General features: G+C 64.5%; 51 protein-coding genes, 1 pseudogene and 1 riboswitch (2 of these 53 only partly in view). Of the genes and pseudogenes, 29 read left to right on the top strand and 23 right to left on the bottom strand.

Translation table 11 applies throughout. The annotated features are described in order from the left end of the window. The 19 genes from nikA to A6A40_RS25115 all read left to right on the top strand — a co-directional run. A protein-coding gene (gene nikA / locus A6A40_RS25205; RefSeq protein WP_162363847.1) for a nickel ABC transporter substrate-binding protein crosses the window boundary here: on the top strand, positions 1–749 show its end. Its footprint begins 832 nt before the window's first position; 749 of the gene's 1,581 nt are visible here — the last part of the coding sequence; its start codon lies off the left edge, out of view; its stop codon occupies positions 747–749. Between the two features lie 16 nt (positions 750–765). Beyond that, on the top strand, positions 766–1,710 hold the full coding sequence (nikB, locus tag A6A40_RS25200; protein WP_108548620.1) for a nickel ABC transporter permease subunit NikB: 945 nt from the start codon (positions 766–768) through the stop codon (positions 1,708–1,710). Further along, the gene (gene nikC, locus A6A40_RS25195) at positions 1,707–2,570 is read left to right on the top strand and encodes a nickel ABC transporter permease subunit NikC (RefSeq protein ID WP_108548619.1); all 864 of its coding nucleotides are present in this window, start codon (positions 1,707–1,709) and stop codon (positions 2,568–2,570) included. The genes nikB and nikC overlap by 4 nt, the downstream gene beginning before the upstream one ends. Further along, a complete protein-coding gene (locus A6A40_RS25190; protein WP_418208634.1) occupies positions 2,567–3,349 on the top strand; it encodes a nickel import ATP-binding protein NikD in 783 nt (260 codons plus the stop codon). Before nikC ends, A6A40_RS25190 begins: the two co-directional genes overlap by 4 nt. Then, positions 3,346–4,173, top strand: a complete 828-nt coding sequence (nikE, locus tag A6A40_RS25185) for a nickel import ATP-binding protein NikE (RefSeq protein WP_108548618.1) — start codon at positions 3,346–3,348, stop codon at positions 4,171–4,173. The genes A6A40_RS25190 and nikE overlap by 4 nt, the downstream gene beginning before the upstream one ends. Before the next feature lie 72 nt (positions 4,174–4,245). Then, positions 4,246–4,474: riboswitch (cobalamin riboswitch) on the top strand. A 340-nt stretch (positions 4,475–4,814) separates the two neighbouring features. Continuing rightward, positions 4,815–6,659, top strand: coding sequence for a TonB-dependent receptor plug domain-containing protein (locus A6A40_RS25180; protein ID WP_236784027.1), 1,845 nt, complete (start codon positions 4,815–4,817; stop codon positions 6,657–6,659). A 28-nt stretch (positions 6,660–6,687) separates the two neighbouring features. Then, the gene (locus tag A6A40_RS25175) at positions 6,688–7,272 is read left to right on the top strand and encodes a DUF7676 family protein (protein WP_108548616.1); all 585 of its coding nucleotides are present in this window, start codon (positions 6,688–6,690) and stop codon (positions 7,270–7,272) included. Beyond that, entirely contained in the window at positions 7,260–8,126 is an 867-nt protein-coding gene (locus A6A40_RS25170; protein WP_108548615.1) for an ABC transporter substrate-binding protein, read from the top strand. Before A6A40_RS25175 ends, A6A40_RS25170 begins: the two co-directional genes overlap by 13 nt. 3 nt (positions 8,127–8,129) lie before the next feature. Then, complete coding sequence (locus tag A6A40_RS25165) at positions 8,130–9,119, top strand: FecCD family ABC transporter permease (protein WP_108548614.1); 990 nt, start codon at positions 8,130–8,132, stop codon at positions 9,117–9,119. 2 nt (positions 9,120–9,121) lie between these two features. Beyond that, entirely contained in the window at positions 9,122–9,916 is a 795-nt protein-coding gene (locus tag A6A40_RS25160; RefSeq protein ID WP_236784026.1) for an ABC transporter ATP-binding protein, read from the top strand. Between the two features lie 6 nt (positions 9,917–9,922). Further along, positions 9,923–10,342 carry a DUF1636 domain-containing protein gene (locus A6A40_RS25155; protein ID WP_108548612.1) on the top strand — a complete coding sequence of 140 codons (420 nt, stop codon included), beginning with the start codon at positions 9,923–9,925 and terminating at the stop codon, positions 10,340–10,342. 172 nt (positions 10,343–10,514) lie between these two features. Beyond that, on the top strand, positions 10,515–10,859 hold the full coding sequence (locus A6A40_RS25150) for a DUF2946 family protein (RefSeq protein WP_236784025.1): 345 nt from the start codon (positions 10,515–10,517) through the stop codon (positions 10,857–10,859). Positions 10,860–11,080: 221 nt separating this feature from the next. Further along, positions 11,081–12,874: a copper resistance CopC/CopD family protein gene (locus tag A6A40_RS25145; protein ID WP_108548610.1), complete on the top strand. Its 1,794-nt coding sequence runs from the start codon at positions 11,081–11,083 to the stop codon at positions 12,872–12,874. Further along, a complete protein-coding gene (locus tag A6A40_RS25140; protein ID WP_108548609.1) occupies positions 12,871–13,494 on the top strand; it encodes an SCO family protein in 624 nt (207 codons plus the stop codon). The genes A6A40_RS25145 and A6A40_RS25140 overlap by 4 nt, the downstream gene beginning before the upstream one ends. A 16-nt stretch (positions 13,495–13,510) precedes the next feature. Further along, complete coding sequence (locus A6A40_RS25135) at positions 13,511–14,005, top strand: copper chaperone PCu(A)C (protein ID WP_108548608.1); 495 nt, start codon at positions 13,511–13,513, stop codon at positions 14,003–14,005. Between the two features lie 175 nt (positions 14,006–14,180). Further along, the gene (locus A6A40_RS25130) at positions 14,181–14,693 is read left to right on the top strand and encodes a DUF2946 family protein (RefSeq protein ID WP_108548607.1); all 513 of its coding nucleotides are present in this window, start codon (positions 14,181–14,183) and stop codon (positions 14,691–14,693) included. 305 nt (positions 14,694–14,998) lie between these two features. Further along, complete coding sequence (locus A6A40_RS25125) at positions 14,999–17,047, top strand: TonB-dependent hemoglobin/transferrin/lactoferrin family receptor (protein ID WP_236784024.1); 2,049 nt, start codon at positions 14,999–15,001, stop codon at positions 17,045–17,047. 43 nt (positions 17,048–17,090) lie between these two features. Next, positions 17,091–17,987 carry an MbnP family copper-binding protein gene (locus tag A6A40_RS25120; RefSeq protein ID WP_108548606.1) on the top strand — a complete coding sequence of 299 codons (897 nt, stop codon included), beginning with the start codon at positions 17,091–17,093 and terminating at the stop codon, positions 17,985–17,987. Further along, a complete protein-coding gene (locus A6A40_RS25115; protein ID WP_108548605.1) occupies positions 17,984–19,138 on the top strand; it encodes a methanobactin export MATE transporter MbnM in 1,155 nt (384 codons plus the stop codon). Before A6A40_RS25120 ends, A6A40_RS25115 begins: the two co-directional genes overlap by 4 nt. A 62-nt stretch (positions 19,139–19,200) precedes the next feature. Here A6A40_RS25115 and A6A40_RS25110 read toward each other — a convergent pair whose 3' ends face one another. The 14 genes from A6A40_RS25110 to A6A40_RS32155 form a co-directional block, all read right to left on the bottom strand. Continuing rightward, positions 19,201–21,300 carry a TonB-dependent siderophore receptor gene (locus A6A40_RS25110; protein ID WP_158279375.1) on the bottom strand — a complete coding sequence of 700 codons (2,100 nt, stop codon included), beginning with the start codon at positions 21,298–21,300 and terminating at the stop codon, positions 19,201–19,203. Between the two features lie 166 nt (positions 21,301–21,466). Beyond that, positions 21,467–21,574, bottom strand: a complete 108-nt coding sequence (gene cydX / locus A6A40_RS25105; protein WP_108548603.1) for a cytochrome bd-I oxidase subunit CydX — start codon at positions 21,572–21,574, stop codon at positions 21,467–21,469. A 25-nt stretch (positions 21,575–21,599) separates the two neighbouring features. Next, complete coding sequence (cydB, locus tag A6A40_RS25100; RefSeq protein ID WP_108548602.1) at positions 21,600–22,751, bottom strand: cytochrome d ubiquinol oxidase subunit II; 1,152 nt, start codon at positions 22,749–22,751, stop codon at positions 21,600–21,602. Between the two features lie 10 nt (positions 22,752–22,761). Next, positions 22,762–24,321 (bottom strand): cytochrome ubiquinol oxidase subunit I, encoded by a 1,560-nt coding sequence (locus A6A40_RS25095; protein WP_108548601.1) that lies wholly within the window; start codon positions 24,319–24,321, stop codon positions 22,762–22,764. Between the two features lie 17 nt (positions 24,322–24,338). Continuing rightward, positions 24,339–24,572, bottom strand: a complete 234-nt coding sequence (locus tag A6A40_RS25090) for a hypothetical protein (RefSeq protein ID WP_108548600.1) — start codon at positions 24,570–24,572, stop codon at positions 24,339–24,341. A 72-nt stretch (positions 24,573–24,644) separates the two neighbouring features. Beyond that, entirely contained in the window at positions 24,645–25,181 is a 537-nt protein-coding gene (locus A6A40_RS25085) for a DUF2946 family protein (protein ID WP_108548599.1), read from the bottom strand. 281 nt (positions 25,182–25,462) lie between these two features. Next, the gene (locus A6A40_RS25080) at positions 25,463–25,879 is read right to left on the bottom strand and encodes a DUF2946 family protein (RefSeq protein ID WP_236784023.1); all 417 of its coding nucleotides are present in this window, start codon (positions 25,877–25,879) and stop codon (positions 25,463–25,465) included. 445 nt (positions 25,880–26,324) lie between these two features. Then, positions 26,325–27,023 (bottom strand): response regulator, encoded by a 699-nt coding sequence (locus tag A6A40_RS25075; protein ID WP_108548597.1) that lies wholly within the window; start codon positions 27,021–27,023, stop codon positions 26,325–26,327. Further along, positions 27,020–29,776 (bottom strand): sensor histidine kinase, encoded by a 2,757-nt coding sequence (locus A6A40_RS25070; RefSeq protein ID WP_108548596.1) that lies wholly within the window; start codon positions 29,774–29,776, stop codon positions 27,020–27,022. Before A6A40_RS25070 ends, A6A40_RS25075 begins: the two co-directional genes overlap by 4 nt. Positions 29,777–29,948: 172 nt before the next feature. Next, on the bottom strand, positions 29,949–30,569 hold the full coding sequence (locus A6A40_RS25065; protein ID WP_108548595.1) for a K(+)-transporting ATPase subunit C: 621 nt from the start codon (positions 30,567–30,569) through the stop codon (positions 29,949–29,951). Between the two features lie 11 nt (positions 30,570–30,580). After that, the gene (kdpB, locus tag A6A40_RS25060; protein ID WP_108548594.1) at positions 30,581–32,689 is read right to left on the bottom strand and encodes a potassium-transporting ATPase subunit KdpB; all 2,109 of its coding nucleotides are present in this window, start codon (positions 32,687–32,689) and stop codon (positions 30,581–30,583) included. A 14-nt stretch (positions 32,690–32,703) separates the two neighbouring features. Then, positions 32,704–34,413, bottom strand: a complete 1,710-nt coding sequence (kdpA, locus tag A6A40_RS25055; protein WP_108548593.1) for a potassium-transporting ATPase subunit KdpA — start codon at positions 34,411–34,413, stop codon at positions 32,704–32,706. A gap of 13 nt (positions 34,414–34,426) precedes the next feature. Next, positions 34,427–34,516 carry a K(+)-transporting ATPase subunit F gene (locus tag A6A40_RS25050; protein WP_042698952.1) on the bottom strand — a complete coding sequence of 30 codons (90 nt, stop codon included), beginning with the start codon at positions 34,514–34,516 and terminating at the stop codon, positions 34,427–34,429. An 11-nt stretch (positions 34,517–34,527) separates the two neighbouring features. Then, entirely contained in the window at positions 34,528–34,653 is a 126-nt protein-coding gene (locus A6A40_RS32155) for a hypothetical protein (protein WP_256379212.1), read from the bottom strand. A gap of 317 nt (positions 34,654–34,970) precedes the next feature. On the opposite strand from A6A40_RS32155, the gene A6A40_RS25045 reads away from it, so the two are divergent. Then, the gene (locus A6A40_RS25045; protein ID WP_108548592.1) at positions 34,971–35,165 is read left to right on the top strand and encodes a hypothetical protein; all 195 of its coding nucleotides are present in this window, start codon (positions 34,971–34,973) and stop codon (positions 35,163–35,165) included. Positions 35,166–35,370: 205 nt separating this feature from the next. Here A6A40_RS25045 and A6A40_RS25040 read toward each other — a convergent pair whose 3' ends face one another. From A6A40_RS25040 to A6A40_RS25020, 5 genes are all read right to left on the bottom strand, one after another. Beyond that, positions 35,371–36,162, bottom strand: a complete 792-nt coding sequence (locus tag A6A40_RS25040; protein ID WP_108548591.1) for an ABC transporter ATP-binding protein — start codon at positions 36,160–36,162, stop codon at positions 35,371–35,373. Continuing rightward, complete coding sequence (locus A6A40_RS25035; protein ID WP_108548590.1) at positions 36,159–37,250, bottom strand: FecCD family ABC transporter permease; 1,092 nt, start codon at positions 37,248–37,250, stop codon at positions 36,159–36,161. Before A6A40_RS25035 ends, A6A40_RS25040 begins: the two co-directional genes overlap by 4 nt. Continuing rightward, positions 37,247–38,350, bottom strand: a complete 1,104-nt coding sequence (locus A6A40_RS25030) for a siderophore-interacting protein (RefSeq protein WP_108548589.1) — start codon at positions 38,348–38,350, stop codon at positions 37,247–37,249. Before A6A40_RS25030 ends, A6A40_RS25035 begins: the two co-directional genes overlap by 4 nt. A gap of 94 nt (positions 38,351–38,444) precedes the next feature. Beyond that, positions 38,445–39,620 (bottom strand): ABC transporter substrate-binding protein, encoded by a 1,176-nt coding sequence (locus A6A40_RS25025; RefSeq protein WP_108548588.1) that lies wholly within the window; start codon positions 39,618–39,620, stop codon positions 38,445–38,447. Positions 39,621–39,631: 11 nt separating this feature from the next. Beyond that, positions 39,632–41,782 (bottom strand): TonB-dependent siderophore receptor, encoded by a 2,151-nt coding sequence (locus tag A6A40_RS25020; RefSeq protein ID WP_108548587.1) that lies wholly within the window; start codon positions 41,780–41,782, stop codon positions 39,632–39,634. A 362-nt stretch (positions 41,783–42,144) separates the two neighbouring features. On the opposite strand from A6A40_RS25020, the gene A6A40_RS25015 reads away from it, so the two are divergent. The 4 genes and pseudogenes from A6A40_RS25015 (at position 42,145) to A6A40_RS30595 (ending at position 45,906) form a co-directional block, all read left to right on the top strand. Beyond that, positions 42,145–42,795, top strand: coding sequence for a TetR/AcrR family transcriptional regulator (locus A6A40_RS25015; RefSeq protein WP_108548586.1), 651 nt, complete (start codon positions 42,145–42,147; stop codon positions 42,793–42,795). Between the two features lie 93 nt (positions 42,796–42,888). Further along, positions 42,889–43,086 (top strand): annotated as a pseudogene (locus A6A40_RS25010) (IS110 family transposase); the annotation flags it as partial. Between the two features lie 344 nt (positions 43,087–43,430). Continuing rightward, positions 43,431–43,721: a hypothetical protein gene (locus A6A40_RS25005; RefSeq protein ID WP_108548585.1), complete on the top strand. Its 291-nt coding sequence runs from the start codon at positions 43,431–43,433 to the stop codon at positions 43,719–43,721. Positions 43,722–44,229: 508 nt separating this feature from the next. Further along, complete coding sequence (locus A6A40_RS30595; RefSeq protein WP_146191652.1) at positions 44,230–45,906, top strand: hypothetical protein; 1,677 nt, start codon at positions 44,230–44,232, stop codon at positions 45,904–45,906. A gap of 11 nt (positions 45,907–45,917) precedes the next feature. Here A6A40_RS30595 and A6A40_RS24995 read toward each other — a convergent pair whose 3' ends face one another. Further along, the gene (locus A6A40_RS24995) at positions 45,918–47,393 is read right to left on the bottom strand and encodes a hypothetical protein (protein WP_146191651.1); all 1,476 of its coding nucleotides are present in this window, start codon (positions 47,391–47,393) and stop codon (positions 45,918–45,920) included. 63 nt (positions 47,394–47,456) lie between these two features. Between A6A40_RS24995 and A6A40_RS30590 the strand changes: the two genes are divergently transcribed. The 3 genes from A6A40_RS30590 (at position 47,457) to A6A40_RS31765 (ending at position 50,485) form a co-directional block, all read left to right on the top strand. Further along, positions 47,457–48,164, top strand: coding sequence for a hypothetical protein (locus tag A6A40_RS30590; protein WP_146191650.1), 708 nt, complete (start codon positions 47,457–47,459; stop codon positions 48,162–48,164). 330 nt (positions 48,165–48,494) lie between these two features. After that, entirely contained in the window at positions 48,495–49,445 is a 951-nt protein-coding gene (locus A6A40_RS31770; protein ID WP_236784022.1) for an ATP-binding protein, read from the top strand. 149 nt (positions 49,446–49,594) lie between these two features. Beyond that, complete coding sequence (locus A6A40_RS31765) at positions 49,595–50,485, top strand: ATP-dependent nuclease (protein WP_236784021.1); 891 nt, start codon at positions 49,595–49,597, stop codon at positions 50,483–50,485. A 93-nt stretch (positions 50,486–50,578) separates the two neighbouring features. Here A6A40_RS31765 and A6A40_RS24985 read toward each other — a convergent pair whose 3' ends face one another. The 3 genes from A6A40_RS24985 to A6A40_RS24975 form a co-directional block, all read right to left on the bottom strand. Then, positions 50,579–51,151, bottom strand: coding sequence for a tyrosine-type recombinase/integrase (locus tag A6A40_RS24985; RefSeq protein ID WP_108548965.1), 573 nt, complete (start codon positions 51,149–51,151; stop codon positions 50,579–50,581). A 374-nt stretch (positions 51,152–51,525) separates the two neighbouring features. Further along, positions 51,526–52,851 carry a pentapeptide repeat-containing protein gene (locus A6A40_RS24980; RefSeq protein ID WP_108548582.1) on the bottom strand — a complete coding sequence of 442 codons (1,326 nt, stop codon included), beginning with the start codon at positions 52,849–52,851 and terminating at the stop codon, positions 51,526–51,528. Between the two features lie 34 nt (positions 52,852–52,885). Then, positions 52,886–55,426 (bottom strand): flagellin N-terminal helical domain-containing protein, encoded by a 2,541-nt coding sequence (locus A6A40_RS24975; RefSeq protein ID WP_108548581.1) that lies wholly within the window; start codon positions 55,424–55,426, stop codon positions 52,886–52,888. Positions 55,427–55,576: 150 nt separating this feature from the next. Here A6A40_RS24975 and A6A40_RS24970 point away from each other — a divergent pair, with 150 nt between their 5' ends. Both A6A40_RS24970 and A6A40_RS30585 read left to right on the top strand, forming a co-directional pair. Continuing rightward, positions 55,577–56,017, top strand: coding sequence for a MarR family winged helix-turn-helix transcriptional regulator (locus A6A40_RS24970; protein ID WP_108548580.1), 441 nt, complete (start codon positions 55,577–55,579; stop codon positions 56,015–56,017). Positions 56,018–56,122: 105 nt separating this feature from the next. Beyond that, positions 56,123–57,671: the 5' portion of a hypothetical protein gene (locus tag A6A40_RS30585; RefSeq protein WP_146191649.1), read on the top strand. Its footprint extends 35 nt past the window's final position; the window shows 1,549 of its 1,584 coding nt (coding positions 1–1,549); it begins with the start codon at positions 56,123–56,125; its stop codon lies beyond the right edge, outside the window.

The raw sequence follows: 57,671 nt of genomic DNA, 5'->3' as shown, positions 1-57,671 counted from the left end.
CGATCAACAGCGGCCGTGCCCCGACCAGCGACGTGGCGGTGCGCCGCGCCATCAACCACGCGGTGAACAAGGACGCCATCGTCGCCAAGCTGCTCTACGGGCTGGAGCCGCGGGCCGACACGCTGTTCGCTGCGAACTTCCCCTACACCGATCTCGGCCTTGCACCCTACGCCTTCGATCCGGCACGGGCGGCAAGGCTACTCGACGAGGCCGGATGGACACTGCCGGCCGGCGGAACCGTCCGCATGCGCGACGGCCAGCCGCTGCGGGTTGAATTGTGCTTCATCGGCAACGATGCGCGGGAGAAGGCGCTCGCGGAGGCGATCCAGGCGAACCTGAAGGCGGTCGGCTTCGATGCCGTCCTGGTCGGCGAGGAGGAGAACGCCGTCCAGGCCCGGCAGAAGGACGGCCGCTTCGGCCTGATCTTCGGCGATACCTGGGGAGCCCCCTACGATCCGCATTCCTTCGTGAGTTCGATGCGGGTGCCGGCCCACGCCGATTACCAGGCGCAGCGCGGCCTGCCGATGAAGGCGGAGATCGACGCCAAGATCGGCGCCGTGCTGGTGACGACGGACGAGACGGCTCGGCAGGCGCTCTACCGCGACATCCTGACCACCCTGCATGAACAGGCGGTCTATCTGCCGCTGTCCTACCTGACCGCGATGTCGGTCAGCCGCGGCGTGGAGGGGGTGGGCTTCGGCGCCAGCGTCTACGAGATTCCGTTCGGCGCCATGCGTCCGGCACCGTGACGCGGGAGACCGGAGGATGTTGCGCTTCATCGTCGGCCGCCTGCTGACCTTGCCGCCGCTGCTGCTGGCGGTGTCGGTCGGCGTGTTCCTGCTGCTGCGGCTGGGGCGCGGCGATCCGGCGCTGGATTACCTGCGCCTGTCCAGCATCCCGCCGACCGACGCCGCCGTCGCCGCGGCCCACCGGATGCTCGGGCTGGACCGTCCGCTGGCGGAGCAGTACCTGTCCTGGCTGTGGCAGGCGCTGCATCTCGATTTCGGGCTGTCCTACGTCACCCGCCGGCCGGTGCTGGACGATTTGCTCTATTACCTGCCGGCCACCTTGCAGCTGGGGGCCGCCGCGCTGGTCGTCACGCTGGCGGTCAGCCTGCCGCTCGGCATCTGGGCGGCGCGGCACCGCGACCGTCTGCCCGACCATCTGGTGCGGGCGCTCGCCTTCGCCGGCGTGTCGATCCCGAATTTCTGGCTGGGCTTCCTGCTGGTTCTGCTGTTCTCGGTGACGCTGAACTGGCTGCCGCCGCTCGGCCGCGGCGGCTGGAGCCACATGGTGATGCCGGTCGCCGCCGTCGCCTTGATGTCGCTGTGCATCAACGCCCGGCTGCTACGCGCCAGCATGCTGGAGACCGCGGGCCAGCGCCACGTCCTCTATGCCCGGCTGCGCGGCCTGCCGGAGCGGCGGGTCGTCCAGAACCATATCCTGCGCAACGCCCTGCTGCCCATCGTCACCGCCACCGGGATGCACATCGGCGAGCTGCTGGGCGGCACGCTGGTGATCGAGAACATCTTCGGCTGGCCGGGGATCGGGCGCTATGCCGTCTCCGCCATCTACAACCGGGATTATCCGGTGCTGCAGTGCTTCACCCTGCTGATGACGGTGATCTTCGTGCTGTGCAATCTGGCTGTCGACGTGCTGTATGCGTGGCTCGATCCGCGCATCCGCCCGGCACGGGAGGTCGGGCGATGAGCGTGCTTGTCCAGGATGACGGGCTGTCCGGTGCCCGCCGCCGGCTCCGGCCTCGCCGCACCACACTGGCCGGGCTGGCCCTGGTCGGCGTCATCGCCCTGGCTGCCCTGGCCGCTCCCCTGCTTCCCTGGGATCCGGAGGCGGTCGATCTGATGGCGCGGCTGGAAGGGCCGAGCGCCGCCCATTGGCTCGGCACCGATCATCTCGGGCGCGACCTGCTGGCCCGGCTGCTGCACGGCGCCTCGGTGTCGCTTGGGGCGGTCGCCGTCATCGTCGCCCTGATCCTGACCTTGGGCATCGGCATCGGCGGCCTGTCGGGCTTTCTCGGCGGGCGGACGGACCGGATCGTCATGCGGGTCTGCGACGGTTTCCTGACCGTGCCGACCTTCGTGCTCGCCATGTTCATGGTCGGCGTGCTCGGCACCGGCCTGACCAATGTGGTGCTGGCCATCGCCCTGTCCCACTGGGCCTGGTACGCCCGCATCGTCCGCGGCATGGTGCTGTCGCTGCGCGAGCGCGACTTCGTCGCCGCCGCCATCGTCTCCGGCGCGTCGCGGCCGCGCGTCTTCGTGGAGCATGTCCTGCCGGGGGTGCTGGTGCAGCTGGTGGTGCTGGCGACGCTCGACATCGGGCACATGATCCTGCATGTCGCCGGCCTGTCCTTCCTCGGGCTGGGGGTGACGCCGCCGACGCCGGAATGGGGGGTGATGATCAGCGACGCGCGCGAATTCATCTGGACCCAGCCGATGCTGATGCTGTGGCCGGGGCTGATGATCCTGCTGACGGTGATGGGCTTCAACCTGCTGGGCGACGCGCTGCGCGACCGGCTCGACCCGACGCTGGCGGGAGACGACCATTGACCGTGCACCGTCTGAGCGTGGAGGGGCTCAGGCTCTCGGCCCGCCGCGACGGCCGTCCGGTGGAGCTGGTGCGCGGCATCGATCTGGCGGTGGAGCGCGGGCGCGTCACCGCGCTGGTCGGCGCCAGCGGGTCGGGCAAATCCCTGACCTGCCTTGGGTTGCAGGGGCTGACGCCGCCTGGGGTGGAGCGGCTCGGCGGCCGTGTCCGTCTCGACGGCGAGGCGGTCGAACCGGCGACGCTGCCCGGCCGGACGGTGGCGACGGTGATGCAGAACCCGCGCAGCGCCTTCAATCCGGTGCTGACCATGCGCGCCCATGCCCGCGAAACGCTGGCGGTGCGCGGCGATGCCGGCGCGCTGGACCGGCTTCTGCCGGAGGTTCTGGCGGAGGTCGGCCTGCCGGAGCCCGACCGCATCGCCCGGCTCTACCCGTTCGAGATGAGCGGCGGCATGCTTCAGCGCATGATGATCGCCCTGGCGCTGCTGGCCGGGGCGCCCTTCCTGCTGGCCGACGAGCCGACGACCGACCTCGACCCGTTGGTCCAGGGCCATATCCTGTCCCTGATCGAGCGGCTGGTCGCCACGCGGGGGCTGGGTGTGCTGATCGTCACCCACGACATGGGGGTGGTCGCCCGGCTGGCCGACGAGGTGGCGGTGATGGAAGCCGGCCGCATCGTCGAGACGGCTCCGGTCGCCGCGCTGTTCGCGGCACCGCGTTCCGGCGCCGCCCGCGCCCTGCTCGATGCCCACCGGGCGCTCTATCCGGAGGAGTTCGCGTGACGATCCTGCTGGCCGCCGAGGCGGTGGAGAAACGGTATGGCGGGCAAGGCGTCTTCGCTAAGGGGCCGTCGAAGACGGTGCTGCGTGGCGTCAGCCTGTCGGTGAGGGACGGGGAGAGCGTGGCGCTGCTTGGCGCCAGCGGATCGGGCAAGAGCACGCTGGCCCGGCTGATGCTTGGCCTCGAACGGCCGGATGGCGGCACGGTGCGCTGTCTCGGCCGGCCGATCGATGCAATGGATGCCGCCGGCCGCCGGACCTTCCGGCGGACGGTGCAGGCGGTGTTCCAGGATCCGCTGGGCGCGGTCAATCCGCGCCATCGGATCGGCCGGATCATCGCCGAACCGCTGCGCCACCTGACCGGCCTCGACGCGCGGGAACGGGCCGCCCGTGTGGCGGAGCTGTTGCGGCTGGTCGGGCTGGCGCCGGAGGATGCCGACCGGCTGCCGGGGAGCATGAGCGGCGGCCAGGTTCAGCGTGTCTGCATCGCCCGCGCGCTCGCGCCGGAACCCCGGCTGATCCTGCTGGACGAGGCGGTGTCGAATCTCGATCTCGTGCTGCAACTCCAGATCCTCGATCTGCTGGCCGGGCTGCGCGACCGGCTGGGCACCGCCTTCCTGTTCATCACCCACGACGTCCGGCTGGTCCGCCGCTTCTGTGACCGGGTGGCGGTGCTGCATGACGGCGGACTGGTGGAGGACCGGCCGGTCGGCCCCTCTTTCGCCTTCGACCATCCGGCGGCGCGGGCGCTGCTGGACGCCATGTTGCCCGCGGCCCCATCACCGGCGTTGCGGGACCGGTCAGCGGAATCGCGGACCGCCCCCTGATCGGGACGCCCGCATCATTGCGAGGACAGGAACGGCTCGACGCCATTGACAGGCGTATGGCCTGCCTCTATCACGAGAGGCATTGTCGGCGGTTTTCCCGGACGCAAGCCGGGAGATTAAAAGGGAACGACGGAAGCGACAGGCCTCCAAGCCTGATGCAAGCCGTGGCTGTCCCCGCAACTGTGAGCGGCGAGTCGGCACCAGAAAGCCACTGACCGGAGGTCCTTGGGATCGCGGTCGGGAAGGCGGTGCCGGATGACGACCCGCGAGCCAGGAGACCTGCCTCCGACAGCGTCACTCTGCCTTCGATCGGGGTGTGTCGAAGGTGCGGAAACCCGTCGTGGTGACGCGTCCATTGGCGTTGCCGCGACCGGAGTCCGGGATGATCGATCCTCCCTGAATCACGTCGCAGCTGAATGGTTCTCCAGGCGCGGGGCCTCGCGTCGTGGCGTCCGTTCGGCAACGCCCGTTCAACGGCTCCGGTTTCCGGGGCCGGCATGGATGTGTTGTCCCGGACGGGCGGCTTCGCGGCCGCACCGCTTGTCCGAACGCGCCTCCATGCCTGTGGCAGGACGTGGCAGAGCATGCAGACAAGCCGTTCCATCACACATTTTGGCAGGACTTTTTGCGTCCGGGTCGCCTTGGCCGGGCTCGGGGTTGCGGCCGGAGCGTCGGCCGCCTCGGCGGACGACCTTCAACTCGCTCCGCTGGAGATCGCGGCGCCGAAGGATTTGGCAGTGCCGCAGGAGCAGGCGTCCACCGCTTCCAGCGTGATCGGCGCCGAGGAGATCGCCCGTCGGCAGATCCGTCGTCTCGATGACGCCTTGCTGCTGGTTCCCGGTGTCAGCCTGTCGGGCCGGCAGGCGCCGGGCGGCGCCCAGACCGTGCGGCTGCGCGGGTTGGGCCCGCGCAACACCCGCTTCTTCATCGACGGCGTCGAGATGAGCGACACCAGCCAGTCGCAGTCGCACTATGCGGCCGGCGAGATGGACACCGCCGACATCGAGCGCATCGAGGTGCTGCGCGGGCCGCAGCCGGGCCGCTTCGGGCCGGATGCCGGCGGCGGCGTGGTCAACATCGTCACCCGACGCCCGGCCGGTCCGTTCGGCGGGCAGGTCGGTGCCGAATATGGCAGCTTCGACACCAAGCGGGCGAACGCCTCGGTGTCCGGGGCACGCGACAGGGTGGATTACCGCGCCTCGCTGTCCGGAACCCATTCCGGCGGCTTTTCGGATTTCAGCCGCTGGCGTGGCGGGCAGGAGAAGGACCCGTTCCGGCACTGGGCCGTCGCCGGACGGATCGGCGTCCAGGCGACCGAGGATTTGCGCCTCGACGCGACCGCGCGCTACCGGCGCAAGAGCCTGACCTACGATCCCGCCACCCGAGACAACAATTGGTCGCGCGACGAAACCGAACGGTTCCTGCGCCTGGGCGGGTCGCTCGACAGCCTGGGCGGCAGGCTGGTCCACAGCTTCGGCATCGCCAACACCACCAGCACCCGGCAGTACTGGGGGGAGGGAACCAGGGGCGACACCTATGACGGCCACAAGACCCGCCTCGACTATGCGGCGAACGCCAAGCTGTCCGACCGGGTTACGCTGGGCTACGGCGCCGACGCCACCCGCGAGAGCATGGAGCAGCACACGCCGGGCTTCGCGCCGCTCGCGCCGGACATGCGGTCGCACAACTGGCGCGGCGGCGGCTTCGCCACCCTCGGCGTGACGCCGGTGGCGCCGCTCGACCTGTCGGCGACCGTCCGCGGCGACCGCCACACCGACCATGGCGGCAAGGGAACCTGGAGGCTCGGCGCCGCCTACCGGATCGAAGCGACCGGCACGACGCTGCGCTCCAGCTACGGCACGGCGTGGCAGCCGCCGTCGCTCTATGAACGCTTCGATCCCTGCTATGGACGCACCGACCTGCGGCCCGAGCGCAGCCGCGGCTGGGACGCCGGTGTCGAGCAATCGCTGCTGGGCGGGCAACTGACCGCCGGGGCGACCTATTTCCAGGCCGCCACCCGCGACCAGATCAACTGGCTCTACGGTCCGGCGGTCAGCCCGGCCTGTTCGGGCGGCGGCTATGTCAATGTCGACCGCACCAGGGCGCAGGGCGTTGAGGTGGAACTGGCTGCCCGCCCGACCGCGACCACCGACCTGCGCGCCGCCTATTCCTGGCAGAGCGTGGTCAACGCCAACAGCGGGCAGCGGCTGCGCAACCTGCCGCTCCACCAGGGAAGCGCGTCGGTCGGCTGGCGTTTCCTGCCCGAGGCCTACGCCAATCTCGGCCTGCGCTATCGCGACATGATCGAGAATTACGGCACCGGCAGCGCCTTCCTCACCGCGGATCTCCGGCTGTCCTACGACCTGACCGATGCGGTGACGCTGCATGGCCGCGTCGAGAACCTGTTCGGCCGCCGCTACGAGGAGGTCTACGGCCACGCCGCTCCGGGCCGCTCGGCCTATGCCGGCCTGTCCGCGCGCTTCTGACCCCGTCCTTCCCAGGAGGTTCATTTCCATGACCACCGTCACTTCCGTGGCCTCGCGCGTCGTCGAGGAGCCCGGCATGGGCCGGGTCGAGATCTTCACGCTGCCCACAGACCAGGATCTGCTGCTCGCCCTGCTGAAGGATGCCTTCGAGGTCTGGTGGCGGGACATCGTGTTCGGCTCGCTGGTCCAGGGGGCCGTCTTCGAGATCCGCGCCCCCAACGCGCCGCGCAAGGTGTCGCTGTTCGACGGCTATCTGACCGTCGATTTCGGGGCGTGGCATTTCCATGTCTGCATCGGCCCCCACCGGGGCACGCCGCGCAACCCGGTCGATCCGGAGCTTGCCCGCATCCGCCGGACCGCGCGGGCCGAGATGTACCGGGTCCTGGGTGCCGACGGCGCACCGCGGAGCTGGGGCCTGCGGCTGTTCAACGGCAAGGGAGACCAGCAGATGACGCTGTTCTTTCCCAACCCCTTCCTCGGCGAGAACGACCGCATCCTGAAGGAGCCGGATTGGAGCCGCCTGTCGATGTGGGACAGGTTCCGTGAACGCTATCTCGGGCTGATGCCCGATCCGCTCGACCGCAGCGGGAGGGGGTTCCGGTGCGGCGGCTGATCCTCCGCCTGATGGCGGCCTGCCTTCTGACCGCGGCCGTCCCGGTGGGGATGGCCGTTGCCGCCGGTCCGCTGGCGGCGTCGGCCACCGTGTGCGGCGACCAGTATCTTCTGGCGCTTGCCGATCCCGGCCAGATCGCCGCCCTGTCGCCGCAGGCCGCCGACCCCTGGCTGTCGCTCATGGCCGGCGAGGCGGTTTCCTTCCGGCGGGTCCGGCCGAGCGCCGAGGCCTACCTGTCGCTCGGCGTCGGGGTGGTCCTGGCCAATGGCTGGAGCGACCACAAGACCTTGGAACTGCTGGAGCGGTTCGGTGTGCGGGTGGTGCGAATCCCGCTGGTCGAGCGGTTCGAGGACATCGAGGCGGTGACGGCCACGGTCGCCGAGGCCTTGGGTCATCCCGAGCGCGGCGCGGCTCTGAACGGCGCGGTCCGCCGGCGGCTGGCTGCGGTGCGGGTGGAGAATGCCGGTGCCGGCCGCCCGGCCCTCTACCTGCGTCCCGGCGGTGGCAGCGCCGCCGCCGGAACCTTCGTCGACGAGGTGATGACGGCGGCCGGCCTCACCAACCGGGCGACCGCCGAAGGACGGTCGGGCTGGACCGGCTACGATCTGGAGCGGTTCGTCCTCAACCCGCCCGAACTGCTGGTGACCAGCTTCTTCGAAAGTCCCGACCGGTCGCTGCGGCGTGCCTTCGGAGAGCATCCCGCCTTCCTCCGCCGAGCCTCGACCACCCCGACCGTTGCGGTTCCCGGCAAGAGCTGGGTGTGCAGCGGCTGGTTCCTCATCGAGGCGGCCGAGGCCCTGGCCGGCGGGCTGCGTCGGCTCCCACCCTCCTCTTCACCCGACCGGGGGCCTTGATCGATGCGCACCTTGCCTCTGCTGTCCGGTCTGGCCGCCGCCCTGCTGGCGGTATCGGTGGCCGGTCTCGCGATCGGCTACGCGCCACTTCCGCTGAGCGGCGTGATCGCCGGCGTCTTCGGGTATGGCGATCCCCTGACGGCCGCCGTCGTCCGGGAAATCCGCCTGCCGCGTCTGCTTCTCGGGATCGAGGTCGGGGCGGCGCTCGGCATCGCCGGCGCGGCGCTCCAGGGACTGCTGCGCAACCCGCTGGCCGAGCCGGGACTGATCGGGGTATCGGCGAGCGCCGGGCTGGGCGCGGTCATCGCCTTCTATTTCGGCTTCGCAGCGCTGTCGCCCTATGCGCTCCCCGCCATGGCGATGGCCGGCGCCCTCGTGGCGACCGGCATCGTGCTGGCGGTCGCCGCCCGTGGCGGCGGCGGCCTGCCCCTGATCCTGGCAGGGATCGCGCTGTCCAGCCTCGCCATCGCCCTCACCTCCCTGGCGATGAACCTCGCGCCCAACCCCTATGCCGTCACCGAGATGCTGCTGTGGCTGATGGGATCGCTGAAGGACCGGACGCCGGCCGATGCGCTGACCGCCTTTCCCTTCATCCTGGCCGGCTGCGGCCTGCTGCTCGCCGCCGGACGCGGGCTGGATGCCCTCACATTGGGTGAAGAGGCGGCCCGCAGCATGGGGATCGATCTGACCCGGCTGCGGCTGGCCGTCATCGGCGGCAGCGCCGCGGCGGTCGGGGCGTCGGTGGCGGTCTCAGGATCGATCGGTTTCGTCGGGCTGGTGGTGCCGCATCTGCTGCGTCCCCTGGTCGGGCATGAACCCGGCCGCCTGCTGCTGCCGAGCGCGCTCGGCGGAGCGGTGCTGGTGACGCTGGCCGATCTGGCGTCCCGCCTGATCCCCACCGCGCAGGAGGTGATGCTGGGCGTCCTCACCGCGCTGGTCGGCGCGCCCTTCTTCCTTGTCCTCATCCTGCGCGTCCGCCGGGAGGCATGGTGACGATGCTGACGGCTTCCGGACTCACCCTGCGCCTGGGGCGGCGAACCATCCTGGACGATGCCGGTTTCACGGCGCGGCGCGGCGCCGTCACCGGCCTGATCGGGCCGAACGGCGTCGGCAAATCCACCCTGCTCCGCGCGGTCGCCGGCCTGCTGCCCCATGGCGGCGACGTCCGCTTCGACGGACAGCCGCTGCCCGCCGACGCAGGGTCGCGCGCGCGCCTGCTCGGCTACCTGCCGCAAGGCCACCCTGTCCATTGGCCGCTGACGGTCCGCCGTACGGTGGCGCTCGGCCGGCTGCCGCATCTCGGCCCGTTCGGGCGGGCGGGACGGCTGGACGAGGACGCGGTCGAACGGGTCATGGCGGCGACCGGCGTCGCCGGGCTTGCGGCGCGTGCGGTGCCGACCCTGTCGGGCGGCGAGCGGGCGCGCGTGATGCTGGCCAGGGTCCTGGCGGCGGATGCCCCGGTGCTGCTTGCCGACGAGCCGACGGCGGCGCTCGATCCCGGCCACCAGCTCCGCATCATGGCGCTGCTGCGGGCCGAAGCGGTCGAGCGGCAGCGTGCCGTCGTCGTCGTGCTGCACGACCTGTCTCTGGCCGCCCGCTGCTGCGACGATCTCGTGCTGCTGATGCCGGACCGGCGCGTGATCGCAGGAGACGCCGCGACGGTTCTGACGCCTTCCCTGCTGGGCGAGGCCTATGGCGTGGCCTTCGCCGTGACGCGGGCCGCCGACGTCCCGGTGGTGCTTCCCCAATGCCCGACCCCGATACCCGACATCATCCAATCCGGAGACTGACCAGCCATGACCATCGACGTGATCGTCTGCGAAACCTGCAGCCAGCCCGGCACCGGACCGGCGGCGCCCCCTGAAGCGGGGCCTGCTGCGGATATGGGGGCCGGTTGGACCGGAGCGATGTTCGCGGCCCTGCTCGAAGGGGTCCTCGCATCCGCCGGCCTCGACGATGTCCGCGTCGGCACCATGCGGTGCCTGATGAGCTGCCGCCGCCCCTGCGCCGTCCACATCCGCTCGCCGGGGCGCATGGGATATGTTCTCGGCGACCTGACGCCGGAGCGGCCGGCCGTAGAGGCGCTCGTCGGTTACCTGCTGGCCTATCGTGCGACCGGCAGCGGTGTCGTCGCGTACCGGGACTGGCCGGACGGCGTCAAGGGCCGCTTCGTTGCACGGATCCCCGCCCCGGACTTGCAACCTTTGGAAAAATGACGCTTATCCTGAGTGCGGCATGTCGGCTATCGTGCCGCACTCGCAACGGACGGATACACGGACCGGCATGGGCGCCACCCAGGACAGACTGCGACCCGCGCGACGGGCCGGCCTTGCGGCCGGAGCGATCGCGCTGTTGTTGCAGATCGTCGCCTGGGCCTGGATGCCTGCGATGATCGCATCCGCCAATGCGGCCGAGAGCGGCCGGATCGTCATCTGCACCCCGGATGGCTTCAAGACCGTGGCGCTGGACGGCCGCGCATCTGCTGGCGATCCGGCCCGGTTCGGATTGACCGAGTCCGAATTGGTCAACTCCGACACGGGCAAGAGCGATCCGGCGATTTCCGGCGCGTCCTGCCCGCTCTGCCCCTTGGTCGGCGGGCTGGCGATGCCGCCGCCGGATCTGCGGATGGCGCGGGCGTCGGTCGGGCGCTACGGTCCGGAAGCCCTGCCCGGCGATGCGATCGCCGCCGGCTGGTTCCTGTCCACCCTCCAGGCCCGCGCGCCGCCGGTCTGAGGCCCGATCACCCGATCGCCGCGCGGGACTGCCGCGCCGCGATCCGCCATGGTCACTCTGCGGACCGGATAGGAAGGGGGGAGCGTCCGGCTCGAGGCCGGCGTCGAGCCCCTGTTCCATCGCCATGATGTCCCGCCTCCTTCCAGGCGGGGGAAGCGCGAGCCCGTTCCATCCCGGTCCTGAGTCCGTCGGTGGCCGGCCGCTCGCCATTCGGAGATTCCATGACATACCTGCACGCGGCGGCTGCCGGCCCGCTTGGGCGGGGAGCGGTGACTGTTTCCGGTCTCACCCGGGCGGCATGTCGATTCACCCGCGCAGCCCTGTTCCTTCTGGCGATGGTCCTGTCCGCGGCGGCGGCGGGCGGGGAGGCCGACGCCCACGCCTTTCTGACCGATACCGAACCGGCGGACGGCAGCCGGCTGGAGTCCGCGCCGTCCGAGATCCGCTTGACCTTCAACGAACCGGTCACGCCGATCCTGGTGCAGTTGCTCGATGGGGCGGGCCGTCCGGTCGCCGGGGAAAAACCGGTGGCAGGGCCGGACGGCAGTGTCCGGCTTGCGCTGCCGGCTTCCGTTCCAACCGGCCTCTACACCGTCAGCTACCGCGTGACGTCGGCGGACGGACATCCGGCGGCCGGCACGCTGCTGTTCGGTGTCGGGGTGACGCCGCCGGCCGAGGGGGTGGTGGATGGGGTGGAGGCGCGAGCGGCGGGGGTGGATGCGCCCGCCCTTGCCGCGGTCGCGGTGCGGGCGCTGCATTACGGTGCTCTGCTCGCCGCGACCGGCGGCGGCCTGTTCCTGGTGCTCGTCTCGGGATGCTGGTCGCCGTTGAACCGGAGGTTGCGGCCGGGGCTGGGGCTGATCCTGCTGATTGCGGGACTGTCGGCTGTCCTGCTCGTCATACTGAACGGCATCGTTCTGAACGGGGCGGCGCCGGGCTCCCTCCTGTCTCCGGCCGCCTGGGCGCAGGGATGGACGACGGGATGGGCCAGTTCGGCCGGCGTCAGCGCGGCGGTGGCGCTGCTGGCCCTGCTTGCCGTTGCGGTCGGGCTGGCCCTGGAGGCGGATCACGGTGCCGGTCCCGTCCTGCTGCTGTCCGGTGCGGTGACCGGCGCGGTGTCGCTGGCGCTTACTGGTCACGCCGCGACGGCGCCGCCGCAATGGCTGAGCGCTCCGCTGGTGGCGCTGCACGGGCTGACGGCGGCGTTCTGGATCGGCGCCCTCTGGCCGCTGGCCGTCGCCTTGCGGACCGAGCCGGCCGGCGAGGCCGCGCGCCTCATCCGGCGGTTCTCGCGGCTGGCGCTCGTGGCCGTGGCACTCCTCGCCGCCGCCGGCGCGCTGCTGAGCCTCCTGCAGATCGGGCAGCCGGCGGCGGTGCTGGCGACGGGCTATGGCCGGCTCTGGCTGGGCAAGATGACCGCCGTCGCCGTCCTGCTTGCGCTGGCTGCCTGCAACCGGTTTTGGCTCACCCCGGATCTCGGCGTCGCCGGAGACAGGGCCGCGGTTGCGTTGCGGCGGACCATTCGGGCCGAGGCGGCGCTCGCCGCCGCCGTGCTTGTCGTCACCGCCGCTTTCGCACTGACGCCGCCGCCGCGCGCAGTCTCTGTTCCGGCAGAACGCCCGGCGGTCGAGGCGAAGGCGGACATCGAACCGGTTCGCAATGCCGGATACGCCACATCCATCGCCCGCGGCGACCTCGTCGCCCTGATCGAGGTGATACCGGCCCGCCCCGGTCGCAACCGGGTGATCATCCACCTGTCCCGTCCCGACGGGCGCCCGGTCGATCCGGCCGACGCCTTCCTGGAACGGAGCCTGCCGGCTGCGGGCCTGACACCGGTCCGCCATTCTCTGGCGCCTTCGGCGGCCGGCGTGTTCGGTGCCGGCGATATCGACCTGCCGGTGGCCGGGCGCTGGTCGCTGCTGCTGGAGGTCCGGGATGGGGATGTCGGGTCCGTGACATTCCGGACGGACGTGCCCGTCCTGCCCGAGGACCAATCGAAGGAGGTCAGCCCATGATGCCGAACAGGATCCGACGCGGGCTCGTCTGGAGTCTTGGCGCGCTGGCCATCGTTGCGCTGGCCGGACTGGTCGGCTGGCAGGTCCAGCGCGTCGGCACTGGCCGCGGAGTCGCGGCCGAAGCGTTGACCAAGCTCGGCGGCCCCTGGACGCTGACCGATCAGACCGGCCAGCCGCGCACCGACCGGAGCTTTCCCGGCAAGCTGCAGGTGATGTTCTTCGGCTACCGCTATTGCCCGGACATCTGCCCGACCGAGCTTCAGGCCATCGCCGAGACGCTGGATCTGTTGGGCGCCGACGCGTCGCAGGTCCAGCCGCTGTTCATCAGCATCGATCCGCAACGCGACACGCCGGCCGCGCTTGCCGAATACACCGCCCTGTTCGATTCCCGCATCCTCGGCCTGACCGGAACCCCCGATCAGGTCACGGCGATGGCGACGGCGTTCCGCGTCTATTACGCGCGGATCGACGCGAAGGACGGCGGGGCGGACGACTATCTGATGGATCACTCGGCCTTCGTCTACCTGACGGACCGCACCGGCGCCGTTGCCGGTGTCGCGCCGCCGGGCACCAAGCCGGCGGACCTCGCCGGCCTCATCCGTACCCGACTGAAATCCTGACTTTCGTTAGAAGGAGATGACGATCATGCGCATTCCGACACTCGCGGCCCTGATGATGTTCGCCGCCGGCACCGCGCTGGCCCATGGCTACAAGGCCGGTTCCATCGAGATCGAACATCCCTGGGCCCGCGCCACTGCGCCGTCCGCCCAGAACGGAGCCGCCTATCTGGTTCTGAACGGAATGGGCAAGGAGAACGACCGGCTGCTGTCGGCCGCCACCCCGGTCGCGGAGAAGGCGGAACTGCACACGCACCTGATGGACAACGGCATCATGAAGATGCGTCCGGTCGATGCCATCGAGGTGACGCCCGGTTCCCCGACGGCGCTGCAGCCCGGCGGTCTGCACATCATGCTGCTCGGTCTGAAGCAGCCGCTGGTCAAGGGAAAGGCCTTCCCGCTGACCCTGACCTTCGAGAAGGCCGGTCCGGTCACCGTCCAGGTCGACGTTCAAGGCGCCGGAGCCGCGGCACCGGCGCACGACGGCATGGGGGATTCCCACAAGTCGCACTGAGGCGGGGCAGGGGCACCGGCCGGCTGCTGTCGGCCGGTGCCCGCCACGTCCGCACGTCATAGGGGCTTCTGCCATCGGCTGCAGGATCGGGGCGGGTGCTGTCGGTCCGGTTTGATTTGATGGATTGTTTCATTTACCGGATTTACAATGGCAGATTGGATTCATCATACCCGCAATGGGCATGTTATTGTTCCACGATGACCGTATCGATTTCGGCAGGCCAAGCGACGTGAAGCCGGAAAACGTGAAGCCGGACATGGCGACACCCCACGACAGACTGCGGCGATTTGCACGGCACGGCCTGTTGGCCGCAGCCGTTGCCCTGATCGTGCAACTGATCGCCTGGGCGTGGATGCCGGCCTGGAGCGCGTCCGGCGATGGGATCTCCACCCAGTTTGCGGCCATTTGCACGCCGGACGGGGTGAAGCTCGTGGCCCTGGACGATGACGGCCTGGTCGCGGAGCTTCAACCGTCTTCGTTGCCGGCGGAAAAATCGCCCGCAAGCAAGGCCGAAGGCCAGTGTCCGCTGTGTCCGTTGATCGGCGGATTGGGATTGGCTCCCGTTCAGGTTCTCGTCATGGCGTCGGACGTCGAGCGTCATGGGCCGACACTGCTTCCAGGCAACCAGATCGCCACCGGCTGGTTCCTCGCCACCCTCCAGGCCAGGGCTCCGCCGTCCTTGGGATGATGCGCCCTTTGCGGCCGCTTGATCGCCGGAACGATCGGGCCGCGTCTGCCTGACAGCGAACGCACAAAGCCCGTCCATCATCGAACCGTCCGGAACCACCCGGCCGCTCAAGCGCCTTGGCGTGAGCGGTTCTCTCGGGCGTGACCGGCCGGCCGGACAGACGGCCCGAAGCCTGAGCGCGGGGCGCATCCCTACCGTCATTGCGACGTGACGCCGCCGGAGTCCACCCTCTGTGGACCGGCGAGCCATGCCGCTTTTCCGATAAACGGCCGGTCTTCACGGCCAGTTCTCAAGGATCGCAATTCGTGACGACCCTTTCCGTTCGCCTGCGCGCGTCCTGCCTCATCGTGCCCGGTCTGCTCGCCGTCGCCTGTCCCGCCGTTTCCCCCGCCGCCGCCCAGCAGCAGACCTCTCCGGCGCAGTCGGGCGCGTTCCAGCTGGAAGCCGTCACCGTCACGGCGACACGCAGCGAAAACAACAGTTTCGACGTGCCGGCATCGGTGTCCGTCATCACCCGCGAACAGCTGGACGACGCCCAGGCCCCGAACCTGTCGGTGCTGCGCAAGGTTCCCGGCGTCGATCTCGGCGGCGGCGCCCGGCCGGCCGGCCAGATTCCGACGATCCGCGGTCTGCAAGGACCGCGCGTCATCCTGTCCGTCGATGGCGCCCGGCGCAATTACGCCGACAACATCCGCACGCCGCTGCTGATCGACCCGGACATGGTGCAGCAGATCGACATCGTGCGCGGCTCCGAATCGGCGCTCTACGGCAGCGGCGGCATCGGCGGCGTCATGGCCCTGCGCACGCTGGAGGCGGAGGACATCCTCGCTCCGGGCCGGACGGTCGGCGGCCGGGCGAAGATCGGCTTCCGCAGCGCCGACCACAGCGTTTCGACCAACCTGACCGGCGCGGCGCGCGGCGGCGGTTTGGACATCCTGGGCAGCGCCACCCTGCGCGATGCCGGACGCATCCAGACCGGCGACGGGAACGGGCTGACCAACGACCAGCAGCTGAAGAGCGGGCTGTTCAAGGTCGGCGCGACGCTGAACGAGGGCAACCGGGTCCAGCTTTCCTACCAGAAATTCGCCGACGCCCTGGTCACGCCCAGCAATCCCGGCGGCAGCGACGCCTTCGGCCTGCTGCAAAGGCTGAAGCGGCGGCAGGACCAGTTCACCGGCAGCTACGCCTTCCACGACGACGGCCGGAAGTGGATCGACGGCAGCGCCACCGCCTATTACACCAAGCTGCGCTTCGCGACGACGCCTTACACCGCCGGGGTGACGGCCACCGACATCGAGATGGCGACCGCCGGCGTCGCCTTGCAGAACAGCACCCGCATCGAGATGGCGCCGTGGCTGCGCCACCGGATCACCTATGGCATCGACGCCCACCGCGACCGCGCCCGCAACCGTGACGGCGGCGTCGCCAACGCGGTCCAGCCGGATGGCGAGCAGATCTCGCAGGGCCTGTTCCTCCAGGACGAGGTGACCATCGCCGAGGACTGGACGCTGACCGGCGCCATCCGTCACGACCGCTACCGGCTGGAGCCGGTGGGGCAGGCATCGTCCGACAACCAGCGCCTGTCGCCCAAGATCGCCCTGAAATGGCAGGTCCGGCCCTTCCTCGGCCTGTTCGTCGGCTATTCGGAGGCGTTCCGGGCGCCGACGCTGGGCGAGACCTATCAGAACCTGTCCACCACCCGCGCCCTCTTCAACTTCCGCCCCAATCCGGGACTGAAGCCGGAGACCAGCCGGACCAAGGAGGCGGGTTTCACCCTGGCCTTCGACGATGTGCTGACCGGCGGCGACGCGATGCGGCTGAAGACCACCATCTTCACCGAGACGGTGGAGAACATGATCACCTCGGCCACCATCGGCCGCTACACCCGCGCGGCCCCCTTCTCCGGCACCGGCCTGATCTTCCAGAACCAGAATGTCGCCAAGGCGGAGCGCCACGGCGGCGAGCTGATGGCCAGCTACAGCGCCGGGGGGCTCGACCTCGGCATCGGCTATTCGCATCTGCGGGCGAAGGACGCCTCGACCGGCGCCGGGCTGTTCGCACCGCCCGACAAGGTCACGGTCGGCACCCGCTACCGCTTTGAAAATGGCTGGGCCGTCTGGTGGACCGGTCAGTTCGTCGACGAGCAGCACCGCGACGCGACGGCGTTGCGCCAGCGCGACGGCTACGGGCTGCACGACATCGGCGTGACCTACAACCGCAACTGGTATCGCGTCGATCTCGGCGTCACCAACCTGTTCGACAAGGCTTACGCCACCTACCAGCAGTCGCAGACGACGACCTACACCTACGAGGAGGGCCGCAGCGTCAACCTGACGCTGAGCGCGCGCTTCTGACCCGATCACGATCCTGCTCCGTTTCCAACAAGGAGTTCCCCCGATGACTGTCCAGCGCGCCGCTTTCGCCGGCCTCGCGATTCTCGGCCTTGCGGCCTGTTCCACCACCACGCCGGCACCGGACGCCATGCCGGTCACGGTGACGTTCGCCCTGACGGCCAACGGCAAGCCGGCACGCTGCGGCGAGCCGCTCGGCCCGCTCGGAACGGGCGGCACCATGGCGACCCTGCACGACGCGCGTTTCTATGTGCAGGACATCGCCCTGATCGATGGGGCGGGGCGGGCGGTTCCGCTGACGCTGGCGCAGAATGACTGGCAGACGGCGTCGGTCGCCCTGCTCGACTTCGAGGACGGGTCGGGCGGATGCGCCGGCGGCACGCGGGCAACCAACGCAACGGTCACGGGCAGTGTGCCGGCCGGCCGCTATGCCGGGCTGTCCTTCACCGTCGGCGTGCCGCCGGCCCTGAACCACACCAGCACCGAAAAGGCGGCCCCGCCGCTGGACATCGCCGCCATGGGATGGAGCTGGCAGGCCGGCCGCAAATTCATGAAGCTGGAGGTCGATCCGAATGGCGGTGTCGCGAAGCCCGACGGAGCGAAGGCCCGGACCTGGTACGTCCATCTCGGCTCCACCGGCTGCACCGGCAACCCGGCGGACGGGGAAAGCGTGTCCTGCACCCGTTCCAACCGCCTGCCGGTGACCGTCGCCGCCTTCGATCCGGTGAGCCAAGCCGTGGCGCTCGACCTGTCGGCGCTGTTCGACGGCAGCGCGCTGGGCCGGGACCGCGGCGGGGCGGTCGGCTGCATGAGCGGCCCGACCGATCCGGAATGCGCCCCGGTGTTCCGGCAACTCGGCCTGTCGCTGGAGAGTGGCTTGCCGGTGACGCCCGGCACGTCCTCGTCCTTCGCGGTGGTCGCCAAACCGGTCGCCAAGCCATGACCGGCCGGTTCCGGGGCTTCCTGGCCGCGGGCGTCGCCGTGCTCGCGCCCGTCCTCGGATTGGGGACGGGCACGCCGGTCCTGGCGGCGGATTGGACATGGTCGCTGCCCGGCCATGTGCCGGAGCCGCGCGTGCCCGCCGACAACCCGATGTCGGCGGCGAAGGTCGAGCTGGGCCGGCGGCTGTTCTACGACACCCGCCTGTCCGGCAACGGGACCATCGCCTGCGCCTCCTGCCACATCCAGGCGAAGGCCTTCACCGACGGGCGGGCGCTGTCGCCGGGATCGACCGGCGGGCTGACCCACCGGAACGCCCAGCCGCTGGCCAACAGCGCCTGGAACGCCACCTACACCTGGGCGAACCCGGCGCTGGTGTCGCTGGAGCGGCAGATGGAGGTGCCGCTGTTCGGCGACGACCCCGTCGAGATGGGCGTGACCGACGCCAACCGGGCGGAGATCCTGGAGCGGCTGCGCGCCGACCCCGTCTATCCGCCGCTGTTCCGCCAGTCCTTTCCCGAAGAGGCGGAGCCGCTGACCATGGCGACGGTCATCAAGGCCATCGCGGCCTTCCAGCGCGGCATCGTCTCGGTGGACAGCCGCTATGACCGCTATCTTCAGGGCAGGGCCAGCCTGAGCGAGGCGGAGATGCGGGGCATGGCCCTGTTCTTCGGCGAGCGGGCCGAATGCCACCATTGCCATGGCAGCTTCAATTTCAACGATCAGATCGTCCATGCCCGCAGCCGCGAGGTGGAGACGCCCTTCCACAACACCGGCCTCTACAATCTCGACGGCGCCGGGGCCTATCCCTTCCCCAACCGCGGCCTGTTCGAGTTCACCGCCAGGCCGGAGGATATGGGGGCCTTCCGTGCGCCCAGCCTGCGCAACGTGGCGGTGACCGGCCCCTACATGCATGACGGCAGCATCGCCACGCTGGTGGCGGTGATCGACGCCTATTCCGACGGCGGCCGGGCGGTGCGCTCGGGACCGCAGAAGGGCGACGGCCGCCTCAACCCGCACAAGAGCGGCCTGATTTCCCGGATCGGGCTGACGCCTGGGGAAAAGCGCGACCTGCTGGCCTTCCTGGGAGCGCTGACGGACGAGACCCTGCTGACCGATCCGCGCTGGTCCGATCCCTGGCAGGCGCAGAGGTGACGAACAGGTGATGGAGAGAGGAAAGCCCGGCCGTCCGTTCCGGCGGCCGGGCCTTCGGGCCATCACAGTTTGGCGGTCAGCGCCAGCATGACGTTTCGCGGCGTGCCGTAGGTGTTGTAGGTGTTGGTGGACCGCCCGAGGGCGGCGAAGTATTTCTCGTCGAACAGGTTGTTGCCGGTCAGCGAAACCGACAGGGTCTTGCTGAATGCGTAGCCGATCTGGGCGTTGACCACGGCGTAGGCATCCTGGACCAGCGCCGCGTTGCTGCCATTGCCGCCGGTCCGGGTGACCGCCGTGACGCCGGCACCATAGTTGAAGCCCTCCAGCGGCCCGTCCTGGATGCGGTGCATGGCCAGCAGCTTGACGCTGTGCTTGGGGAACCAGTTGCTGAAATTCATGCCCTGGCTGGTCGCGTCCTTCACATAGGTGTTGAACAGGTAGCTGTAGCCGGCGGTCAGTTCGACGCCGGGCAGCGGGCTTCCCGTCACCTCCGCATCGACGCCGCGCGACCGCACCTCGCCCATCTGCAGATAATAGCCGGGGTGCGCCGCGTCGGCATAGGCGCGGTTGGTGTCCTCGATCTGGAAGACGGCGAGCGAGGCGTTGAGCCGCCCATCGAGGAAGGCCCCCTTCACCCCGGTCTCGTACTGGGTGCCGTAGCGCGGATCCAGCGTCCGGCCGGTATGATCGGTGGTGGTCTGCGGGATGAAGATCTGCGCAACGCTGGCATAGAGCGCGACCTCCCTGGTCGCATCGACGATGACGCCGCCATACGGCACGAATTCGCCGTCGCGGCGGGCGCCCTGGACCCAGCCGGTGGGGCGCGAGGGCGGAATGCTGCGGCTCTTGGTGGTGAAATAGGCAAGGCGTCCGCCGCCGACCAGCGTCAGCGGTTCGGCGATCTTCAGCCGCAGCTGGCCATAGCCGCCCTCCTGGAAGGTCTCGCTCTTGCCGCCGCTGGTCGCGGCGATGGCCGGCTCCTCCCAGGCCCTGGAGTTTTCGATCCCGAACAGCGGAATGTTGGTCAGCACCGGAGCGGTGCCGCCGGCATTGTTGGACAGGTACCGCTCGCGGTTGTAGCCGACCACCGCATTGTGGGTCAGGCCGAACAGGGTGAAGGGGCCGCCGACATACATGTCCAGGTTCTGGCGGACGTAGTTGTAGGTGCTGTCCCGTTTCGAATAGCTGACCGTGTCGGTCGCCGGGTTGATGGAAGAGGATGCATAGCCGTCGTTGAAACGGAATTTGCGCTCCCACCAGCGCGCCTGCGCCTTGGCGACCCAGCCATTGTCGAACCGGTGTTCCAGGCCGATGTCCTGCTCGTAGCTGTCGGTATGGTTCTTGGCCCAGGGAGCCACCGGGTTGAAGGAGCGCGGCGTGTTCGGGATGGCCAGAGTGCTGTAGACGGGGATGCCGTAGAAGGGCGAGGCCCGGTCCCGCTGGACGATGGCGGTGACCGACAGGGTGGTGTCCGGCGTGACGTCGTACTCCAGCGTGCCGTAGGCCAGTTTCCGGTCGCCGCTGGCATGGTCGTAGAAGTAATTGTTGTGCTGGCTGGACACCACGGCACGGCCGCGCAGCGATCCGTCGGCGTTGAGCGGGCCGGTCACGTCGGCGACGCCGCGCGTGTTGGCCCAGGAGCCGTAGGAGGCGGTGGCGCTGGCGCCGAAGGTCTTGCGCGCCCGTTTGGCGACGAGGTTGACGGTGCCGCCGGGGTTGGGGTCGGTTCCGGTCAGCATGCCGGCGGTGCCGCGCAGGATCTCGATGCGGTCATAGACCGACAGATCGAACTGCTGCGACCCGCTGAGCGCGTTGTAGGACGGGATGCCGTTGAACATGACGTTCATGCCGTAGGACCGGCTGTTGTACTGGGCCTGGGTGCCGTCGTTCGGAATCGCGGTGACGCCGGTGGCCTGGGACAGGGCGTCCTGGAGCGTGATCATGTTCCAATCGTCCATCACCTGCCGGGTGATGACCGAGACGGAGCCGGGGATCTCCTTGACCGGTGCGGGCAGCTTGCCGAACAGGGTCGCCGCCGGGCTGGTGTAGGATCCGGTGCCTTCGGTCTCGGCGTTGAGCGCTTCGCCGGTGACGGAGATTTCCGGCAAGGATACCGGGGGTTCGGCCGCCTGCGCAGCGGCGACGACCAGCAGGGTCGCCATGGAGGCACCGGCAAGCATGGCACGGCGCAAGGGAATAACAGCGGACTGATCGCACTGCATTTTGAAACGATCCGATTGGAAATGTGGAGGAAATGCCGGTGTCTGCGCGGCCGGCTCGACGGTGCCGGCCGCGGAACGGTTCATCGGCTCGGCGGCCGGCGGATGCTCAGTCCACCCTGTCGGTGGCCGGCAGGTGATGTTCGTGCCAGACGGCGTTCAGGATGCCACAGGCACAGGCGAAGCCGACGCCGAGGATCCAGGCGAAATACCACATGGCCGCTGTTCTCCTGTGTTGGGGTTCAATAGAGGCTGGAGGGGTTGCGCTGGATATCCGCCGGCCCGACCCGTCCGCGCAGGACGCGGAAGATCAGGCCGGTGTAGGCCAGGATCAGCGGCAGGAAGATCAGCGTCGCCACCAGCATCACCAGCAGCGTGCGGTGGCTGGAGGAAGCGTCCCACACCGTCAGGCTGGCCGACGGGACGAGGCTGGACGGCATCAGCATCGGGAACATGCTGACCCCCGCCGTGGCGACGATGCCGGCGATGCCGGTGGCGCTGGCGATGAAGGCGATGCCCGGCCTGTCCTTCAGGGTGGCGATGAAGGCGCCCGCCGGGCCGAGCACGCCCAGGACCGGCGCCGCGACCATCCAGGGATGGGACGCATAGTTGGCGAGCCAGCCGCCCGGCCGCAGCTCCACCTGCTTGAACAGCGGGTTGGACGGCCCATCGGTCACCACGGTCCCGACCAGGGCGTAGCCCGGCAGCCCAAGCGCCACCCACAGACCGGCGAGCAGGAACAGCAGGATGGTGACCGGCGCCCCGGCGCGGACATAGGCGGCGGCGCGTTGCCTGACCGCGCCATCGGTCTTGAGGGCGAGATAGACGGCGCCATGGGTGGTCAGCATGGCGAGCGACAGCAGCCCGGCCAGCAGGCCGAAGGGGTTGAGCAGCTCCAGCAGCCCGCCGCCCTCGTAGAACACGCGCAGGTCGTCGTCGATGCGGAAGGGCACGCCTTGCAGCAGGTTGCCGAAGGCGACGCCGAACACCAGAGACGGCACCACCCCGCCCGCCACCAGGGCGGCGTCCCAGAAGCCGCGCCAGCGGGTGTCGGCGAACTTGTTGCGGAACTCGAACCCGACCGGGCGCAGGATCAGCGTGACCAGCACCAGGAACAGCGCGATGTAGAAGCCGGAGAAGGCGGCTGCATAGATCGCCGGCCAGGCGGCGAAGATGGCGCCGGCTCCCAGGATCAGCCAGACCTGATTGCCGTCCCACACCGGGCCGATGCTGTTGATGGCGACGCGCCGCTCCAGGTCGGTGCGGGCGACCAGCGGCAGCAGGGCGGCAACCCCGAGGTCGAAGCCATCCATCACGGCGAAGCCGATCAGCAGGACGCCCAGGAACAGCCACCAGATCAGTCGGAGATGCTCGTAATCGATCAGGGTTTCCATGGTCGGATCCTCAGGTGGCGGGGACGGGCCGCGCGGCGGCGGAGGGAGGCCGCAGGGCGTCCGCCGGGCCGATGCGGATGTATTTGCGCATCAGGATCACGTCGACGATCAGCAGCGACGTGTAGAACAGGACGAAGCCGGTCAGCGAGAACAGCACCTGTCCGGCCGACAGCGCCGAGGAGGCGAGGAAGGTCGGCAGCACGCCGTCGATGGCCCAGGGCTGGCGGCCATATTCGGCGACCACCCAGCCCAGCTCCGCCGCCAGCCAGGGCAGCGGCAGCGACCAGACGCAGATCCTCAGGAACAGCGGATGCTCGAAGTCGCGGTGGCAGGACCGCCAGAAGGCGACGGCGAACAGGCCGATGAAGAAGAAGCCGAGTCCAACCATCAGGCGGAAGCTCCAGAACAGCGGCGGGACGGCGGGGATCACGTCGTTGGCGGCCCGCGCGATGGTGGCGTCGTCCGCCGTCCGCGGGTCGGCCACATAGCGTTTCAGCAGCAGGGCGTGTCCCAGGTCGCCGGAATGCGCCGCCAGCGTGGCGCGGGCCTCGGCGTCGCCGCGGTTGGCGCGCAGCCGCTCCAGCGCGTCGTAAGCGATCAGGCCGTTGCGGATGCGGGCCTCCGCCCGCCGGACCAGATCGTCGATGCCCGGCAGCACCGTGTCGGCCGAGCGGGTGGCGATCAGCCCCAGCGCCCAGGGGACGGTCACCGCCGCGTGGTTCTCCCGCGCCTGCTGGTCGGGAATGGCGAACAGGGTGAAGCCGGCCGGGGCGGGTTCGGTCTCCCACATTGCCTCGATGGCGGCCAGCTTGACCTTCTGGTGCTCGCTGACGGTGTAGCCGCTCTCGTCTCCCAGAACCGCGGCCGACAGGGCGGCGGCCAGCCCGAAGGCCGAGGCGACGATCATCGAGCGGGTGGCGAAGGCGCGATGACGGCCCTTCAGAAGATACCAGGCGCTGACCGACAGCACGAAGATGGAGCCGGTGACGTAGCCGGCGCTGACGGTGTGGACGAATTTCGCCTGCGCCACCGGGTTGAACATCAGGTCCCAGAAGGAGGCCAGTTCCATCCGCATGGTGTCGGGATTGAACTCCGCGCCGACCGGATTCTGCATCCAGCCGTTGGCGATCAGGATCCACAACGCCGACAGGTTGGAGCCGATGGCGACCAGCCAGGTCACCGTCAGATGGCCGAGCTTCGACAGCCGGTTCCAGCCGAAGAAGAACAGCCCGACGAAGCTGGATTCCAGGAAGAAGGCCATCAGCCCTTCGATGGCCAGCGGGGCGCCGAAGATGTCGCCGACATAATGGCTGTAATAAGCCCAGTTGGTGCCGAACTGGAACTCCATGGTGATGCCGGTGGCCACCCCCATGGCGAAGTTGATGCCGAACAGCTTGCCCCAGAACTGGGTCATGTCGCGCCAGATCGGCCGGCCGGTCATGACATGGACGCTTTCCATGATGGCCAGCAGGAAGGACAGCCCCAGCGTCAGGGGCACGAACAGGAAATGGTAGAGCGCCGTCATGCCGAATTGCAGGCGTGACAGGCTCATCGGATCGAGATCGAACATCGTGGGTCTTCGAATCCTCAACGCGGCGGCGCCGACTGTGTCAGATGACGGTCCATGGCGGACGCATCGACGACCGGGCGGTGCGCGCCGTCGAACAGGAACATCCGCATCGCCACGACCACGCACAGCTTGACCAGCAAGGTCGCGGTGATGGCGCGGGAGAGCGGGGAGGGGAGGAAGCGTGACCGGGCCGCCGGGCGGCAGGGATCGGAGGGTGGAGCGGATGCTCCGCCGTCGACTCGCATGCTCATGTCGGGTCCTTTCGGACAAGGGGAGGGCGTTCGGCCCGTTGGGCCGGCGCGGCTGTATGGATGGCGGCTCGGTCAGATCGTCGGCGTCGGCGGCGGTCCGCGCGGCCAGGCGCTGCCCGAAGGCCGGCCTATGAGCGGGTCGGAGGACGCGGGAATGGGGCGCCAGAGGACGGGGGGCGACGGCGGCGCCGGGCATTCGACGGAGGGCGGAGTCTGGCTGTCGCCGTGCAGCAGCGGCAGGCAGAACAGGCAGAAGGCGCCGTCATGCGCGCCATCGACGGGAGCCCCATCGGTGCGTTGGCTTGGCGCGGTTTCGGTGGCGATCCGTTCGCCGGTCTGCCGGTCGATGACGACGAGACCGGCGGAAGTGCAGATGACGATGCGGTCGCCGAGCAGTTCCTGTGCGAAAAGCGGGGCGGAACCCGCAGGCGGCTGCGGCAGGCCGGCGGCCAGGATTTGCAGGGTCAGCAGGGCCAGACAGGCCAGGGCGCCGATGCGCAGCCGTGTGAAGAGGCTCGAAGCCGGCGATGCCTGCCGTGGACAGCCTGATGCGGCGCGGCCGGTGGCGGCGCGCGGCGGTCGGTCTGACAATGGCAGGGCGTCGGTCATGGCGGATGGCTTCGCGGCAATGGCCGCGCGAACGGGTTCAGCGAGCGGGAGGTGGCGGCCACGCCATCCTTTCCGTTTGTATTGAGCCCGCAAGGTTGCGGATCCCCGGCACGGAGGAGGCTTGGTTTGCTCGGACGGGCCGCAGGCGACCGCGGGAGAGATGCCGGGGCATTCTGTCCGTCACGCGAGGACTCCAGGCATGTCCATGGAGCGCGGCATCGGGAGGCCACGCAATGGACGCGCCGTTCGGAGTGCGGACGGAAAGGGAATGGAGCGCCGGCTCAGCCGGCGGCAGGCGGCGCGCGGGCCTGGAGACTGGACAGGAACCAGCCGGCCGCGATCACCTCGCCGGGCAGGGTCCGAGCATCGGCCATCGCCATGCTCTCGGCGGGAACGGCCGTCTGCACCTGCGGCGGGAGCCCGGCACCGGTGACGGTCGGACAGAGCGGGCAGTGATCCTTCGCGGCACCGCCGGAGCCGTCTTCGGGGGCGACCGGCTGGCCGTCGGAACCGATGAACACCGTCTTGAAGCCGTCCACGGAACAGATGGTGACGGCTTCGGCACCCGCCGGGGCTCCACCCATCGCCATCGCCGGCATCGCCATGCTCCACACCATCATCTGGAGCACAAACGCCAGCGCGCCGGCCAGAAGGCCGACCCGGCGGATGCGGTCGATGAGGGGGCGTGGACGAGGCACGGAACCCGTTAGCTCCTGGTGCGCGGTGTTCTTGGACGAGACTGTCGAGTCATTGCACGGAACATGAATCCGGGCAAGCCGGAACTCCGTCCGGGAACGGGGCGGAGCTTTCAGGGGGCCAAATCCGCCGCATAGGCCGCATGCTGCGAGGCATGCTCGCCTTCATGTTCGAAGGTCATCCGAACCGCGGGGCCGCGGATCTCGGGAGGATATTCGGGTGATGCCCGNTCATCATCAATGACCGCTGGTATCAGATGATGGGGCCTCCTGTCCAAGACGGCTCAGTCGCATTGGACGCCCGCCGGGCAAGTGCCGCCGGATGCTGTGCTTTGTTGGCGGCGCCAAGGGAGGCGACACTTGCCGTCGGGGGGAAACGGCGTGCAGAGGTCCATCTCGACGCCGCGGTCGTCTGCCTCGATTGTCTGCTTGCGGACGCAGGCCGGTTTCAGGTCGGCGTGCGCAGCCGATAGCCGACCCCCGTCTCGGTCAGGATGTGGTGGGGCCGTTCCGGATCGGGTTCGATCTTCTGCCGCAATTGACGGACGTAGATCCTCAGATACTGGATGTCGGTTTCACCGCCCCACACCTCCTTGAGGATGAAGCGGTGGGTCAACACCTTGCCGGCATGTGCCACCAGAAGCCGCAGCAGGTCATATTCGCGCGGCGACAGCTTCACCTCCTCTCCGCGCACGGTCACGATGCGCCGAACCAGATCGACCGTCAGCTCGCCGCTGCGGAACAGCGGCCGCTCCCCCTGTTGCTGCAGCTTGTGGCGCATGGCCGTGCGGATGCGGGCCAGCAGTTCCTCGACCCCGAAGGGTTTGGTCACATAGTCGTCCGCCCCGAGATCGAGCGCTTCGACCTTGCCGGCCTCGTCCACCCGGCTGGACAGAACGATGATCGGCAGCGACACGCCGCTGCCGCGCAGGCACCGGATGACCTCCAGCCCATCGATGCCCGGCAATCCAAGATCGAGGACCAGAAGATCGGGGGACCGCCTGCTCACCTCCTCCAGGGCCTTGGTCCCGTCTTCCGCCTCGACGATGTCGTATCCCTGGGCAGCCAGGCTGGTGCGCAGAAAGCGCCGGATCGGCGGTTCGTCATCGACGACGAGCACGCGCAACGGGATGGAGTCCGATTTCATGCGACGGCTTCCTCTTCATATCCGGACACATCGGCGGCCTTGGGAAGGGTCATGGTGAAGACGGCGCCGCTCCGGTCGCGCCGGTTGCCGGCCGTGACCGTCCCTCCCATCGCCTCGACAAAGCCCCGGCAGATCGCCAGCCCCAGCCCGGTGCCGGCGCGCTGCCGGTCCTGGGCATGAACACGATAGAACTTGTCGAAAATCCGCTCCACATCCTCCGACGGAATGCCGCCGCCCTCATCCAGCACCTCGATGCGGACAAGATCACCGTCCTGGCGACCCCGAACCGTGATCAGCGAACCGGCGGGCGCGTATTTGCCGGCATTGTCCAGCAGGTTGAACAGCGCCTGCTCGATCAGCACGGCATCGATGTCCACCATCGGCAGTCCGGCGGCAAGATCGACCTCCACCCGATGGCCGGCGAGGATGCGCGATACCCGCTCCAGCGCGCTGCCGACCACCTCGGACAGGTCGATCGCCCCGGTGCGCGGGCGGATGGCCCCGGATTCCAGCCGCGTCATGTCGAGCAGGTTCGCGATGAAGCGGTTGAGCCGTTCCGCCTCCTCCTGGATCGTCGCCGCCAGGTCCCGCCGGTCGTCCTCGTCCATCATCGGTCCATAGCTGACGAGGCTGGTCGCCGAGCCGAGGATGGAAGCCAGCGGCGTGCGCAGATCATGCGAGATCGAGGTGAGCAGGGCCGAGCGCAAGCGCTCGGTTTCAGCCGCCAGCCTGGTCCGGTCGACATCCTCCGCCAGCGTCACCCGCTCGATCGCCAGGGCCGCCTGATCGATCAGGGCGTCGAGAAGCCTCCGTTGGTCGGGTGTCAGGAGGCCGCTCGTCCGCCCCCTCCCACCGCCGGTATCGATACCGACCACCCCGACGACGCCCCGCCCGGTGCGCATCGGCAGGAACAGCCATTTGGCGCCGGGCAACGTGTCGGCCCCCTTGCCGGTGGGCCGGTTGTTTTCCCAGGCCCAGACCGCGGCGGCCAGATCGGCATCCTCGATGACGTCCTCCGGCGGGTAGCCGGCGCGGACCGCCACGCTGCCCGCCTCAGGCAACAGCAGCACCACATGGACCTTCAGCATGGCGGCGATCTGATAGGCGGTGGCCCACAGCAGGTCATCCATGGTCACCACGCCGGCCAGCTTGCGGCTGAACTGGTAGAGGTCTTCCGTCGTCTTGGCGCGCAGCCGCGCGGTCACCGCCTGGGCGCGGACACGGGCGGTCAGGTTGCTGGCGATCACCGAGACGACAGCGAAGACCAGCAATGCCACGATGTTTTCCGGATCGGAAATCGTGAAGGTGTAAAGCGGCGGCAGGAAGAAGTAGTTGAAGGCCAGAACGCTCATCACGCTGGCATAGAGCGACGGCGCCAACCCGCCGGTGACGGCGCTCGCCAGCACGGCGGTCAGGAAGACCAGCGCCAGGTTGTTGAGGGCCAGCACCCGATGCAGCACATGCCCGGCGCCCAGCGCCGCCGCGACATAGCCCGTGCTCGCGACGTAAGGCCACCAGGAAAAGGCGCGTTGCCGGGCCGTTTCGGTCCTGACCGTCTTGGCGGGAACCGGGGCGCCGGAGTTGGCGGCGATGACATGCACGCTGATGTCGCCGGCCCGACGGATCAGACTGTGCGCCACGGAGCCGTGCAGCAGTTCGGACCAGCGCGGACGCCCGGATTTGGCGATGACGATGTGCGTGACGTTGTTGGCCCGTGCGTAGTCGACCACGGTGTCGGCGACATCGCTGCCGGGCACCGTGACCGCTTCGCCGCCCAGCCTTTCCACCAGACGCAGCGTGTCGGCGATGCGGTCGCGCTCGGCCTCGCTCAGGCGCAGCACCCGGCTCGTTTCGACATGGATGGCGCCCCAGCGGGCACGCAGCCGCTCGGCTTGGCGCCTTGCGTGGCGCACCAGGCCGGCGCCGCTGGCGTCCTCGTTGATGCAGACCAGCAGGCGCTCGCCGGCCGCCCAGGGGCCGGAGATCGCGTGCGCCTGCATGTGGGTCAGCAACTGCTCGTCGACGCGGTCGGCGGTGCGCCGCAGTGCCAGTTCACGGAGCGCGGTCAGGTTTCCGGGGGAGAAATAATGCCGGATCGCGCGCTCGGCGGTGCGCGGGACATAGACCTTTCCCTGCTGGAGGCGCTGGATCAGGTCGTCGGGCGCGATGTCGATGACCTCGATGTCGTCGGCGCGGTCGAGGATCGAGTCCGGCACCGTCTCGCGGACCCGGACGCGGGTGATCTTGGCGACGACGTCGTTCAGGCTTTCGACATGCTGGATGTTCAGGGTGGTGTAGACGTCGATGCCAGCGGCCAGCAGTTCCTCCACGTCGAGATAACGCTTCGGATGGCGGCTGCCGGGGGCGGTGGTGTGGGCCAGCTCGTCGACCAGCACGATCTTCGGGCGGCGGGCGAGGATGGCGTCCAGGTCCATTTCGGTCAGGGCATGGCCCTTGTGCTCGATCTTGCGGCGCGGAACCACCTCCAGTCCGGCGACCAGCGCCTCGGTTTCGCGCCGGCCATGGGTCTCCACCACCCCGACGACGATGTCGACGCCGTCGCGGCGCCTGGCCTGGGCGGTCTGCAGCATCTCGAAGGTCTTGCCGACGCCGGGGGCGGCGCCGAGGAAGATCTTGAGCCGTCCCTGCCCGTCCTTCACCGCCTGGCGCAGCAGCGCGTCGGGAGAGGGCCGTCCGGTGCGGTCGCCATGGGTGCGGTCGCCATGGGTGCGGTCGGCTTGTTCGTCGCTCATGGCATCGTCCTCTTCCGGGCCCCTGGGTCCCGTTCTCTCCATCGGCATTCGTAACCGATAGCCGAATCCATGCCCTGCCGAAACATAACGCGGCCGCTGTGGAGGTCGCATCGCCTATCACGCCCTCTCCCGGCACGGGAGAGGGCGATCACTCCGCATCTTCGACAGTCTGCTATCTGCCTCCCGCAGCCTTGCCGGCCGCCCGATCCAGAGCGAGGTTCAATGCCAGGACGTTGACGGTCGGCTCGCCGAGAACGCCGAGCGGACGCGGTGCAACGGTATCGGCGACCAGCTTGCGCACGACATCCTCCGACAGCCCGCGGGCCTTGGCAACGCGCGGCACCTGGAAGTCGGCGGCTGCCGGTGACAGGTCGGGGTCGAGGCCGCTGCCCGATGTGGTTACCAGCTCCACCGGGACCGGGGTTCCGGGGTTCTCCGCCTTCAGCCTTTCAGCGTCGGCCTGCACACGGTCGATCAGCGCCCTGCTCGTCGGGCCGAGGTTGGAGCCGCTGGAGCTTGCGGCGTTGTAAGGAGCCGCGGCCGATTTGGACGGGTCCGCCGGGTCGGGCCCGGTGGTCGCCGACGGGCGGGGATGGAAGTAGCGGTCGGCGGCGAAATCCTGACCGATCAGCGCGGAGCCGACCACCGTGCCGTTCCGCTCGATCAGGCTGCCGTTGGCCTGATGCGGGAAGAGGCTTTGTGCGATGCCGGTGACGGCGAGCGGATAGGCAAGCCCGGTGATGACGGTCAGTGCGGCGGTCATCACCAGGGCGGGGCGCAGGTCCTTCAGCATGACAATGTTCCTCAAATCAGGCCGGCTGCGGTGACGATCAGGTCGATCGCCTTGATGCCGGCGAAGGGCACCACCAGCCCGCCCAGGCCGTAGATCACCAGGTTGCGGCGCAGCAGCGACGCCGCCCCCACCGCGCGGTAGCGCACGCCGCGCAGCGCCAGGGGGATCAGCGCGACGATGATCAGCGCGTTGAAGATGATCGCCGACAGGATGGCGCTTTCCGGGCTGTGCAGCCCCATCACGTTCAGCGCCTGCAGCTGCGGGTAGAAGGCAAGGAACATGGCGGGGATGATGGCGAAATATTTCGCCACGTCGTTGGCGATGGAGAAGGTGGTGAGCGCCCCGCGGGTCATCAGCAACTGCTTGCCGATCTCGACGATCTCGATCAGCTTGGTCGGGTCGCTGTCGAGATCGACCATGTTGCCGGCCTCGCGCGCCGCCACCGTGCCGGTGTTCATCGCCACGCCGACATCGGCCTGGGCCAGCGCCGGGGCGTCGTTGGTGCCGTCGCCGCACATGGCGACCAGCTTGCCCTTCGCCTGCTCGTCGCGGATCAGCTGCAGCTTGGCCTCGGGCGTGGCCTGGGCGAGGAAATCGTCCACCCCGGCCTCGGCGGCGATGGCGGCGGCGGTCATCGGGTTGTCCCCGGTGATCATCACCGTGCGGATGCCCATCTGGCGCAGGGCGGCGAAACGCTCGCGGATGCCGCCCTTGACGATGTCCTTCAAGTGGATGATGCCGAGCAGCCGGCCGTCGCGCGCCACCGCCAGCGGCGTGCCGCCGGCCTTTGCCACCCGTTCGGCAATGGCGAGGATCTGGCGTTCCGCCGGGCCCGCGGCCGGATGCAGGGCGGTGACGCCGCGGCCGCCGGATACCGCGATGCGTTGCGTCCCGTTGACATGGGCCAGCACCGCATCCACCGCGCCCTTGCGGATCACCGTGCCGCCGGTGTCGATGCCGCTGATCCGGGTCTGGGCGGTGAAGGGGACGAAATGGGCGTGCATCTCCTCCATGGCACGGGCGCGGATGCCGTACTCCTCCTTGGCCAGTACGACGATGGAGCGGCCTTCCGGCGTCTCGTCGGCCAGCGAGGCGAGTTGCGCCGCGTCGGCCAGTTCCTGTTCGCCGACGCCGGCGACCGGCAGGAACTCGGCGGCCTGGCGGTTGCCCAGCGTGATGGTGCCGGTCTTGTCGAGCAGCAGCGTATCCACGTCGCCCGCCGCCTCCACCGCGCGGCCGGACATGGCCAGAACGTTGAAGCGGACCAGACGGTCCATGCCGGCGATGCCGATGGCCGACAAGAGCGCGCCGATGGTGGTCGGGATCAGGGTGACGAACAGCGCCACCAGCACCAGCACGCCGACCGAGCCGCCGGCATAGGTGGCGAAGCTGGGAATCGTCGCCACCGCGATGACGAAGACGATGGTCAGGCCGGCCAGCAGGATGTTGAGCGCAATCTCGTTGGGGGTCTTCTGGCGCTGGGCGCCTTCCACCAGCGAGATCATGCGGTCGAGGAAGGTCGATCCGGGGGCGGCGGTGATCCGCACCTTGATGTGGTCGGAGATCACCTGGGTGCCGCCGGTGACGGCGGAGCGGTCGCCGCCGCTCTCGCGGATGACGGGCGCGGATTCGCCGGTGATGGCGGCCTCGTTGACCGAGGCCACGCCTTCCACCACCTCGCCGTCCGACGGGATGATGTCGCCGGCCTCCACCAGCACGAGGTCGCCGGTCTTGAGCGTGGTGGCGGGGACCATGCGGATGGTGCCGTTTTCCAGCTTCTTGGCGGTGGTCTCGGTGCGGGTCTTGCGCAGGCTGGCAGCCTGGGCCTTGCCGCGGCCTTCCGCCACCGCCTCGGCGAAGTTGGCGAAGACCAGGGTGAACCACAGCCAGACGACGATCTGGATGGCGAAGCCGCTCACCCCGGCGCCGGTCACCGCATCGCGCAGGACCAGCAGGGTGGTCAGCGCCGCCACCACTTCCACGCAGAACATCACCGGGTTGCGGATCATCTGGCGCGGATGGAGCTTGGCGAACGAGCCGCCGATGGCCGGCAGCAGGATGGCGGGGTCCAGCAGGGTACTAGCGGACGAGCGGCCTGACCGTTTGCTATTGGCGTGCATGGGATCGGTCCCGATCAGAAGAGGGTGCCGGCGTTCATCGCCAGATGCTCGACCACCGGGCCGAGGGCGAGAGCCGGGAAGAAGGTGAGGCCGCCGACGATCAGGATGACGCCGACCAGCAGCCCGACGAACAGCCCGTCATGGGTGGGGAAGGTGCCGGCCGATGCGGCGGCCCGCGTCTTGGCGGCCAGCGAACCGGCGATGGCCATCATCGGCACGATGACCAGGAAGCGGCCGACCAGCATGGCGATGGCGAGCGTGACGTTGTACCAGGGTGTGTTGCCGCTGAGCCCGCCGAAGGCGCTGCCGTTGTTGGCGGCACCCGAGACATAGGCGTAGAGCGCCTCTGAGAAGCCGTGCGGGCCGGCATTGGCCATCGAGGCGGTGCCGGTGTCGAGCACCACGGCGGCGGCGGTGAAGCCCAGCATCATCAGCGGCAGGCAGAGGATGGCGAGCATGGTCATCTTGACCTCCTTCGCCTCCAGCTTCTTGCCCAGATATTCCGGCGTGCGGCCGACCATCAGCCCGGCGACGAACAGCGCGACGATGGCGAACAGCAGCATGCCGTAAAGCCCGGCGCCGACGCCGCCGACGATGATCTCGCCCAGCATCATGTTGATCATCGGCACCATGCCGCCCAAGGGCATGAAGCTGTCATGCATGGCGTTCACCGCACCGCAGGAGGCGGCGGTGGTGACGGTGGCGAACAGGGCGGAGGCGGCGATGCCGAAGCGGGTCTCCTTGCCCTCCATGTTGCCGGCGCTGCCGTCGATGCCGAAGGCGGTGAAGGCCGGGTTGCCCTGCGCCTCCGCCCAATAGGCGATCGTGACGCCGGCGACGAAGAGCAGGCCCATCGCGGCCAGGATCGCCCAGCCCTGCCGCTCGTCGCCGACCATGCGGCCGAACAGGTTGGTCAGCCCGGCGCCCAGTGCGAAGATCGACAGCATCTGGACGAGGTTGGTCAGGGCGTTGGGGTTCTCGAACGGGTGGGCGGAGTTGGCGTTGAAGAAGCCGCCGCCGTTGGTGCCCAGCATCTTGATCGCCTCCTGCGAGGCGACGGGGCCCAGCGCGATTGTCTGCTTCGCCCCCTCCAGCGTGGTGGCGTCCACCGCTCCTGCCAACGTCTGCGGCACGCCCTGCCACACCAGGAACAGCGCATAGACGAGGCAGAGCGGCAGCAGGACGTAGAGCGTCGCGCGGGTCAGATCGACCCAGAAGTTACCGACCGTCCGGGAGGAGGCGCGGGCGAAGCCGCGGACCAGCGCAACGGCCAGCGCGATGCCGGCCGCGGCGGAGACGTAATTGTGGAAGGTCAGCCCGGCCATCTGGACCAGATGGCCCATGGTGGTCTCGCCGCCGTAATTCTGCCAGTTGGTGTTGGTGGTGAAGCTGGCCGCCGTGTTGAAGGCGAGGTCGGCCGGCACCGCCGCCATGCCCAGCGGGTTCAGCGGCAGCACCGCTTGCAGCCGTTGCAGGGCGTAGAGCAGCAGCATGGAGGCGGCGCTGAACAGCAGCATCGACACGGCGTAGCTCACCCAATGCTGCTCGGTGCGCCCGTCGATGCCGGCCAGCCGGTAGAGCCCGCGCTCGACGGGCCCGAGGATGGGGGAGAGCAGGGTGCGCTCGCCGGTGAAGACGCGCGTCATGAAGCCGCCCAGGGGCCGCGTCACCGCGACGACCAGGGCGAGGAAGAGCAGGATCTGGATCCAGCCGTTGACGGTCATGGGATTGGTCTCCTCAGAACCGTTCGGGGCGGATCAGGGCATAGACCAGATAGGCCAGCAACCCGGCGGTCACGAGGCCGGCCAAGGCATAGTCGAGGGTCATGGCGCCCCTCCTCACAGCCGGTCGCAGGCGTGGACATAGGCGACCGCCGCGGCGAAGAAGCCGACGGTGAGCGCCACGAACAGAAGGTCGAGCATGGTTCGGGTCTCCGGGGTTTCCTTCCCCTCGGCCCCGATCATCGCGCCGGTTCAGCGCCGGCGGGACAAACTGGGGCGAGCGGAACAGGGTCGAACCATCCGCTCGCCATCATGGCGGCAGGAGAGGTCCGGCTCTGCAAGGGTGCGCCCGAGCCGCGTATAAATTCGATGGGGGGCGGCGATGCCGGAAAATATACGCGCCATATATGCCGCCGGGCGGTGTTGTTGCACCGTTTGCGTCCGGGTGGCGGTCGGCGCTGAGCTGATGTGGTGGAAGGGCCGTCCACCACATCATCTCGGCGCAGAGCGCACCGACACCGCGGGATCGGCATCTGCAGACTATCGTCGCAGGTGGCCGCTTGGCGTGGCAGGCGACGTCCGGCTACAACTTGCGGGCGCTCGTGGAGGCCTTCTTCGGCCGCTACAAACACATCATCGGGGATGGGCTACGGCTCCAATCCGACGACCGGCAACAGACCGGGTTCGGCGTCGCCGTCCTGGTCCTGAACCGCATGCTCGATCTCGGACGCCCGGACTCCGTCCGCGTTGTGTGATTAGGGTCGCGAGCCCGCCGGCATCAGCTTTCGCTGCCTCGGTGCAACAGCGTCGATGCACGGCAGTGCCCATAGACTGGTGCCTGATGGCTGTTGGTGAAAGCCTCAGCCATACCAGACCGCGCCCGCGGCGCCACCTCCAATTTCATCTTAATGTAGCGCACCGGTCAGCATCGGCTGGGGCATGCCCGCTGCAAACAGCTTCTCAATCATGGATCTTTCCGTCGAAGAGTACATGGGGAAGGCCCTGCGAACACCGCTCGACGCGGCCGGATATCTGATAGAAGGCCGCCAGGGTTTCCGCGGTGATCGCGTCCTCCGGGGGACCTGCGGCGGCCAGGGCGCCCTCCGACAGCAGAACGACCCTATCCACCCATCGCAGCGCAAGGTTCAGGTCGTGCAGCACGGCGAGCACGATCATGCCGTCCGACTTGGCGGTTTCCGTCACCGCCTGCATCACGTCGATCTGGTGGCGTGGATCGAGCGCGCTCGTCGGTTCGTCCAGCAGCAGGATCCTTGGGCGGCGGATGATCGATTGGGCAAGGCTCACGAGTTGGCGTTGCCCGCCGGACAGCTCGTCGAGAGGAGATAGGGCGAGGTGGCCGATCCCCAGCCTCTGGAGCACGGCATCGGCCTCCGCATGGACGAGGCTCTCCGGCCGGTCTGCCGCAAAGGTCGAAACGCGCAGCGCAGTGACGACGGATTCGATGACGCTGAGCGCGATGCCCTGGGGCAGGCTCTGCGGCATGTAGGTGACGTACCGGGCGCGCTCGGCCGGCGTCATCTGCAGGAGAGCCTGTCCATCGTAGCGAACGTCGCCGGTCGCCGGCAGCAGGCCGGCCAGGGCGCGAAGAAGCGTCGTCTTGCCGGCGCCGTTGGGGCCGACGATGGCGGCGACCGTACCCGCCCGCAAGGGTGGCAGCGACAGGCCGTCGATGATCCGGCGCCGGGGATAGCCGGCACGCAGCCCATCGATCCGAAGAAGATCGTCCGTCATGCCGGCCGTCCCCTGAGAATGAGCGCGACGAAGATCGGGATGCCGACCAGCGACGTGACCACGCCGATGGGAAGCATCACGCCGGGCACCAGCAGTTTGCCGGCGAGCGAGGCGAAGGACATGATGGCGGCACCGGTCAGAAGGCTGGCCGGAAGAAAGAAGCGGTGGTCCTCCCCGACCAGAAGCCGGGCGATGTGGGGGCCGACCAGTCCGATGAAGCCCACCGTTCCCACGAAGGCCACCGCCAGCCCGGCCAGAAGGCTGACACGGAGCAGGGCCGTGAAGCGCAGCCGTGCGACGGGCACGCCGAAGCTCCGCGCCCGGTCCTCGCCGAACCTAAGGGCCGTCAACCGCCATCGCGCGGCGAAAGCGGACGGAAAGGCAACAGCGAGTGCGGCGGCCAGCACGGCGATCTCCGCCCATCCGGTCCGCGTGAGGGATCCCATGGTCCAGAACACGAACTGTTGCAGCGCCGCTTCCGAGGCGACGAACTGGACCAGCGCCACCAGCGCGTTGAAGGTGAAGACCATCGCGATGCCGAGCAGGACGAGGCGGTCCGGCCCCGTCCCGCGCCGCGACGCGAGCGCCTGCAGCAGGAACACCGAACCGAAGGCGAAGACGAAGGCATTGGCCGGGACGAGCCAGCCCGGCGGCAAGCCGGGAAGGCTGGTTCCCAGGATCATCGCCAGCGCGGCTCCGAACGAGGCCGCGGAGGACACGCCGAGCGTGAAGGGGCTGGCAAGCGGATTGTCGAGGATCGTCTGCATCTCGGCCCCGGCGAGAGCGAGCGCGGCGCCGACGAGGAGCGCGGTCAACGCCTGGGGCAGGCGCACGCTCCACAGGATGAGGCTTTCGGTGCGGGTCGCCCCCTCCAGTCCGAACAGCGCCCCGATGGTGCGTTCCAGTCCCAGTCCCGCCGGCCCGTTGGCGACGTCCAGCACGAATCCGGCCAGCAGGATGCCGGCCAGTGCCGCAACCAGCATCCGGCGCCGATGGACCATCCGGCGGTATGACCGCTCGCGCTCCGTGCTTCCGGCAGCCGGTATGGCTACGGCTGGTGCGGCGGAGCTGCCGATGCGCGGGGTCATGCGAGAACCGCCGCGATTCCGGCCTTGACGATGTCCTCCTCGCTCATCCCCCGCCGCCAGTGTGAAAAAGCGATGAGGCGGGAGGAGGGAAGGCCGATGTCGGTCTTCAGATAGGACCGCATGTCGCGGAAGGCCGAATATTCCGCGCCGATCCAGGCGAAAAGACCGTCCTGGCCGGCCGGAAGCTCGACCAGCCGCAGAGCATCGGGCAGAAGCGTGGTCGAACCGGGTGCGGTGCCATTGCGGTACAGCCAGCGAATTGCGACACCCGGCGGCCCGTCGATCTCCTGCCGTTCCGCGGCATCGGCGACTTCGATGAGCGCGATCCCCGCTGCGGAGGCCGGCAAGCCTTCGAGAATGCGGGCGATGCCCGGCAGCCCGGTCTCATCGCCGGCGAGCAGATACCAGTCCGCCGGTTTCGGCCCATAGGCCGCCGGTCCGAGGAGCCCGACCACGTCGCCGGGTGCCGCGGCCGCGGCCCAGGACAGGCCGGGACCGCCCCCGCCATGCATCACGAAGTCGATGTCCAGCGTTCCCGCCGCCGGATCGATCTGGCGGATGGTGAAGATCCTGGAGTCGAGCTTGCCGGATTCGGGCCAGACGATGCGGCCGTTGTCGTCCAGAAACGGCCATTGCGGTGTAGCGGTATCCCTGCCCTGGAACAGCAGCCGGCAGTGGATCTGATCGGGCACCGCGTAACGGGCGAGGTCATCCCCGCCGAACGTGATCCGGCGCATGCGCGGAGTCAGTTGCCGAACCTCCCGCACGGTGAGCACCCGGAGATCGGGCGGCAGCACGGCGCCGGCCGCGTCGCCCGTCCAGACGATTTCCAGATTCTCCGGACGGGTCACGAAGTCGATCAGTCCGGTCAGCTCATGCTTCAGACGGTTGAAGTCCGCCGGTTCCGCGGCCTCGACGGCAAGCGACAGCGCCCCCGCTGTCGCACACAGGCGCGCCGTTCCGAAGGACGAGGCGACCATGTGGCCGTCCCCGTCCGGGCTTACCGTCATGTTGTGGGCGGAAAAGGACTGGATGATGGTGTCGAGATAGGTGGAGACCTTCGGAAACGCTATCGTGGCCTGAGCCTTGAGAAACGCCATGTCGCCTGTCCTTCGCGTTCGATCTGTCATGGGTTGCTTCGGCGTTCGAAGATGCCGGCCGCCATCGGACGGAACCGTGGCGGCCGGTGTTTCTTCAGCGCCCGTCAGCTGCCGTCGCCGGCGAAAGGCTAAGCCAGCACGGACCCGCCAGGGGCTGTGCCAGGAAGCGGCGGTTGAGTTCGTCCATCGTGTCCGCCGGATCGGCATCCGCGAACGCGTCCGGGTGCAGCCATTTGGCAACGGCCTCGACGAACAGGATGTTGAGCGGCGGTGCCGTGAGAAGCCCGGTCCAGACGCCGTGCACCCGTCGGTTCCGGACGGCCGGCAGCGTGTCGAAACCGGTCCGTCCGGTCAGGCGGCGCAATCCGGCACGCGCCTTTTCGGGATCGAGACCCGGGCCGATTCCGGGGCGGATGCCGGCGCCGAATGCGCCGCCCGAGGCGATGTAGACCTCCGGCGCTTCGGTCATCAGCTGCTCTGCGGCGAGCTTCGCGTACCAGGGTGACCCATGCGGTCCCTCGACGGCAGAGAGGTTGCGCCCCCCGGCCCGGGCGAGAAGGTCGCCCCAAATGCGTCGTCCGGCGGTCCAGCAGCAATCGTCGTAGGTGGATTGCACTTCGAGATACGCCTTCACCGCCGGCGCGCCGGCCAGCCTTGCCGTCACGGTTGCGAGGCGCTCCTCGACAAAGCCGATGAAGGCGTCGGCCCTGTCGCCCTTGCCGAGGACGGCACCCCACATCCGCAGGGTTCGGGCCATGTCGCCGAAGGGGTCGCCGGCGGCACCCGCGTCCGCCTGCCGGTTGGAGGCGGCGCTGCTGAAGATCACGGGGATGCCGGCAGCTTCGAGGCGGCGCGTCAGCCCACCCTCGCCGAGCCCCGGCTCCATCACCGCAGTGGCGACCACGAGGTCCGGTTCAAGGGCGAGAATCCGCTCCAGCGACAGCGTGTCGCCGGTCTGGGCACCCACCACCGGAATGGGGCCGCCGTCGCTTCCCCGCTCGTAGAGCCGGCGCACCAGATCGCTGTCGAACCGGTCGACCCCGGCCCAACCGACGATCAGGGCGGATGGGTCGGGGTGCAGGACGGCCATGCTCAACACATCGACCGCATCGAGGAGCACGATCCGGCGAACCGCGCCGGCGAGCGGAACCCGGCGGCCGGCTGCATCGACGACGGACCCGGACCCGGCTCCGGGTGCTCCCAACGCCGTGACGGGCGCCAGGGCGGTCAGGCCCAGGAGGATGGTGCAGGTCCGTCGGTCCAGGCGCATCGGAGTCCGTCTCACAGCCTGTACCGCAGCCCGGCCAGAACCTGCGCACCGTTGCCGTACTGGCAATAGAAGCTGGAACTGCAGCTCGAGTAATATTCCTTGTCGAAGAGGTTGGTGGCGTTCAGCGTCGCTTCCGCTCCGCGCAGCGACGGACCGAGCTTGCCGAGGTCGTACCGCACCGAGGCATCGACCAGCGCGTAGCCGCTCGTCCGGATGGTGTTGGCATCGTCGGCGAAGCTGCCGCCGACGAAGCGGATGCCGCCGCCAACGGTCAATCCGTCGAGCAGGCCGGTATCGAAGCCGTAATTGGCCCAGGCGGACCCGTAATATCTGGGAGCCGCCTGCGGCTGCTTCCCGATGGTGGTCGCCGAGGTCGATTTGGTGACCTCGGTGTCAAGCAGAGTGAGCGCGCCGATCAGCTCCAGCGATTTGGTGACGTTTCCGCGCGCTTCGAATTCCAGTCCGCGCGAGCGGACCTCTCCCTGCTGGACGTAGAAGCCGACCGTCGTGTCCGGCGTCTTCACATTTTCCTGGCGGATGTGGAAGGCGGAAAGCGTGAAGAGCGCCTTCATGAAGGAGGGTTCGTATTTGAGCCCGGCTTCCCATTGCTTCGCCTTGGTCGGCTCGAAGGGCGCGCCGCGCGCATCCACGCCGACGGTCGGCTCGAAGGACGTCGAGTAGCTGACATAGGGGGAGATCCCGCTGTCGAACCGGTAGAGCAAGCCGGCGCGATAGCTTGGGGCACTGCTGGACTGGCTGCTGCTCGATCCCGCCAGCCGGTTCTCGGTCTCCTGCTTCGTCCAGTCGTAGCGCGCACCCAGCACGGCCCGGAAGCCGCCGAGTGCAAGCTGGTCCTGGAGATAGACACCGGTCTGCCGGAGCGTCTGCTTGGAGTCGATGATGGTCGTGAGGGTGCCGATGGGCACGCCATAACGCGGATTGGCGACGTCCAGTGAAGGCGCCAAGCCGAATTGGTATTCCCAGTCGCTGCGCGAATGCTGGAAATCGACGCCGGCGAGGGCCGTGTGCGAGACCGCTCCCGTCCTGAAGTCGAACTGCGCCTGATTGTCTGTGGCGACGCCCCGCACATCCTCGATCGAGCGGAGTGCCTGCCGAGGCAGCAGCCCGTCGGCGGTGACGGGCGCACTCATCTGCAGGCTTTGGAAATCGAGATCGATGGCGGAGTAGCGGGTTTTAGAGCGGAGGCTGACGACTTCGTTCAGCCGATGCTGGAAGCTGTAGCCGATGGCGTACTGCTTGCGCTCGTAGCCGTCGAAATCCGGATCGCCCACATTGAGCGTGCGCCCGAGGGCCGACTTGTAGGTTTCCGGGGCGAGCGAACGCGGATAGATGGAGTTGAAATATCCGCCTTCGGGATCGTTCTGATAGAAGCCCTGCAGGGTCAACTGCGTGTCGGCATCGGGTTGCCAGCGGATGGCCGGAGCGATGCCGACCCGCATCTCCTCGACATCGTCATAACGGGTGTCGGAACGGCGGCCGACGCCGCTGATGCTGTACTGCCAACGCCCATCGGCATCGAGGGCACCCTGGCTGGTGACGCCGCTCTGCAGCCTTGCGTGGTTTCCGGCCTCGACCCTGACCTCGGTGTAGGGGGTAACGTCGGGGGCGCGGCTGGCCTGATTGACGAGACCGCCGGGGCTGGTCTGGCCGTAGAGGACGGCGGACGGCCCCTTCAGGACATCGATGTGATCGAGCAGGAAGGGATCGACCGCGGGCAGCGCGAAGGCCTGCCCACGGGGCAATTTCAATCCATCGAGGAAATCCACGACCCGCGTGTCGGTCCCGAAGCCTCCGAACCCGCGCATGAAGACGCTGTCGTAGCGGCTGGTGCTGTCGGCCGTCGACAGCACCCCGGCCGTGTAGTTCAGCGCGTCCTTCACGCTTTGGGGATTCTGATCGTCGAGTTGCTTGCGCGTGATGGTCGTGATCGCCTGCGGCGTGTCGAGGACGGGTGTTTCCGTTTTGGTCGCGGACGAGGAATCCTGCCTGAGATATTCGTTCGTCCCCTTCAGCCGGTCGCCTTCCACCTGAAGCGTCGGAAATGTGACGGCCTGCTCCTGGGCATGGCCGGTCATCGGACTCAAGGTCGCAGTTGCTGCCAGCAGCGCCGCGCCGGCTCGCTTTGGGAACACTCCCGTCATTCGTCTCGCCTCTCCCGTTGGTTCGCATGAGGAGTCTATGCGGCCCACATATGCGAATGCGCATCATTCGCGATTGCAAGGCGAGTTCTAAAACAAACGGGACGGTCCCGTCCAGTTATTTTGATGCTATCCGATTCATTGGCTGGTCACGGGTGGGAGTGGCGGCATATGCATGGCTTAGGTGTGGGCGGTGCGTCGCCCGTCTGCTAAGGAAGGGCCTCCGAGCAGTGTGATGGCCATGCGCGGACGGTGGACGGAGGGAAAGCGCGAATGGCAGGGGGCAACCCTGCGAAGGACCCCGTGTCTTTCGGCCGCCATGATCCGAACTCTCCTCAGGGCCGTGCAGAGCAGGTAGAGGAACGATGAAGGTTTCGTCATCCACAAAGCCGCGCATCGGCAGGCCGTCGAAGGAAGATGCCGCGGAGACATCCAACCGGATCATCGACACGGCAGCGCAGCTTTTTGCGGCCCAGGGTTTTGCCGCCACGTCGATCGAGCAGATCGCGTCCGCCTGTAACGCGGGAAAGGATACGATCTACCGGCGCTTTCCATCGAAAACCGCGCTGTTCGTCGCCGTTGTTGAGCGGCTGCGGACACGGACCCTGAACAGTCTCGAGGCCGAGCTCGACTCCGCCGGCGGTCATGGCGATGCGCTGGCGCGGTTGAAGCGGGTTGCCCGCTGGTTCCTCACCGTCAACCTGGATCCGGACATGGTCGCCTTGAACCGGATCGCCTTGAGCGAAGCGAGCCTCTTCGGTCAGGACCAGCGGGATCCATGGGAGGAGGATCCCATCATGGAGCGTCTGATCCAGCTGATCCGTGCCGCACAGGAGGCCGGCATGCTCACCGGCGGCGATCCGCGGATGATCGCATCGCACATGCTCCATTCCATCGTGTTCGGGCCATCCAACGACGCGATGCTGGGCCGCAAGACCTACGCGGCCAAGGCCGCCCAGGATCGGTTTTTTGAGCAGGCCTGGACATTGTTCCTGAATGGAACCAGCGGCGTCTGAGATGATGTGGTGGACGGCCCTTCCACCTTCTGGGATCGGTGGCAAGCTGATGCCGTCGAAGAAACCAGCTCAGAGGAGCCGTCCAAGGAAGAGGTGGTGACGATCGCTCTGGACTTGGCGAAGAAGGTTTTCCAGGTCCATGGGATCGATGCGAATGGAAAGATCCTGGTCCGTCGGCAATTGCGCCGGGGCGAGGTTCTGAAGTTCTTCCACGGCGTGCCGCCATGCCTGGTCGGGATGGAAGCCTGTGGCACGGCGCATCACTGGGCTCGGGAGATCGCGCGCCGTGGCTTTGGCCAACAAAACCGCGCGCATCGCCTGGGTAGTGATGACGCGGGGAGTGACCTACGCAGTGCCGAACGCGGCGTAGACAGCATCCACCCCGCCGGTGTCGGATGGCTCGGCGGGGTGGGGGCAAGGGTGGTGAGACGTGATGACGAACCGGCAGGACCGGGGATCGGCCAAATCCACGGGGACCAAGCGCCACCGAGCGCGATGAGCTGATTTGGGCGCCGATCCGCGGAATTCATCAAGGCCAGCAGCCAGCGACTGCGACAACAGGCCGGACACATGCATGCATCCTTCTCGGCCAGTCAGCGCGGATTTCCCTCTTGCGTCAGAGGGGCCGTCCACACATGGTGTCGCTGCAGGATGAGGCGGCGAAGCGGAAGCCTGTGAAGGCGGAGCCGGCGAAGAAGGCTCCGGCCGCGCCGCGCACCGGCACCTCATCCCCGAATGCGGTCTTGACCGAATCCGACGTGTTGGCGATCCGGGCCAGCCGGAAATCGCAACGCAAGCTGGCGCAGCTCTACAATGTGTCGCGCTCGCTGGTCGAACAGATCAAGTCGGGGAAGGTCTGGAAACACCTGTTGCCGGCGGCTGCTCAGGGAGCGCCTTCCGGCAATCGCGATGAAGGGAATGTCTAACTTCTGTCTAACCGCAGATTGGAGCGGCTCAAGAAAAACACCTAAATCCCTGAAAGGGAATGGTGCCCAGGGACGGAGTCGAACCGCCGACACGGGGATTTTCAGTTGCAATCGAGCTAAGTTAAGTGCTTGTTTTATATAGAATGCAAAGCAGTATGTGCTAAGGCTGTGCTAAGCAGTTAGCGCGATAGGACTATTTTCCCATACGTCATAATGTGCGTTTACTCGTCCCCCCTATGGTGCTCCACGTTGTCAAGCGGTGCAAGCGCGCACTTCAACGCTATATGCGCGAGGTTTGAGCAAGCCAGGGCGATAGCCGCGCCGTACAACTCATTGGGACGCAGCCGCTACACTTGGAATACAAGCAACGTTCATCGAGCTGTCAAGCAAGGCAGCGACCCTATAGCGCGCCAATATACTAAGCAGTGATGATTATTGTGCTTGCCCAAAGCCCTTTCGAGTTCGATACTCGAAGTCGGAATGATACTCGTATGGCTTGGAGATTTAGATGGCGCAGAGAACGGCTAAAGCGGTGAACGATGAAGAGAATGTGGTCGAGTACGACGGCATCAAATTTGAGCCTATGACTGTGGAGCAGTTTGACAAGGAAACGTCAGTTCGTACGGAGCAATACGCCAAAGCTCTAGATCGGTCAGATGAGGAGCTTTACCGTTCACTGCGCCATATCTACCGCACCTTCCTTTTTGCTCAGGTCGATACAAGGCTGAAAGAGCACGTCAATAAGCAAGTCGCTGAAAAACTAAAGATAAAAGAGTTCGACATTCGCGATCAGCCGGAGAAAAACAAGTTCTCGAAGCTGCTGAAGGCATACATTATTACGTATAGCGAGGAGGAAAGGGGGAATAGCAAAAAATACCATGTGCCACAGCGAAACAACACGTACGCAATGGCGATGCATTACGCCCTGCGCGAGAAATGGACGCCAGATAAATTTTTCGATGAACTTAATGGTACTGGTCTTCGGGAACTGAGAGACAACGAAATAAAAGCTCGTGGCGGAGACGACGACCAGACAGAAGTTGAGCAATTCGGAATTGGCGAAGCTCTTGAGGCTTTGCATGAGGGGGATGTTTGGTCCAAAACCTCAGTCGAGGTGAGCGACGGCATGGAATTGACGTCAGGATTAAACTTGCTTCTCGCCAATGTAAATTCAGATGGCAAGAGCATAACAATGCTCCGACCTGTTGAAGTGAGCAAAAGCGAGATAGACCAATTCGTCAAACTGATTGCGAAAGCTCATTCCATCGATAGCAGCCACCCAAAACAGTTTCTACGAACCATACAAGCGGCGTCTGTTTTCTTCGACCGTGCTGCGGTCGAAAACATTCGTGTAACCATGAAGACGACTGAAAGTGAAACCTTTGTATGCGTGGCGCTTGAAGCGGATAGGACGGACAAACAGGTGCGGTTTGTTGTCAGTCGCGCGGATGGGGTGCCTGAAGGCGTTCCTGAAAACGTTGTTCTGGGATTTCCGCCTGGACGCATGCGTGGGCTCTCTTCTCTCACTTCGGGAACAGAGGCAGTAACGGACTGGGAGTTTGAAACCGGGGAAGATCCTGAGGACGAGGGAAAGCGGCTTGGGCGTAAAGTAACGGCATTGCTGGCGAGCGTGAAAGTTAAGGGAAGCGACGGCGCTTTTGCGAATGAGCAGCGGCGATGGTCGTTCCTTGCGGATGACGCTCCACGAGCTAAAGACATTACCGAGGAGCAAGAGCGCGCACTAAACGCAGACGGATATGTTGTTTCACTTGATCAGTGGGAACAGGCTTTAGAAGCGTTGTCTGATCTCATGGAAAAGGTTGAGGAAAACTCAGAAACAAAAACAAAAAAGTTCTCTTGGACAGAGTTTTCAGTAGATGACGATGGAATGTACCTGTCGCGCAGAAGCGAGTTTAAGAAAAAAGGTAAGATTGAGGCCGTCGATCACACGGATGATGCGACGATGGTTTCGACTGCCCTTGCAGATAATCTGCCAGATAAGCTTTCACGATTTATCGATGACGTGAGGCTGAACGCGATAACCGTTTCTGCACACGGCAAATACGTAGCCATTAGGGGGCAGTCGCGTGGCATTCGCTATGCGGTTGGCCTGGAGCGGCGTGCTTTGACGCCAAAAGTAAGCAGCTCGAAGAAAGCTAAAGCTGCAAAGCCGAATGCCACGTGACTTTTAGCACTTTACTCGTGCATTAACGGCAGTTCGGTAAGCTCGGGGAACTCCTCAAGGTCTGTTGAAGACCAATCGGGGAGTTCCCCTTGCTTTATGTCGAAAAGTTTTGCTTCGTTCTTGCGGTCAAAAAACTGAAGAACGTCTTTCCCACTGTAAAGCGCGTTCATGGCTTTGGCCGACGACGTACCCGGTGAGAACACCCGATCCACGATGCTCCTAAAATCCGCGAAAACATGAGACAAAGCCATCGTCGGCCGGCTTTTTAGCTCCTGGTCCATAAGAGCATTCAATTGGGTGAGTGCCAAGACATGGACATAAACATTGTGAGCCGCGACAAGTGATGTCGATAGCTCATCCCATGCGCCACCATTGTCGGTCGGCTGTTCGCGGATACACAAGTCGCCAACGGTAAGTTGTAGGCCAAGAGGACTGGTCAGGGCGGGAAAGCGGTCATCGCTGCCTCGGAACGAGATATCAGCAGGCACAGGGGTGTGTGAAAATGTGAAGGTGCCGATATCCTTCTCGCCCTCATCCCTCATATCTGGTGCTCGCTTGCCCCTGAACCTCTCAATATGCCACGTCGTGTAGGCTTGCCCGCAGGTAGCAGCGATGGTCAGGGGAGCCGCCGAGTCGTAAGTAATGACAAGCTCAGGGTATTTTTGCCGCATAGCCCGCATAATGAGGGTGAGTGCCCCAGCGAAATGAAGTCGGCTGACACCGAAGAAGTGTAGGTATCGGCATGTTTTGAATAAACCCATCTCATCCATGCGGACGAGAAGCTGAAGCGTGGATTGAACGCTCTCGTGCAACCGCCAGGGAAGCGCCCAAGCATCCGTGGAGTACCCTTTCAGGCGCTGGAGCCAAATTTCCTGCTCCGCCATGGTCGCGCCCTGAACGACGTTGGCGATGATCTCGTTTGGTCGGCGCGAGTGTTCCCTTACAATAAATTTCAGGCTGTTTTCTGTCTTATCAAGCGCCTCATCGAAGCTCAGACGCTCACCAGCCAACCTACGTTTCGATTGAGGAAAATCGAGCGGCATGATGACGCTTGCGCATTCATTCATCCATGCCAAGCTTTTTGCCCGGAATTCGTCCAGCTTTACCTCATTTTTTACATCAACATTAATAGTCTTAGATGCGACTTGATAGCCACCGCTATCGGCAAAGAGAAAAGATGCCTCTTTGTCACGATTCATTATCATGCCCTGCCGTTCCTTGGCCTTTTCCAAGTCAAGCTGTGCCATTCCAGCGGAATAAAGCGCCCATTTGTAGTGAAATAGGCCGCTGTCAGGATTAAGAAAATTGAGTGACGAATAACCGCTGCTCAATGCGGTCGGTAGGCCCGCTGTACGATGAACAGTATTCTGTCCTGATGCTGTCTCGACATAAAAAGGTTGAACGGCAGGGAGGAAAACTGCGTAGGCGTTTTGGGCTGTGTGATTGGAAAACAGGGGGTTTAGGGCCGCAAGATTGAACGTGGTCATTGCGATTACCTTCTCAGCAATATATCATAAGCACTGCTGAGTTTAATGCTGGGCGAGCGGGTAATGGAAGAAAAATTCTTTAATATTTACATTGCCGTCAATTCAGGAATGGAAATTGACTGCGAACACATAAATAATGATTTCGTAACAAGAAATTGTCCAGGCATGGTTATTATGACGCCTGAGCAGTTTCATTCGGACCCAATATGCATCAGGCTTATCCGTCCGTATCTTATGCAAGGAATTGGTGCGGAGAATATTTCTCTTATTGCAGGTAGCGATAACCGAGCGCCCACTGCAATTGTCATGAGAGCGCAAAAGCGGTATGTCGGCGCCCTACTGCTGCCACATGACTGCCGATCTTCGATACTCTCATACCTAAATATCGCTGATGGTATTGTGAACTCCCAGAACAGGCGACAGAACGATATCACCGAAGAGATGCGTAATCTGGAAAGTACTCTTCGCTCCGTCAACAGTATTATTGATCGCCACGATTTCATCGCCCAGCCGCTGCGTTATGCCGCTGAAAGAATTTCTGAGCGGCTGGCTGAGTTGCGTTCATGCTCCTATTTGACTTCCGACGAAGTTGTGAGGTTGGCAGAAGCGTTAAATAAAATTCAGCGTGGGATTTCAGGCAAGTGGCGTCTTCCATCCACATCAAGCTTGCCGAAGGCTGAAGAGTTTTCCGCTGTGTACGTGCGGAAAAACATCCATCAGAGTCTCAAAGTTGAGCTTTTACAGGCTCTACTTGGAACGCAAGTTCGTTAAACGAAGTCGTATTCAGCCCAAGGAGAGAGCTTGCCGAAGTAGCAATTTTATTTCGGCAGGACGCATTCTAAAACGCTCGTCCTGGATCCGTTCCATTATCTCACCAAACGTAGCGCTTCTGAGCCTACGCTTTACCGCTTCATATGTAAGTGATACGAAGCTAAAAAAGCGAAACAATTTCCCTATATCATTGAAGCTATCCTGCCGGCATCTCTACTTTCGAGCATTCCAGTTAAATTAATCAACCGAGGCATTGATAAACACGATTTCCCTGCTACGCTCAAGCACATCTCACATTGTGGTTGGGCTACCATGACAAATCGATCCAAATTGCTTTCCCTGACGATCCGAAACATTGGCTGCATCGGCAACGACGGCCTGACGGTAGCGTTAGACAATATTGTTTGTCTGGTGGGACAAAATAACGCGGGCAAATCAACTGTCCTGCGCGCTTATGAGTTAGCAGTAGGAACAATCTCTTTCGACGCGGCTCGTGACCGTTGCCAAAGGGCTGGAAAAACTGATCCTTCGGAGATTATTCTTGATGTACACATTCCCGAAGGTATCGGAAATATCGATGAAAAATGGAAAGATGAAAACCTTAGCCCTGGCTTAAGTGTTGTAAGGAGTCGTTGGCAATGGACTTGGCCAGACTTTAAGAGGGTAAGAACGACATGGCTACCGACGCGGGAATTGGCAGATGGTAAAATAGACCCTGAGAGTGGAAAATGGTCGGAGGATGGAAAAGCCGGAGGAGCTGATCCGGTTTTTAATTCTCGACTTCCGAGACCACTCCGTATTGGATCTCTGGATGACGTAACTTCGGAAGTTGAACTACTAAAACTGGCTTTGGAGCCAGCGCTAACAGATCTTAAAGCTCAGAGTAATAAAGCTGACAGTCAATTTGCAACAACTATGGCAGCCCTTACAAAGTTAGTAACGGAACAGGCGGAACAACATCGAACCCGTTTTGACGAGATTACTACCAAGGTAACAGATGGGTTCCAGAAAATTTTCCCTGGATTAACGGTTCGAATGGATGTGCAGATGGCTTCGCCATCAGTCAAGCTCGATGAACTTTTGACCAAAGGTTCAACGCTCAAGGTAACAGATGGTGGGCTAGAAACTACGTTGGCACAGCAGGGCACGGGTGCACGTCGGGCCTTATTCTGGGCGATGCTTCAAGTTCGTAGTGCTTTAACCCGAGAAAAAGAGGTCATCGAGAAAGCAAAGAAATCAGAGGGAAAACCATCCAAGTCAAGCCAGAAGCAAAAAAATTAGGGAAGGGAAAGGAAGCGGATGCTGAAGTTCTACAAGAAAGAATTGATGCAATTGCTTCTGCGATCGGTGTGATCGCTACTGATCCGCCCGCTGAGATACCCTCGGCCGATAGTAAGGAAGATCCCGCCTTTCCAGGTCATATCCTATTGATGGACGAGCCGGAAAACGCACTTCACCCTATGGCAGCTCGTGCTGCCCAACGTCATCTGTATACACTGGCTAAAGATCCCGAGTGGCAAGTAATGCTCACGACCCACTCCCCCTTTTTTGTAAATCCGTTAGAAGACCATACAACAATCGTGCGCTTAGAGCGGGCTCGTGACGGTACTGGCGATCATGTTACGCCGCGCACCTATCAAGCGGACAGCTTAGATTTTGACCCGGAAACAAAAAAGCGACTGCAGGCGCTTCAGCTAATGGATGTCGGGCTATCTGAAATGTTTTTTGGCTCCTATCCAGTTCTTGTAGAAGGCGATACTGAGCACGCCGCATTTATCGCCGCTGTTGTTGAGCCTCAAGATACGTTGGCGGAGGAAATTACTGTCGTACGTGCACGAGGTAAGGCACTTCTGCTCCCACTTATCCGTATTCTACACCATTTCCGAATTCCCTTTGGAATTATCCATGACAGCGACGCGCCCTATTACGCAAATAAAAAAGGGGATTTGCGAGCAAATGGGATGTGGGGTGAGAACGATAAGATCTTTAAAGCCATTACAGAATGTCGCGAATCTGGAGTTGCCGTTCGCCACCGAATTAGCTTGCCAGATTTTGAGCGCTTCCTTGGCGGTGATGAACTGGGAAAAGATAAGCCGTTGGCCGCATACGAGAGAATTTGTAAGGATGAAGAGCTGCGGCGAGTGGTCTTGGACAGATTCCGCGAAATGAAAGAAGGTGATGAACACTGTCCATACGTTGGTAATGGGAAGATAGAAGATTCGGTAAATATTAAGCTCTTGGGCGAAGTCCAAACGTGGGCTTTAATGAATGGGGTCGGCGACGATCCTTGCTATGTTGGGGCGGCTAAAAGCGAGGTGTAATGTCCTTAACCATCCAGGGCGAAAGGTAAATTAAACTCAATTTAATAGATGCAGCATTTGGGAGTATTCCAAAAAATGCTCCCTAGGCCTTATCTAAATTAAGGCGACTGCCTTACGCAGCATGTCATCATTAACGTCGATGTACCGCTGCGTAGTGCTGAGGTGCTTGTGCCCTGCAAGGGTCATAATCACCTTGGCGCTGACGCCACTGTGGGCGAGCTTGGTGATGAACCAGCGCCGCCCGCTGTGGCTGCTCGCTCCGTCAAACCCAGCCTGCTTGTAAAGCCCGCCCATAAGCTGGCATAGCACGTTTGCCGTGAAGGGCTTGCCCTTCTGCGTGACAAGCAGTGGGCGCCCTGACTGGCGCTGCTTTTCGCTCAGGCTGTCGGTGTAACGTTCCAGCTCTTTGCGTAGCCGGTCATTGACGAAAGCTGTGCGCGCATGCCCGCCCTTGGTGATCTCGGCTGACAGGCGGATTTGCTCGCGCACACGTCCTTCGCCGTCGAGCACGTCGCCGACCGTCAGTGCAGCGATCTCGCCCACCCGCAGCCCACCCATATAGCTGAGCATGAACGCTATGCGGTTGCGGGCGGCGTAGCGGGTGTCCGCGATCACCGCCAGCAAGCGCCGTTGTTCCGGCTCCGTAAGCACCCGAGCCTGTTTCATCGCAAACTCCATCAAATCCACGCATTGGTGGAAATGATTATGTTTGCGGTTGCCCGGTTTGCCTAGGAGGGCTGGGACGCGTTGCGCCAGAAGGACTTAGCAGGAAACCTAACAGAATGTTGCTTTTCTTATGTTTTTGGTTGGTTGGGCTTTGAGATCAAGCAAGGAGCTGACTTCGACAGCCACACAACAGCTCCAAGCGCCGTGTTACGAATCAAGGCGTATAATTCTTCATTGCCGGAAGAGCGTTTGTATACACCTGCCTCAGCGGTCTTGCGCCAGCCAAGTGAACGCAGGAACGCTTCTGCATCCGAATGTGCCGAGAAATGGAGTTGGGGAAGGGGGGCAATTGGCGAAGAGAGCATTTGGTACAACTATCGCCGGATTCCAAGAACACCCCGCAGATCAGCGCCGACAAGATTGGCGTCGCGGAGGTCTGCATCGGTCAGGTCGGCATCTACAAGTACAGCCTTCTGTAGATTGGCGCCCCGGAGGTCGGCTCCTTTCAAAACAGCTTGCGTGAAGTTTGCGCCTTGGAAATTGCCGTTCCGCAAATCTGCTTCGGAGAGATCGACATCGATAAAATTTGCTGGCCAGTCGATGGAACTCAGCCCCGCCATGATCTTCATCGGAGAGCAGTCGGCATTGGTCAGGCGGGCACGCTGCAACATGGCGCCCTTGAAGTTCGTGCCCTTGCAGTCGGCATCCGTCAGGTCGGCGTTCATGGCATTGCAGGACGTAAGGTCGGCCATGGTGAAGCAGCAGTCCTCCAACTTGCTATCGAACAGCATGGCGGCCTGAAAGTTGGCCGCTGAGAAATCCGTCCCGCTGAGATCGACGTTGCGCAGATCGACGGCGGACAGATTGGCCTGCGCACCACTGGCGCCCAGGGAGAGCACCCATTGCGAATGGGCGCGGATGATGTCTTGAATGGACTGCTCCAACGCATCTAGCCCACTGGGTAGGCGGGCGTTCCGCACGTCAGCCTTCAGCAAAGCGTCGCGACCAACGACGGTCGTCGTAAGGTCGGCATCGTGAAACAATGCGCCATCAAGAACTGCCCCGACAAGGATGGCACCCTGGAGGTTGGCGCCGCAGAAGTTGCAGTTGCTCAAGTTGGCGCCTGTGAAATTGACCTTCTTCAACGTGCTGCCGACGAAGTCCGCTCCGTTCATGCGGGCGTTCTCGAAGTTGGCATTGGTAAGGTCGGTGCCCGCTGCAATGGAGCGGGAGAATTTGGCACCCTTGGCCTGCACGTTGCGAAACATCGCTCGCTCCATCAGCGATCGTCCGTCCTCGGCAAAGGCATTTACAAGGGCACCTCCGCTGCCTTTGTTGAGTAGGGTGCCTTCCCGAAAGTCCGCGAAGTCGAGAATGGCTTCCGACAGATTGGCGCTGCGCAGGCGTGCACCCCGCAAATCAGTTTTTTTCAAGGTCGCATAGCGGAGATCGCAGTTGATGAGGCTGGCGCCGAACAGATTGGCCTCGGACAGATTGGCGCGGGTGAACTTACTGCCGTCTAGCAAAGCGCCCGTCATGTCAGCCGCCATCAGCAATTTTGTGGAGAAATCCAGACGCTCCGCGCGCTTCATATTCAATGCAATGCGTTTTCCACCTTTGCGCTTCAAAAACAGTACATGCTGGTCATATAGGGCATTGAGTTCAGATTGGCTGACACGTGCCCGCTCATCTATTTTCATTGCTTGTTTTCCAGAAAAGCGCGTGCGGGATTGCTCAAAACAAATTCAGGATTGACTGCTGGCTCTTGGCGGCGAGGGTTAAGGCGGTCATGCTCAATTGCTGGCGCGTTTGCAGCATGAGTAGGTTTGAGCTTTCCTCGTTCTGGTCGAGCAGGGTCAACTTGGCTGCTCCTTCCGACAGCACGTCGGAGAATTCCTTGGTGAACGTCTCGCGCGTAGTGATGATGTTCAGGCCGTTGCTGAGTTCCGTGCCGGCGGAGCGGAGCTTCTGCATCGCTCCATCCAATTCGGTGGCGGCCTTCTCAATGTCCTCGCGGCTTTCCCAGCCGTTCACGCTGCGGTCGATCCGCAAGCCGGTGCCGTTGGCGGTCAGGTTCAACGCCCGTACGGTCAGGTTGTCATTCTGGGCAAATCCAAGCTGAACCCGCAGGTCAGCTCCATCCAAAGTGCTGGTATGCTGCTGAACATTCAGGTCGAATGGCTTCCCAGAATTGGCAGCCCGATAGAGCACCGTAGTCGGGCTTGTGGTGGCTACCTTCGGTGCGGGATTAATGAAGAATTCGTTGAAGCCGGAACCGGTCGCAAAATCCATGCGAATCGTCATTCCCTTAAAGTAACCTGAGGGAATGGTGAATGATTGATCGTTAATAGCGGCGTTCGAAATTTCGAAGCTGTGTGATCCTCCGTTTATGCCGGAGCTTCCAGGTTGTAAGGTAACAGTACGGTAGCCAGGGCGAGCACTGTCATTGACACCGGTAATGACGTTCAGAACGCCAGACATTGCGATATTTGAGCTTGCATCAGCATCTTTGAGATCTAATGTGGCTGGTCCTCCATATGAATTTGCTTGGTAGATTGCAGAACCTGTGAAAACAGAAATACGCTGTTCATAAGGCAATCCGAAGCCGTCTCCTGCATAAACAGTCACATTGGCGCCGTCATTGGCTCCCCCCTTCAGAGTCACGGTAAAAGAATCATCGGGAGTGGTTTCGGTGTTGCCGACAATTGCTTCTGCAGAACTCCCCGTGGTGTCGGTGAAGATAACCTTCCGTTTCCCAACACCTGCCGCATCGTTCCCACTAACGTTCACAGCTATGGTTGTGGAACTTGAGAAATTTCCCCATCCAACTGGGAAATCGTCAAAGTTCCAGGTTCCCATAATGGGGATGACGGATGGTGCGAATGCGCCATTAGTCTGCTGAATATGTACAGCGCTTGTAGGTTTTGCCTCCAGTGAACCGAAATCTGAATCGGCTGTAATCCAACCACCGTCTGAGAAAAAGTTGAAGCTAACTTGTTGAGTAACAGCGGGGCGCTGAATCATCTGCGAAGCGAAACCATAATTGGGATCAAACCCAAATGTTGGCTGCGGAATTAAGTATCCGGTCTGCGCGCTTTCTTCGTACTGAATTGTGAATGCCCCATCTGTTGCGCGATTATGTGCCTTAATATTACTCAAGGCAGGCGCAAGTGGGCCGTCAATTTTCAGCTTTTCGGCGTAGTTGGATGCCTGCTGTATCAGCTTCGGGTCCACATCGACGCGCACAGTACCGTCGTCGAAGATGAAGCTGTTCTCGCCCGGAACGATGCGATTGCCGCCATCTTGCCCCGTCAGGCTGTGACGCACAGTACGGCCACTGTTGTCCGTTACGTCAATGGAAAGGTCGATGTTCTTGCTGACAGGAACCTCGATGATGGCGTTGTCCGTCAGTCGCTTCGCCAGATCGGCCACGTCATAGTCGAAGGCAACCCAGGCACCACTTTGGAATTCCGTGCGGAAGGCTTTCGGGCGTGTCATGTTGGCGGCGTCCTTCAGGTCGATTTCAACGTCGCGTGTTTCGCCCCCGTCCCGGACTGACAGAACGGCTTTGTCGGCACCCTGGCGGCGCAAACTCACAGCGAGGTTGTCAAAGCTCCCTTGCGTCAGACTGTTGAAGCCGAACAATCGAAAATTCTTCACCCCGAGGCTGTCGTCAATTGCGCGCAGGCTGTCTTCGGAAGCGGTGATGGCGCCATCGCCATGGACGCGGACCTTGTAGGTGTTCATGTCATTCGCGTTAGTGACGTCGGCGCGCCGAATGCCTGGAACGGAGGCGGCTTCGACTTTATCGGCGACCGATGGCAGAAACTGTGTGCTGACGTTGTTGATGAGATTCTTGCCACCGTAGCCGCTGTCTTCGGCCATCTTGTCGATTTGGGTCAGCAAACCGTCATACTGTTCCGCCAGTTTGCGGCGGCTTTCTCGGCTTGCTGGATCGTTGCCAAGGTTTTGCAGGGCGGCAACGGTCAAGCCTCTCGCATGCTCGACCAGTTCCCCGATGTGCTGCACACCTTCATCGGCGGCCTTCACGGTGCTGATCGCCTGTCCCATGGCGTCCTTCAACGCCATCATGTCATTTGCGCGTTCGTCCATTCCCTTCGCGGCGAAATAGACCGGGGGATTGTCCAGCGCGGCTGTGATGCGGCTGCCGGTGGCAAGGCGGGCTTGAGATGCGTTGATTTTTTGCTGCACGGACTGGAGGGTCAGCACGTTGCTTCGCGCTGCCGTCGTTATTGTCGTGCTGCTTCCAGCCATTGCCACACCAATACACAGCAGTGATGAGTAATCATATAGTATGCAGTGATGAGTTAATGTTTGTTTAATTGGTTTCGTTGGCGTATGGCGCTGCTATAAGATTCTCGATAATATGACGATTACGTTGAGCAAAAGAGTGGTGCAGTTATAATGACGCGAAGCGTGTCAATTCCTGGCCTTGCGTCGGTAGTAGAAAATACTTCCCGTCTCCTGCACGCTTCTGCTCACTCGGAGGGACTTTACCCTGCGCAGTGGGTGGCGCTTCGCTATTTTGCGGAGGTGTCAGAAGCTCAGCGCACGGCATCTGCGCTTGCACGCTACCAGGACTTGGCAATTGCCAGTGTAGCCCGCACGGTAGTTACGCTGGTGGATAAGGGGTTGCTGGTCAAGCTGCCCAACCCACGCGACGCACGGGCGGATTTGCTGGAGCTTACAGAGAAAGGGCGCGAGCTGCTGAAGTGCGATCCACGACTTGTGCTGGAACGTGCGTTGGCAGACATGCCCGAGGAGGAGATAGACACCTACGCACGTATAGCAACCAAGCTCCTGCATCGTTTGCTAGAATTGAGACAAGGTAAATCTGGGGATTGAAGAAATGCACCTTAAGGAAGAAGCAAAACCATCTGTGCAAACGATATAGTGTACATCGTCCATATGTAGCTATCTTCGGATTTTTACACGGTAATATATTAATACGTGTCGGGCGTTGTTGGAGGATATGCGGTGGGTAGGTTAGGCAGAGATGTTATGCGCCGAAAATTAGAACGGCTTCTCGCCCAAAGTGTTGATGAAGGAATGATTGCACTTGTTTCAGCAATCGCGCAGCTTCAGGCGGGAAATCCAGCTCCTCTCCAATTTCTCCGTGATTTTCCCTCTGAAGCAGTCGGTGCCTCCCTCCAATCAGACTATCATATTCCGCTTTGGATCCTTGAGACAATTGTTAACGAATTGCTGGCAACGCCTAAAAAGCCCGGCTTTGGCGTGGGGATGTCCCGCATATTGCGCGCTGATCGTTTTGCTTCAATGCGTCTTCTTGCCAATGTTTTAATTGAACTTGAGAATGCCGAAGACGGCATTTTCCTTGCAAAACATGATGTCTTTACAGAGATGGCGCGAATTGCACAACGCCAGTTCCCCTGGCAGCGCGGAATCGCCAACGGACCAAGCGTTTATCGCTCACTATATCTCTACGGCAGTGGCCGCGCGGCTTCTTTTTTCGAAAGTAGTGCAGGAATTACAGTATCTGATTTCGTAAAAGTCGGATTCTACCTGTCGTCAAGGCTTGGTCATGCTAGTTCCACTGGCAGGTTCCAGGATCTTTCTTCCATTGCGATTACGCCAGATCAACGCGAGGCAGCGCTCGCGAAATATGCATTACCTCATGCTGCGGCGCGTTCGCATGCAATGATGATCCGTGCTGACAGGCGGCACACGGCCTATCGGCCAAGCATCCTGCGCGACTTCCCTGTAATTACATTTGGTGATCGGAACGAGCGGCTTCGTGCTCCGATTTCTGAACTCATCACCTATCGATTTACCTCGGGCCTTCATCGTGACGTCGTTACTGGAGGAGCTGCGGTATGGACTGAGATCGGAAGTCGCTTTGAGCAGTACTGCCTCGATTATCTTCAGGCGATGATGCGGCCATTTACCGTCATTGGCGAACAGAATTATGGAACAAAGAAATCGAGATATCGTACACCTGATGTGTTGGTTATGAATAATGGTGTTGTTCATCTCGTTGCTGAATGTAAAGCAAAGCGCATGTCGTTTGATGCTCGGTTTTCTGATGATCCTGCTGCTGCGGCATCACTGGGCTTTAACGAAATCGCCAAGGGAATCTTCCAGATATGGCGTTTTTTCGCGCATGCCCGGACCAAGGTAACGGATATAGTTGAAGTCCATTCTGACTGCCAGGGGATCCTAATAACGGCAGATAGCTGGCTGACCATGGCGCGTAATCAAGAGGCACACGTTTATAGAGCTGCTCATGCTATGGCGGATCAGGAAGGCGGCATTGAGCCACAAGATCGCCGAGATATCGCGTTCTGCGTTATCGACGATATTGAGTTTGTCCTTCAAAATGGCTCTGCTGAAGCCTTTCTTACTGCCTGCCGTGGTGTTTGTTCGGGCGAAAAGAAGGGTTGGATTCTCTCGGTCGCTCATGCTGTCTCTCAAGGGGCAGCCCGGCCTTATCCATTTCTTGACCGTATTGGGGAAATACTGCCCTGGTGGAATTGCGAAA

The sequence above is a fragment of the Azospirillum humicireducens genome (assembly GCF_001639105.2).
Classification (GTDB): domain Bacteria; phylum Pseudomonadota; class Alphaproteobacteria; order Azospirillales; family Azospirillaceae; genus Azospirillum; species Azospirillum humicireducens.
Note: the sequence above shows the minus strand (reverse complement) of the source record. Positions and strands in the feature narration are given on the sequence as shown.

Coding starts and splice junctions, on each gene's coding strand:
- A6A40_RS25005 (WP_108548585.1), top strand. CDS start 43,431: ATGGTGTCGCTGCAGGATGAGGCGGCGAAGCGGAAGCCTGTGAAGGCG.
- A6A40_RS31765 (WP_236784021.1), top strand. CDS start 49,595: ATGGACGAGCCGGAAAACGCACTTCACCCTATGGCAGCTCGTGCTGCC.
- A6A40_RS25150 (WP_236784025.1), top strand. CDS start 10,515: ATGATCGCATCCGCCAATGCGGCCGAGAGCGGCCGGATCGTCATCTGC.
- A6A40_RS25065 (WP_108548595.1), bottom strand. CDS start 30,569: ATGCTGAAGGACCTGCGCCCCGCCCTGGTGATGACCGCCGCACTGACC.
- nikB (WP_108548620.1), top strand. CDS start 766: ATGTTGCGCTTCATCGTCGGCCGCCTGCTGACCTTGCCGCCGCTGCTG.
- A6A40_RS25050 (WP_042698952.1), bottom strand. CDS start 34,516: ATGACCCTCGACTATGCCTTGGCCGGCCTCGTGACCGCCGGGTTGCTG.
- A6A40_RS24985 (WP_108548965.1), bottom strand. CDS start 51,151: ATGAAACAGGCTCGGGTGCTTACGGAGCCGGAACAACGGCGCTTGCTG.
- A6A40_RS24975 (WP_108548581.1), bottom strand. CDS start 55,426: ATGGCTGGAAGCAGCACGACAATAACGACGGCAGCGCGAAGCAACGTG.
- A6A40_RS25135 (WP_108548608.1), top strand. CDS start 13,511: ATGACGATCATGCGCATTCCGACACTCGCGGCCCTGATGATGTTCGCC.
- A6A40_RS32155 (WP_256379212.1), bottom strand. CDS start 34,653: ATGATCGGGGCCGAGGGGAAGGAAACCCCGGAGACCCGAACCATGCTC.
- A6A40_RS25040 (WP_108548591.1), bottom strand. CDS start 36,162: ATGACGGACGATCTTCTTCGGATCGATGGGCTGCGTGCCGGCTATCCC.
- A6A40_RS25035 (WP_108548590.1), bottom strand. CDS start 37,250: ATGACCCCGCGCATCGGCAGCTCCGCCGCACCAGCCGTAGCCATACCG.
- A6A40_RS25165 (WP_108548614.1), top strand. CDS start 8,130: ATGCGCACCTTGCCTCTGCTGTCCGGTCTGGCCGCCGCCCTGCTGGCG.
- A6A40_RS25115 (WP_108548605.1), top strand. CDS start 17,984: ATGACCGGCCGGTTCCGGGGCTTCCTGGCCGCGGGCGTCGCCGTGCTC.
- A6A40_RS25160 (WP_236784026.1), top strand. CDS start 9,122: ATGCTGACGGCTTCCGGACTCACCCTGCGCCTGGGGCGGCGAACCATC.
- A6A40_RS25095 (WP_108548601.1), bottom strand. CDS start 24,321: ATGTTCGATCTCGATCCGATGAGCCTGTCACGCCTGCAATTCGGCATG.
- nikC (WP_108548619.1), top strand. CDS start 1,707: ATGAGCGTGCTTGTCCAGGATGACGGGCTGTCCGGTGCCCGCCGCCGG.
- A6A40_RS25015 (WP_108548586.1), top strand. CDS start 42,145: ATGAAGGTTTCGTCATCCACAAAGCCGCGCATCGGCAGGCCGTCGAAG.
- A6A40_RS25155 (WP_108548612.1), top strand. CDS start 9,923: ATGACCATCGACGTGATCGTCTGCGAAACCTGCAGCCAGCCCGGCACC.
- A6A40_RS25025 (WP_108548588.1), bottom strand. CDS start 39,620: ATGCGCCTGGACCGACGGACCTGCACCATCCTCCTGGGCCTGACCGCC.
- A6A40_RS25070 (WP_108548596.1), bottom strand. CDS start 29,776: ATGAGCGACGAACAAGCCGACCGCACCCATGGCGACCGCACCCATGGC.
- A6A40_RS25130 (WP_108548607.1), top strand. CDS start 14,181: ATGGGCATGTTATTGTTCCACGATGACCGTATCGATTTCGGCAGGCCA.
- A6A40_RS25030 (WP_108548589.1), bottom strand. CDS start 38,350: ATGGCGTTTCTCAAGGCTCAGGCCACGATAGCGTTTCCGAAGGTCTCC.
- cydX (WP_108548603.1), bottom strand. CDS start 21,574: ATGTGGTATTTCGCCTGGATCCTCGGCGTCGGCTTCGCCTGTGCCTGT.
- cydB (WP_108548602.1), bottom strand. CDS start 22,751: ATGGAAACCCTGATCGATTACGAGCATCTCCGACTGATCTGGTGGCTG.
- A6A40_RS24980 (WP_108548582.1), bottom strand. CDS start 52,851: ATGAAAATAGATGAGCGGGCACGTGTCAGCCAATCTGAACTCAATGCC.
- A6A40_RS25020 (WP_108548587.1), bottom strand. CDS start 41,782: ATGACGGGAGTGTTCCCAAAGCGAGCCGGCGCGGCGCTGCTGGCAGCA.
- A6A40_RS30590 (WP_146191650.1), top strand. CDS start 47,457: ATGGAAGAAAAATTCTTTAATATTTACATTGCCGTCAATTCAGGAATG.
- A6A40_RS24970 (WP_108548580.1), top strand. CDS start 55,577: ATGACGCGAAGCGTGTCAATTCCTGGCCTTGCGTCGGTAGTAGAAAAT.
- A6A40_RS25085 (WP_108548599.1), bottom strand. CDS start 25,181: ATGACCGACGCCCTGCCATTGTCAGACCGACCGCCGCGCGCCGCCACC.
- kdpA (WP_108548593.1), bottom strand. CDS start 34,413: ATGACCGTCAACGGCTGGATCCAGATCCTGCTCTTCCTCGCCCTGGTC.
- A6A40_RS25075 (WP_108548597.1), bottom strand. CDS start 27,023: ATGAAATCGGACTCCATCCCGTTGCGCGTGCTCGTCGTCGATGACGAA.
- A6A40_RS25110 (WP_158279375.1), bottom strand. CDS start 21,300: ATGGCGACCCTGCTGGTCGTCGCCGCTGCGCAGGCGGCCGAACCCCCG.
- A6A40_RS25140 (WP_108548609.1), top strand. CDS start 12,871: ATGATGCCGAACAGGATCCGACGCGGGCTCGTCTGGAGTCTTGGCGCG.
- A6A40_RS25175 (WP_108548616.1), top strand. CDS start 6,688: ATGACCACCGTCACTTCCGTGGCCTCGCGCGTCGTCGAGGAGCCCGGC.
- A6A40_RS25120 (WP_108548606.1), top strand. CDS start 17,091: ATGACTGTCCAGCGCGCCGCTTTCGCCGGCCTCGCGATTCTCGGCCTT.
- A6A40_RS30595 (WP_146191652.1), top strand. CDS start 44,230: ATGGCGCAGAGAACGGCTAAAGCGGTGAACGATGAAGAGAATGTGGTC.
- kdpB (WP_108548594.1), bottom strand. CDS start 32,689: ATGCACGCCAATAGCAAACGGTCAGGCCGCTCGTCCGCTAGTACCCTG.
- A6A40_RS25090 (WP_108548600.1), bottom strand. CDS start 24,572: ATGAGCATGCGAGTCGACGGCGGAGCATCCGCTCCACCCTCCGATCCC.
- A6A40_RS24995 (WP_146191651.1), bottom strand. CDS start 47,393: ATGACCACGTTCAATCTTGCGGCCCTAAACCCCCTGTTTTCCAATCAC.
- A6A40_RS25145 (WP_108548610.1), top strand. CDS start 11,081: ATGACATACCTGCACGCGGCGGCTGCCGGCCCGCTTGGGCGGGGAGCG.